General features: G+C 66.9%; 51 protein-coding genes, 2 tRNA genes and 2 pseudogenes (1 of these 55 running past the window's edge). 27 read left to right on the top strand and 28 right to left on the bottom strand.

What is annotated here, in order from left to right; all coding sequences use genetic code 11:
- The 4 genes from OQF70_RS03840 to OQF70_RS03825 all read left to right on the top strand — a co-directional run.
- Nucleotides 1–607 carry the 3' portion of an SDR family oxidoreductase gene (locus OQF70_RS03840; RefSeq protein WP_280535946.1) on the top strand. It extends 194 nt beyond the left edge of the window, so the window shows 607 of its 801 coding nt (coding positions 195–801); its start codon lies beyond the left edge, outside the window; it ends in the stop codon at nt 605–607.
- Between the two features lie 75 nt (nt 608–682).
- Nucleotides 683–1,810, top strand: coding sequence for a mandelate racemase/muconate lactonizing enzyme family protein (locus OQF70_RS03835; RefSeq protein ID WP_280535945.1), 1,128 nt, complete (start codon nt 683–685; stop codon nt 1,808–1,810).
- Nucleotides 1,811–1,924: 114 nt separating this feature from the next.
- Complete coding sequence (locus tag OQF70_RS03830) at nt 1,925–3,301, top strand: MmgE/PrpD family protein (protein ID WP_280535944.1); 1,377 nt, start codon at nt 1,925–1,927, stop codon at nt 3,299–3,301.
- Between the two features lie 49 nt (nt 3,302–3,350).
- The gene (locus tag OQF70_RS03825; protein WP_280535943.1) at nt 3,351–4,037 is read left to right on the top strand and encodes a haloacid dehalogenase type II; all 687 of its coding nucleotides are present in this window, start codon (nt 3,351–3,353) and stop codon (nt 4,035–4,037) included.
- A gap of 181 nt (nt 4,038–4,218) precedes the next feature.
- Here the strand turns inward: OQF70_RS03825 and OQF70_RS03820 are convergent, their stop codons facing one another.
- The 8 genes from OQF70_RS03820 to OQF70_RS03785 form a co-directional block, all read right to left on the bottom strand.
- Nucleotides 4,219–5,736 carry a tripartite tricarboxylate transporter permease gene (locus OQF70_RS03820; protein ID WP_280535942.1) on the bottom strand — a complete coding sequence of 506 codons (1,518 nt, stop codon included), beginning with the start codon at nt 5,734–5,736 and terminating at the stop codon, nt 4,219–4,221.
- Nucleotides 5,737–5,773: 37 nt separating this feature from the next.
- Nucleotides 5,774–6,295, bottom strand: a complete 522-nt coding sequence (locus tag OQF70_RS03815) for a tripartite tricarboxylate transporter TctB family protein (RefSeq protein WP_280535941.1) — start codon at nt 6,293–6,295, stop codon at nt 5,774–5,776.
- Between the two features lie 19 nt (nt 6,296–6,314).
- A complete protein-coding gene (locus OQF70_RS03810) occupies nt 6,315–7,451 on the bottom strand; it encodes a tripartite tricarboxylate transporter substrate-binding protein (RefSeq protein ID WP_280535939.1) in 1,137 nt (378 codons plus the stop codon).
- Between the two features lie 430 nt (nt 7,452–7,881).
- Nucleotides 7,882–8,460 carry a MaoC family dehydratase gene (locus tag OQF70_RS03805; RefSeq protein ID WP_280535938.1) on the bottom strand — a complete coding sequence of 193 codons (579 nt, stop codon included), beginning with the start codon at nt 8,458–8,460 and terminating at the stop codon, nt 7,882–7,884.
- 201 nt (nt 8,461–8,661) lie between these two features.
- Nucleotides 8,662–10,080, bottom strand: coding sequence for an MmgE/PrpD family protein (locus OQF70_RS03800; protein WP_280535937.1), 1,419 nt, complete (start codon nt 10,078–10,080; stop codon nt 8,662–8,664).
- Between the two features lie 113 nt (nt 10,081–10,193).
- A complete protein-coding gene (locus OQF70_RS03795) occupies nt 10,194–11,645 on the bottom strand; it encodes an acetyl-CoA hydrolase/transferase C-terminal domain-containing protein (protein WP_280535935.1) in 1,452 nt (483 codons plus the stop codon).
- A complete protein-coding gene (locus OQF70_RS03790) occupies nt 11,645–12,847 on the bottom strand; it encodes an acyl-CoA dehydrogenase family protein (protein ID WP_280535934.1) in 1,203 nt (400 codons plus the stop codon). The genes OQF70_RS03795 and OQF70_RS03790 overlap by 1 nt, the downstream gene beginning before the upstream one ends.
- Before the next feature lie 890 nt (nt 12,848–13,737).
- Nucleotides 13,738–15,018, bottom strand: a complete 1,281-nt coding sequence (locus OQF70_RS03785) for an MFS transporter (RefSeq protein WP_280535933.1) — start codon at nt 15,016–15,018, stop codon at nt 13,738–13,740.
- A gap of 202 nt (nt 15,019–15,220) precedes the next feature.
- Between OQF70_RS03785 and OQF70_RS03780 the strand changes: the two genes are divergently transcribed.
- From OQF70_RS03780 to OQF70_RS03765, 4 genes are all read left to right on the top strand, one after another.
- Nucleotides 15,221–15,619 (top strand): universal stress protein, encoded by a 399-nt coding sequence (locus OQF70_RS03780; RefSeq protein ID WP_280535932.1) that lies wholly within the window; start codon nt 15,221–15,223, stop codon nt 15,617–15,619.
- Nucleotides 15,620–15,713: 94 nt separating this feature from the next.
- The gene (locus tag OQF70_RS03775; RefSeq protein WP_280535931.1) at nt 15,714–17,060 is read left to right on the top strand and encodes an MmgE/PrpD family protein; all 1,347 of its coding nucleotides are present in this window, start codon (nt 15,714–15,716) and stop codon (nt 17,058–17,060) included.
- 187 nt (nt 17,061–17,247) lie between these two features.
- Nucleotides 17,248–18,210 carry a hydroxyacid dehydrogenase gene (locus OQF70_RS03770; protein WP_280535930.1) on the top strand — a complete coding sequence of 321 codons (963 nt, stop codon included), beginning with the start codon at nt 17,248–17,250 and terminating at the stop codon, nt 18,208–18,210.
- A gap of 594 nt (nt 18,211–18,804) precedes the next feature.
- Nucleotides 18,805–19,737, top strand: a complete 933-nt coding sequence (locus OQF70_RS03765) for a ketopantoate reductase family protein (RefSeq protein ID WP_280535928.1) — start codon at nt 18,805–18,807, stop codon at nt 19,735–19,737.
- A gap of 86 nt (nt 19,738–19,823) precedes the next feature.
- Here the strand turns inward: OQF70_RS03765 and OQF70_RS03760 are convergent, their stop codons facing one another.
- Nucleotides 19,824–20,048, bottom strand: coding sequence for a hypothetical protein (locus OQF70_RS03760; RefSeq protein WP_280535927.1), 225 nt, complete (start codon nt 20,046–20,048; stop codon nt 19,824–19,826).
- A 279-nt stretch (nt 20,049–20,327) separates the two neighbouring features.
- Here OQF70_RS03760 and OQF70_RS03755 point away from each other — a divergent pair, with 279 nt between their 5' ends.
- The 7 genes from OQF70_RS03755 to OQF70_RS03725 all read left to right on the top strand — a co-directional run bounded on the left by OQF70_RS03755 (nt 20,328) and on the right by OQF70_RS03725 (nt 29,503).
- The gene (locus OQF70_RS03755) at nt 20,328–21,176 is read left to right on the top strand and encodes a CBS domain-containing protein (RefSeq protein ID WP_280535926.1); all 849 of its coding nucleotides are present in this window, start codon (nt 20,328–20,330) and stop codon (nt 21,174–21,176) included.
- Between the two features lie 3 nt (nt 21,177–21,179).
- Nucleotides 21,180–22,976: a glycine--tRNA ligase gene (glyS, locus tag OQF70_RS03750; RefSeq protein WP_280535925.1), complete on the top strand. Its 1,797-nt coding sequence runs from the start codon at nt 21,180–21,182 to the stop codon at nt 22,974–22,976.
- A gap of 5 nt (nt 22,977–22,981) precedes the next feature.
- Nucleotides 22,982–23,632, top strand: a complete 651-nt coding sequence (locus OQF70_RS03745) for a dolichol kinase (RefSeq protein WP_280535924.1) — start codon at nt 22,982–22,984, stop codon at nt 23,630–23,632.
- Nucleotides 23,633–23,727: 95 nt separating this feature from the next.
- Nucleotides 23,728–24,228, top strand: a complete 501-nt coding sequence (locus tag OQF70_RS03740; RefSeq protein ID WP_280535923.1) for a TrkA C-terminal domain-containing protein — start codon at nt 23,728–23,730, stop codon at nt 24,226–24,228.
- A 24-nt stretch (nt 24,229–24,252) separates the two neighbouring features.
- Nucleotides 24,253–25,482, top strand: coding sequence for a cation:proton antiporter (locus OQF70_RS03735; RefSeq protein WP_280535921.1), 1,230 nt, complete (start codon nt 24,253–24,255; stop codon nt 25,480–25,482).
- A gap of 128 nt (nt 25,483–25,610) precedes the next feature.
- Nucleotides 25,611–27,863, top strand: a complete 2,253-nt coding sequence (locus tag OQF70_RS03730; RefSeq protein ID WP_280535920.1) for an NADP-dependent malic enzyme — start codon at nt 25,611–25,613, stop codon at nt 27,861–27,863.
- 128 nt (nt 27,864–27,991) lie between these two features.
- Nucleotides 27,992–29,503, top strand: coding sequence for a replication factor C large subunit (locus tag OQF70_RS03725; protein ID WP_280535919.1), 1,512 nt, complete (start codon nt 27,992–27,994; stop codon nt 29,501–29,503).
- A 30-nt stretch (nt 29,504–29,533) separates the two neighbouring features.
- On the opposite strand, the gene OQF70_RS03720 is transcribed toward OQF70_RS03725, so the two are convergent.
- The 3 genes from OQF70_RS03720 to OQF70_RS03710 form a co-directional block, all read right to left on the bottom strand.
- Complete coding sequence (locus tag OQF70_RS03720) at nt 29,534–30,949, bottom strand: FAD-dependent oxidoreductase (RefSeq protein WP_280535918.1); 1,416 nt, start codon at nt 30,947–30,949, stop codon at nt 29,534–29,536.
- A gap of 48 nt (nt 30,950–30,997) precedes the next feature.
- Nucleotides 30,998–31,924, bottom strand: coding sequence for a COX15/CtaA family protein (locus tag OQF70_RS03715; RefSeq protein WP_280535917.1), 927 nt, complete (start codon nt 31,922–31,924; stop codon nt 30,998–31,000).
- A gap of 111 nt (nt 31,925–32,035) precedes the next feature.
- Nucleotides 32,036–34,261, bottom strand: a complete 2,226-nt coding sequence (locus tag OQF70_RS03710) for a CDC48 family AAA ATPase (RefSeq protein ID WP_280535916.1) — start codon at nt 34,259–34,261, stop codon at nt 32,036–32,038.
- A gap of 245 nt (nt 34,262–34,506) precedes the next feature.
- Between OQF70_RS03710 and larC the strand changes: the two genes are divergently transcribed.
- The gene (larC, locus tag OQF70_RS03705; protein WP_280535915.1) at nt 34,507–36,105 is read left to right on the top strand and encodes a nickel pincer cofactor biosynthesis protein LarC; all 1,599 of its coding nucleotides are present in this window, start codon (nt 34,507–34,509) and stop codon (nt 36,103–36,105) included.
- Between the two features lie 332 nt (nt 36,106–36,437).
- On the opposite strand, the gene OQF70_RS03700 is transcribed toward larC, so the two are convergent.
- Nucleotides 36,438–36,508, bottom strand: a tRNA-Gly gene (locus tag OQF70_RS03700).
- Nucleotides 36,509–36,635: 127 nt separating this feature from the next.
- Here OQF70_RS03700 and OQF70_RS03695 point away from each other — a divergent pair.
- Nucleotides 36,636–36,905, top strand: coding sequence for a ribbon-helix-helix protein, CopG family (locus OQF70_RS03695; protein ID WP_280535914.1), 270 nt, complete (start codon nt 36,636–36,638; stop codon nt 36,903–36,905).
- Between the two features lie 10 nt (nt 36,906–36,915).
- Nucleotides 36,916–37,215: a type II toxin-antitoxin system RelE/ParE family toxin gene (locus OQF70_RS03690; protein ID WP_280535913.1), complete on the top strand. Its 300-nt coding sequence runs from the start codon at nt 36,916–36,918 to the stop codon at nt 37,213–37,215.
- A gap of 133 nt (nt 37,216–37,348) precedes the next feature.
- Here OQF70_RS03690 and truA read toward each other — a convergent pair whose 3' ends face one another.
- The 8 genes and pseudogenes from truA to OQF70_RS03650 form a co-directional block, all read right to left on the bottom strand.
- Entirely contained in the window at nt 37,349–38,344 is a 996-nt protein-coding gene (gene truA / locus OQF70_RS03685) for a tRNA pseudouridine(38-40) synthase TruA (RefSeq protein WP_280535912.1), read from the bottom strand.
- Between the two features lie 8 nt (nt 38,345–38,352).
- A complete protein-coding gene (locus OQF70_RS03680) occupies nt 38,353–38,778 on the bottom strand; it encodes a universal stress protein (RefSeq protein WP_280535911.1) in 426 nt (141 codons plus the stop codon).
- 67 nt (nt 38,779–38,845) lie between these two features.
- Complete coding sequence (locus OQF70_RS03675) at nt 38,846–39,184, bottom strand: AzlD domain-containing protein (RefSeq protein ID WP_280535910.1); 339 nt, start codon at nt 39,182–39,184, stop codon at nt 38,846–38,848.
- Complete coding sequence (locus OQF70_RS03670) at nt 39,181–39,858, bottom strand: AzlC family ABC transporter permease (protein ID WP_280535909.1); 678 nt, start codon at nt 39,856–39,858, stop codon at nt 39,181–39,183. Before OQF70_RS03670 ends, OQF70_RS03675 begins: the two co-directional genes overlap by 4 nt.
- A 142-nt stretch (nt 39,859–40,000) precedes the next feature.
- A complete protein-coding gene (locus OQF70_RS03665; RefSeq protein ID WP_280535908.1) occupies nt 40,001–40,492 on the bottom strand; it encodes a hypothetical protein in 492 nt (163 codons plus the stop codon).
- The gene (locus tag OQF70_RS03660) at nt 40,489–40,806 is read right to left on the bottom strand and encodes a hypothetical protein (protein ID WP_280536050.1); all 318 of its coding nucleotides are present in this window, start codon (nt 40,804–40,806) and stop codon (nt 40,489–40,491) included. Before OQF70_RS03660 ends, OQF70_RS03665 begins: the two co-directional genes overlap by 4 nt.
- Before the next feature lie 21 nt (nt 40,807–40,827).
- Nucleotides 40,828–41,106, bottom strand: a pseudogene (locus OQF70_RS03655) (ubiquitin-like small modifier protein 1); the annotation flags it as partial.
- A 51-nt stretch (nt 41,107–41,157) separates the two neighbouring features.
- Nucleotides 41,158–41,541 carry a hypothetical protein gene (locus OQF70_RS03650; protein WP_280535907.1) on the bottom strand — a complete coding sequence of 128 codons (384 nt, stop codon included), beginning with the start codon at nt 41,539–41,541 and terminating at the stop codon, nt 41,158–41,160.
- Between the two features lie 125 nt (nt 41,542–41,666).
- Here OQF70_RS03650 and OQF70_RS03645 point away from each other — a divergent pair, with 125 nt between their 5' ends.
- Nucleotides 41,667–42,056 (top strand): hypothetical protein, encoded by a 390-nt coding sequence (locus OQF70_RS03645; RefSeq protein ID WP_280535905.1) that lies wholly within the window; start codon nt 41,667–41,669, stop codon nt 42,054–42,056.
- A gap of 28 nt (nt 42,057–42,084) precedes the next feature.
- Here OQF70_RS03645 and fmdA read toward each other — a convergent pair whose 3' ends face one another.
- Both fmdA and OQF70_RS03635 read right to left on the bottom strand, forming a co-directional pair.
- Nucleotides 42,085–43,356: a formamidase gene (gene fmdA / locus OQF70_RS03640; protein ID WP_280535904.1), complete on the bottom strand. Its 1,272-nt coding sequence runs from the start codon at nt 43,354–43,356 to the stop codon at nt 42,085–42,087.
- Nucleotides 43,357–43,459: 103 nt separating this feature from the next.
- A complete protein-coding gene (locus tag OQF70_RS03635) occupies nt 43,460–43,981 on the bottom strand; it encodes an AmiS/UreI family transporter (RefSeq protein ID WP_280535903.1) in 522 nt (173 codons plus the stop codon).
- Nucleotides 43,982–44,150: 169 nt separating this feature from the next.
- Between OQF70_RS03635 and OQF70_RS03630 the strand changes: the two genes are divergently transcribed.
- Together OQF70_RS03630 and crcB are read left to right on the top strand one after the other, a co-directional pair.
- Entirely contained in the window at nt 44,151–44,534 is a 384-nt protein-coding gene (locus OQF70_RS03630; RefSeq protein ID WP_280535902.1) for a CrcB family protein, read from the top strand.
- Between the two features lie 7 nt (nt 44,535–44,541).
- Nucleotides 44,542–44,907, top strand: coding sequence for a fluoride efflux transporter CrcB (crcB, locus tag OQF70_RS03625; protein WP_280535901.1), 366 nt, complete (start codon nt 44,542–44,544; stop codon nt 44,905–44,907).
- A gap of 56 nt (nt 44,908–44,963) precedes the next feature.
- Here crcB and thsB read toward each other — a convergent pair whose 3' ends face one another.
- Both thsB and OQF70_RS03615 read right to left on the bottom strand, forming a co-directional pair.
- A complete protein-coding gene (thsB, locus tag OQF70_RS03620) occupies nt 44,964–46,661 on the bottom strand; it encodes a thermosome subunit beta (RefSeq protein WP_280535899.1) in 1,698 nt (565 codons plus the stop codon).
- 131 nt (nt 46,662–46,792) lie between these two features.
- Entirely contained in the window at nt 46,793–48,202 is a 1,410-nt protein-coding gene (locus OQF70_RS03615) for a tRNA pseudouridine(54/55) synthase Pus10 (RefSeq protein WP_343218143.1), read from the bottom strand.
- Nucleotides 48,203–48,394: 192 nt separating this feature from the next.
- On the opposite strand from OQF70_RS03615, the pseudogene OQF70_RS03610 reads away from it, so the two are divergent.
- From OQF70_RS03610 to OQF70_RS03600, 3 genes and pseudogenes are all read left to right on the top strand, one after another.
- Nucleotides 48,395–49,330: pseudogene (locus OQF70_RS03610) on the top strand (ABC transporter ATP-binding protein); the annotation flags it as partial.
- 209 nt (nt 49,331–49,539) lie between these two features.
- Nucleotides 49,540–50,337, top strand: coding sequence for an ABC transporter permease (locus tag OQF70_RS03605; RefSeq protein WP_280535898.1), 798 nt, complete (start codon nt 49,540–49,542; stop codon nt 50,335–50,337).
- Between the two features lie 131 nt (nt 50,338–50,468).
- A complete protein-coding gene (locus OQF70_RS03600; RefSeq protein WP_280535897.1) occupies nt 50,469–51,845 on the top strand; it encodes an LLM class flavin-dependent oxidoreductase in 1,377 nt (458 codons plus the stop codon).
- A gap of 368 nt (nt 51,846–52,213) precedes the next feature.
- On the opposite strand, the gene OQF70_RS03595 is transcribed toward OQF70_RS03600, so the two are convergent.
- Nucleotides 52,214–52,990 (bottom strand): hypothetical protein, encoded by a 777-nt coding sequence (locus tag OQF70_RS03595; RefSeq protein WP_280535896.1) that lies wholly within the window; start codon nt 52,988–52,990, stop codon nt 52,214–52,216.
- Between the two features lie 86 nt (nt 52,991–53,076).
- Between OQF70_RS03595 and OQF70_RS03590 the strand changes: the two genes are divergently transcribed.
- Nucleotides 53,077–53,418, top strand: coding sequence for a ferredoxin (locus tag OQF70_RS03590; RefSeq protein ID WP_092816671.1), 342 nt, complete (start codon nt 53,077–53,079; stop codon nt 53,416–53,418).
- A 59-nt stretch (nt 53,419–53,477) separates the two neighbouring features.
- Here the strand turns inward: OQF70_RS03590 and OQF70_RS03585 are convergent, their stop codons facing one another.
- Complete coding sequence (locus tag OQF70_RS03585; protein ID WP_280535895.1) at nt 53,478–54,071, bottom strand: TrmB family transcriptional regulator; 594 nt, start codon at nt 54,069–54,071, stop codon at nt 53,478–53,480.
- Nucleotides 54,072–54,323: 252 nt separating this feature from the next.
- On the opposite strand from OQF70_RS03585, the gene OQF70_RS03580 reads away from it, so the two are divergent.
- Nucleotides 54,324–54,408 (top strand) — tRNA-Leu (locus OQF70_RS03580).
- A 324-nt stretch (nt 54,409–54,732) separates the two neighbouring features.
- Here OQF70_RS03580 and OQF70_RS03575 read toward each other — a convergent pair.
- Complete coding sequence (locus OQF70_RS03575; protein ID WP_280535894.1) at nt 54,733–55,644, bottom strand: acyltransferase; 912 nt, start codon at nt 55,642–55,644, stop codon at nt 54,733–54,735.
- Between the two features lie 170 nt (nt 55,645–55,814).
- On the opposite strand from OQF70_RS03575, the gene OQF70_RS03570 reads away from it, so the two are divergent.
- Complete coding sequence (locus tag OQF70_RS03570; RefSeq protein ID WP_280535893.1) at nt 55,815–56,876, top strand: aldo/keto reductase; 1,062 nt, start codon at nt 55,815–55,817, stop codon at nt 56,874–56,876.
- Nucleotides 56,877–57,275: the final 399 nt, after the last annotated feature.

Below are 57,275 nucleotides of genomic sequence, written 5' to 3'. Positions count from 1 at the left end.
CGAATGCGACGTGACGAACCGGGACGACGTCAACCGACTCGTCGAGGAGACCGTCGACGAGTTCGGCGGCGTCGACGTCCACGTGAACAACCACGGCGGACCGCCGGCGGTGACCTTCGAGGAGGCGACCGAGGAGCAGTGGGACGACAGCTACACCGGCGTCATCTCCAGCACGCGGTGGATGACCGAGGCGGTCCTTCCCCACTTACAGGAGAGCGACGTCGGGTCGCTCATCACGGTCACGAGCGCGTCGGCGCGTGAACCGCCAAAGGGGCACGCGATCTCGAACGTGTTCCGGCTGGGGCTGTACGGGCTCGCCAAGACGATCTCACGGGAGTACGCCCCGGAGGTCCGGTCGAACGTCGTCACGCCCCGGTTCGTGATGACCGACCGACTCAAGTACAAGGTCGAACGCCGCGCGGAACATCGCGACATCACCGAGGAGGAGGCGTTACAGACCCGGATCGATGAAGTGTCGCTGGACCGGTCGGGCGATCCCGCCGAGTTCGCCGACGCCGTCGCCTTCCTCGCCTCGCCGCGGGCAAGCTACATCACCGGCGAAGTCGTCAGCGTCGACGGCGGCTGGAGCAAGTACGTCCTCTCGTAGGACGACTGCCCGATCCCGGTCAATATTGGTCATATCCACCAATATTTAACCACCTGGCGTGCTTGCTACACGAGCATGCAAATAACCGATGTCGAAACGGCAGTTCTCGGCAGTGCCGTCGATGCAGCCTCTCTTCCGGCGCAGGTCGGCGCTCGCGACCTCGAGATCAGCTCCGTCGTGGTGCGGATTCACACCGACGACGGCATCACCGGCTACGGCGAATCGTTCTACCGCTCCGAGGAGAACAATCGATTCCTCGCGGAGTCGATCGACTCGCTGTCGCGACACATCGAGGGGAAGGATCCCCGACACGTCAAGGACATCTGGCACGAGCTCTATCTCCACGTGAAACGGGCGGGTGCCTACGGCGCACTGAGCGCGATCGACGAGGCGTTGTGGGACATCAAAGGTAAGGACGCCGGCAAGCCGGTCTACCAGCTGCTCGGCGGCCAGACCGGCGAGGTCCAGACGTACGCGACCTTCCCGGCCGACAAGACCGCCGAGGAGCTCGTCGAGTACGCCGACTGGCTCCACGAGAAGGGGTTCGAGGCGATGAAGATCGGCGCCGGCTTCGGCGTCGAGGAGGACCGCCACCGGATCCGGACCATCATGGACGCCGTTCCGGACGACTTCGGGCTCGCGATCGACGCGAACACCTCCTACGACGCGACCGACGCACGCCGCGTCGCGGAGACCGCAAGCGAGTACGAGGTCGAGTGGTTCGAGGAGCCGATCGCCCACACGGACATTCAGGGACAGGCGGAACTGACCCAGTCCGTCGACGTCCCGATCTCCGGCTACCAGACGCACACGCCGCATTACCCGGCACTCGACCACCTCAAGGCCGGCGCGCTCGACATCTACCAGCCGTCGCTCGACTACGTCGGCGGCATCACCGGCGCCTCGCGCGTCGCCACGCTGGTCGAGGCGTTCAACAAGCAGCTCGTCCCCCACGCGCTCGGGCCCGCGATCAACTACGCGGCGAGCCTCCACGTCGCCGCCGCGAGTCGACAGTGCACCCTGATCGAGTTTGCCGTCCTCGACGACGACATCGAGGACCCCGGCGAGTACATCGCCGGCCCCTACATCGACAACCGGGAGGCGATCTACGTGCAGGACGGCGGCCGGATCGACCCGCCGAGCGAACCGGGTCTCGGCGTCACCATCGACGAGGACGTCTTCGAGGAGTACCGCGTCGACTGACGGGCTCGATCGACTGACTCGCTCGACCGGCGGGTTCGATCGACGGACGCGGTCTCGCGTCCGAATTCTTACCGCTTCCAGTATATTTATATATGGTTGCTTGGAGGTACGACTATGCAACTGACCAGCGAGCTGCTCGCCGAGTATGCCGCGGAGACGGCGGACCGCGATCTCCCCGATTCGGTCGAGGCGAAAGCGAAACGACTGACGCTCGACACGCTCGGCTGTTGTCTGGGCGGGTACACCAGCCCCCCGAGCAAGCGGCTGCGGTCGGTATACGGCGGCTCCGCCGGCACCGACGATGCGACCGTGCTCTGTAGCGGCGCGCCGACGTCGCTCGAGTATGCCGGATTGTTGAACACCACGATGGCCCGGTACCTCGATTACAACGACACCTACATCAGCCAGGGCCGGGCCTGTCACCCGAGCGACCACATCCCCGCGCTGCTGTCCGTGGCCCAAGCCGAGGGCTGCTCCGGGCTGGAACTGCTCCGGGCGATCGTTCTCGCCTACGAGGTCGAGGGGCTCGGGCTCGATACGGGCGTCACCTGGGGCAACGGCTATGACTACGTGACGTGGGGCTCACTCGCCACGGCCGTCGCGGCCGGGTCGCTGATGGGACTGTCCCGCAGCGAACTGCGGAACGCGATCGGGATCGTCGGCGCCTCGACCGTCTCGTTGGGGATCTCCCGGCGCGGCGAGGTGAGTATGTGGAAGGGGATCGCGACCGCCTACGCGACACATGGCGGGATCCAGGCCTGTCAGATGGCCCGTGCCGGCATCACCGGTCCCGAGGCGGTCTTCGAGGGGCCCGCGGGATTCTTCGAGGTCGTCGCCGATCGCGAACTCACGGTCGACCGGCTCGGGGGCCGTGACGACGCCGACTACCGGATCATGGATGCCCACCTCAAGCCCTTCCCGTGTGGTTACTACATGCAGCCGATGATCGCCGGCGTGCAGGCGCTCGTTCAGGACCACGACATCGATCCCGACGCGGTCGAAGAGGTCGTGATCCACACCTTCGCCGAGGCGGCGGAGATACTGGCCGACGAGACGAAGTGGTCGACGGACCTCACGCGCGAGAGCGCCGACCACAGCATTCCGTACACGACCGCCATCGCGATCCTGTACGGCGACGTCACGCCCGATCACTACCACGCCACCCATCGCAACGACCCGACCGTCCACGCCCTGATGGAGCGCGTCGCCGTCGAGGACAGCGAGGACCTCACCGCGTTCGTCGAGGAACACCCCGATTCGACGCCGACCATCGTCGAGATCGTGGCCGACGGCCAGCGCTACGAGACGCGCCTCGATCACGCGCCCGGTCACGCTCGCAATCCCTTCAGCCGGGAGCGGCTCGAGACGAAACTCACCGAACAGGCCGCGGGACTGCTCTCCGACGATCAGACCGACTCGCTCGTGGATCTGTGTGACGATCTGGAGTCGCTCGACCGCGTCGATCCGATCGTCGACGCCACCATCGTGTGAGTTTTCGACCCGATCGATCTTCACGTATGACGCCCACCTCGTCCCCTCTATGACCCTTGATCCATCCCGCGTTGACGCCGTGCTGGTCGATTCCTACAGCACGCTCGTCGACGTCGAATCGACGCGATATGCCCTCGAACCGTATACGGACGAGCCGCGGGCGGTTGCCCGCATCTGGCAGCTTCGGTCCCGGGAGTACGCGGTCGTCGGCAACGCGGTCGGGGTCTATCGCCCGGCCACCGAACGCCACCGGCACGCGCTGCGGTACGCGCTCGACGTCCACGACGTCGATGTGTCCGCAGCCGAGCGCGAGGAAATCCTCGCGAGCTACCACGACCTCGACGTCTACGCGGACGTTCGGGACGGTCTGGAGGCGGTTCGTGACGCGGGCTACCCGATCGCGATCCTCTCGAACGGCGATCCGTCCCTCCTCGCCTCGCTGGTCGAGACGACGGACATCGACGACCTCCTGCGGGCGACCATCAGCGCCGACGAGATCGAGACGTACAAGCCGGCCGCGGAGCTGTACGAGCACGCCGCGGCGCGGCTGGACGTCGCCCCCGAGGCCCTGCTACACGTCACGGCCAGCTGGAGCGACGTCAACGGCGCCCGCAACGCCGGGCTGCAGACGGTGTGGCTCGACCGAACGGACCGGTCGTGGGAGCAGTACGCACGTGACCCCGACGCGATCATCGACTCGCTGTGCGACCTCCCGCCGCTGCTCTCCTCGCACTGACCGGAGTCTGCGGGCGGGAGCCGGACGGGAGCGGGGTCGTCTTCGTCGACTTTCTCTCGAACACGCAGCTCCCGCAACGACGTGGTCGAGAACGAGAAACGGCGCGGCGCCGTCGACGACGGAGGTACGACGACAACGCGACGGGAACCGACGCCCGGACGCGGTTCGTCCGGAACGCCGATCAGTCGAACAGCCCCGCAAACCGCGGCTGCAGTACCTGTTTAAGGACGTTCGCGAGGGGACGTCCAAGCAGCGAGACGGCGATCAACACCCAGAAGATGTTCGCGATCGTCGTCTCGAAGAAGTACGTGTAGTCGTTGCCGCTTATCAGCATGCTCCGGAGGAACGCGCTCTCGACGATCGGACCGAGAACGACGCCCAGGATCAACGGCACCGCTGGGTAGTCGTTTTGCCGCATCACGACCCCGACGAGCCCGAACAGGAGCATCAGCCACGCATCGAACATGTTGGTCCGAAGCGCGTACGCGCCGATGACCGTTAAGACGAGGATCACCGGGACGATGTACCGACTCGGCAACAACACCACGCGAACGATGTATCGCGAGATGGCGAACGCGAAGATCAACAGGATGACGTTGGAGATGAGCAGCGAGACGATGATCAGGTTCGCCTCGAAGGCGAAGTCCTGCATAAAGGTCGGTCCGGGCTGGACGCCGTGGAGCAACAGCGCGCCCAGCATCACCGCGGTCGTCCCGCTCCCGGGGATCCCGAGCGCCAGCGTCGGCACCAACGATCCGGCGGTCACGGCGCTGTTGGACGACTCCGAGGCGATGACGCCGTCCGGATTCCCTTCACCGAACGACGACGGATCCGAGGACATCAGCTTCGCGATCGCCCAACTGACGAAGTTCGCGATCGACGTTCCCGCGCCGGGCATCGAGCCCACGAGCAGCCCGACCGTCATCGCGCGAAGCGTCTGGAACGGTCGCGAGATCACGTATCTGAAGCCCTCGAGGATGCCGGAGTACGACGTCTTCACCGACGTGTCCTCGCTGATCTGATCCTGATTGATGAGGAAGAACAGCTCGGTGATCGCGAACACCCCGATGATGATGGGGATGAACGGCACCTCGTCGTACAGGGCGAAGTAGCCGAAATCGAGCCGGCGCTGGCCGGTCGTCGGGTCGATCGGCATCGCGGCGATCAGCAGGCCCAGGAACCCCGAGAAGAGCCCCTTTCGGAGGTTTTCCCCGAGCGTGGCGCCCACCGCAGCCAGCCCGAACAGGCCGAGGACGAAGATCTCGCGGTTCGTGAACTGGAACGCCAGTTGACCGATGGGATCCAGCAACACGAGGATGATCATCGCCGCGAGTATCCCGCCGATCACGCTGGCCAGTATCGATATGCCGAGGGCCTTCGACGCCTTCCCCTTTCTCGACATCGGGAACGCGTCCAGGACGGTCGCCGTCGCGCCCGAGGTTCCGGGCGTATTGATGAGGACCGCCGGGATCGCGCCGCCGTAGTTCGCGCCGATGTAGATGGCGGACATGAACGCCAACGCGATCGCCGGCGACATCGGGAGCGTGATCGGGAGCGCGATCGCCACCGTGTTCGCGCCGGTGAAACCCGGGATCGAACCGGCCACGACCCCGACACAGACGCCGGCGATCAGGATGGCGAGGTTCCCCGGCGTGAACAGGATGCCGAGCGCCTCGATGATCGGCTGGACCGCGGTCATCGGTCGATCACCTCTCTGAGGACGGTCCGCGTTCCCGTCATAAGAACAGTCCCTCCGGCGGCGAGAGGTTCAGGAAGTTGAGGAACAGCCGGATCACGACCAACACGGTCACCGTGATCAGGATCACCCGTCGGTAGTCCCGCTCCCCCGCAACGACCATCAGCGACGCGATCAACAGCGTGGAGGAGACGAAGAACCCGAGGAAATCCACCAACCACAGGTAGATGAAGCCGAACACGGCGAGCGCGATCGACTTCCGCCATTTGTGGATCCGATCGGTTATCGCGTCGACGAACGGCGGCCGGTCCTCCTTTCGGCGGATCCGCCAGATCGCACGGAACTCCTGGAAGTACACGCCGAGCGTGAGGACGACCAACACGCCAATGACGGCGTACGGATACCGGAGGTTCGACATCGAGATCCGCCCGTGCACGCTGTTCACATAGAGGATCGACAACACGAGCGCTGCCGTCGGGAGCACGAGCCGTTGGATCGCCTCCTCACCGACCGCGAATTTGTCTGTACCCTCAGTTACTGAATCGTTTTCATTGGCAGACATAATAAAAAAATGACGCCGTTCAGTTCTGGACGTACTCGTTGAACAGGGGAATGAACTCCTGGTACGTCTCGTAGTCCCCGACGTTCGCCTCCAGCGTCTCCTCGGGGCCCATGTAGTCCAGCTTGCCGGACTCGTCGAGATCGCCGCCCGCGAGCTCGGAGGTGTACTCGTCGTTCTCCATCGCCGCCTGGAACGACTCGACGAGGTGGTCGAATTGGTCGGGGTTCTCGTCCGCCAGGGCCGCGCTGACGAACCAGAAGTAGCGACCGACCGTGCCGGCGAAGTCGATGTCCGTGCCGAGCGCCTCGTTGACCGGCGGCGCGTCGCCGGTCAGCTCGGGCCAACGGTTCTCGTCCCAGAAGACGCCGATACACTTGGAGTCCTCAATGATGTCGAGGCTGTTGTAAACGCTGCGGTTGGCGACGTCGATCTCGCCCTGCAACAGCGCGGTCTGGGTCGGTCCGCCGCCGGAGTAGGGGACGTACTGGAACGAGGCCTCGGTGGCTTCGGCCAGCTTGATGTTCGCCAGCATGTTTCGCTTCGTCGGGCCGGAGGCACCGACGGTGATCTCGTTGTCCGCCGCGTAATCGACCAGCTCCTCGACGGTCGTGAAGCGGTCCTCGTCCTCCCGGATGCGGAGGATGGACATCTGGCTGACGTGGTTGCCGATCGGCATCATGTCCTCGACGCCGTAGCCGGTGTCGGTTCCCTCGGCGTCGTCGAAGGCGACCGCCGCGCCGGCCTCCGGCGTCGCGACCATCCCGTATGTGTGGAGGTCGTCAGCTTCAAGCACGGTTCGAACGCCACGTCGCGTCCCGGCACCCGCAATGTACTCCGGCGCGACCTCGACGCCGACTTCCTCGGTGAAGTACGGCTGCATCTGCCGGAACTCCCGGTCGACGCCGCCACCCTCGTCATACGCGACGACGCCCGTTAAGGCCTCGGAGGGGAAGTCGGATCCGCCGCCACCGTTGCCGTCGCCGTTGCCGTCGCCGTTGCCACCACCGTTGCCGTCGCCGTTGCCGTCGCCGTTCCCGTTGCCGCCGCCATTGCCGTTGCCGCCGCCGTTCCCGTTGCCGGTACATCCAGCGACCAGTCCAACCGTGCCGGTCGCGATGCCCGATTTCAGGACTTGGCGTCTATTAACACGTTTCATGGTGCAACCATAACATACTCCCACCCAATTAAAAGGATTTTTGACTATATTTGACATATAGTCGGGGGACTGCTTCGTCGCGCGGCGAGATCAAGGCGGCGTGTGATCGACGAACGGATCGACGCTCGTCATACGTGTCACCGTTACAGATATACAACCTGATGAACTCATCGCGGAATACCCCGCGTCGATCAACCATCTTTCAGCGGTGACTCGCCGGATGAGTGCTCCTGCTGGATTCAGCGTTCGCGTCGGACGATCTCACCGTCCGTGTCTTCCCGGAAACGGATCGCTCTCACGTGGTGTTCCTCGCCACCCGATCGCCGATATCGACCGTCCGGCCACGTGTTTTCGCTCCAATACAATCACGATCTTTCATATTATTTTTCACTGACTCGTTGGTGTCGCCCGCCGTCGTGCCGATCCGTGCTCAGAGGTCCTCGGGTTGTGTGCCGATCCCCTCCGGCCACCCCGGCGGCGTCGCGGCGCTCGGATCGGCGTGGTCGCGTTTGAGCACCATCGGGGTTCGCTCCAGGCTCAACACGAGGTCGTCGTTCTGGTTGTACGTTCGCAGTTCGGTCTCGACGATCCCGACGTGGTCGCGGGACTCGAGTTCGCGCTTGCTGAGCACCTCGCTTTCGGCGAACAGCGTGTCGCCGTGGAAGACGGGGTTGTGGTGGCGCACGTCGTCGTAGCCGAGGTTCGCCGTCGCGTTGACCGAGACGTCGATGACGCTCATCCCGACCGCCAACGCGATGACGAAGGTCCCGTCGACCAGGCGTTCGCCGAACTCCGTCTCGGCGGCGTACGCCTCGTTGAAGTGCATCGGGTTGAGGTTCATCGTCACGTTCGTCATCCAGACGTTGTCGGTCTCCGTGACCGTCCGGCCGAACGGATGTTTATAAACATCCCCGACCGCGAAGTCCTCGTAATAGCGCCCGTGCCAGCCGGCGATCAGTTGCCCGTCCTGTGCGTCCGCATCGTCCGCGTCGGTGTCAGTGTCCGTCATTGTTTGGTGTCCGTCATTGTTCGGTGTCCGTGGTCGTCATATATTCGTCACTCTCGATCGGTCGTGGATCCGCACCGATCACCGGATCGTTTCTGCCGCGCCATCATAACTGTATGGTCCTGGTCGTCGATCCACCGCGTAGTTCCGGTTGACACCGTGTGGTTCCGGTCGACACTGTGTATTCCTGGTCGGCGTGTCCGACTACCGTCCTTCGACTGCGGCGATCGCGGCCGGAACCGATTCGACGTCCGCCAGCGACGTGAGGACGTCGTGTAGGTCGGTAGCGACCGGTTCCTCGAGCACGACCGTGGCACAGTCGATGAACTTTCGACGATACGCCGCGGCCGAGAGCGTATCGTCGTGTGTTCCCGGCGGTCGCTCCAGCTCCCGGCGGTAGGTCGTCCCGTCGTCGGTCTCGATCCGAACCGTGGACGCGTGTGCGTCGTAGGCGAGATCGGCGTCGGTACGATGCGTGACGCGCTCGCGGACGCGTTGGACGGCCGGGTCGTCGATCGCGTCGTCGTCGAACGTTCCGAGGCCGATGCGGTCACGGACCGCGGCGCTCGCCACGCAGTACTCCATGGAGAACTTCGCTTCCAACCCCGTCGTTGGGTCCGGATGGCTCAACGCGTCGGCCGCCCCCGGTGACGCGGTGACGGTGACGTCCTCGATCGTCCCGGGATCCAGGGACTCCCGGTCACGGATGTCCTGTGTCGCCGCGATCGCCGTGTGGGTGAAGTAACAACACGGGTACGCCTTGGCGTTGATACCCACGTCCGTGAGTCGCCAGCGGTCGCCGATCGAGAACGCGTCGGGGCCGCCGGCCTCGGCGTCCGCGGCGGTCGTGTCCGCGGCGTCGGCGGCGTCCACTCCACCGTCCTCGTTCCCTGCGGGGCCGTACAGGTCCCAGAACCCACCGTCACCGCTCACCGCGGTCGCGTCGGCCGAGAGCCCGTCCCGCGCGAGGCGGGCGGCAGTGACGCCCGCCCGGCAACAGAGGCCGGCGTGAAGGGGCTTGGTCATCGACCCGAAGTTCCGTTTCAGTCCGGCGACCGTCGAGGCCGCGATGGACATCGCGGTCGCGGTCCGGTCGGCGTCCAGCCCGAGGAGGTGTGCCGCCGCCGCGGTCGCCCCGAACGTCCCGAACGTCGCGGTGGCGTGCCAGCCGCGCTCGTAGTGTGCCGGGCTGATCGGCTCGGCGACGGCGCATTCCGTCTCGAATCCGGCGGCGTACGCCGTTATGAGGTCCTGCCCGCTCGTGTCCGCGTCGGCAAGCGCCAGCAACGCCGGCACGAGCGTGACGCTCGGGTGCCCGTCCATCGCCCACGAGAGGTCGTCGTAGTCGAGCGCGTGGCTGGCGGTTCCAACCCGGAGGGCGACCGACGCCGGCGGCGCCGACGCGTCGAGTCCGAGCAGCGATGCGGCGTCCGCCGTGTCGGGATCGGGACCGTCAGCCCGTGTCGTCGCGCGTCCAGCCTGTGCGGCCGTGCCCGCGAGCGTGACTCCGATCGTGTCGAGAACGGCCCGTTCGATCGTCCCGCTCGCCTCGTCCGGGACGTCGCGATACTCGAGGTCGGCGACGAACGATCCGATCCGTTGCTCCGGTGACGTCGGTGACATACACGACGATACGTCCCGGGATAGTAAACCGTTACCGTATCCCGTGGCGGGACGGCACACGTTTCGTCCTGCCACGCCGATCGACGTCCGTCATCACCGATCGACGTCCGTCATCATCGATCGACGTGCCAGTCGAGTGCCGTCTCGATGTCGTGGGGGATGTGCCCGCCGCGTCGCTCGCCGCGCTCGAGGTACTCGTGCAGGTCGTCCCTGTACGCCGGATGCGCGCAGTTCTCGATGAGCGCCGTCGCGGTTTCCCGCGGCGATGCCCCGCGGAGGTCCGCGACGCCCTGTTCGGTCACGACGACGTCGATGTCGTGTTCGGTGTGGTCGACGTGTGGCGTCATCGGGACGATCCGGGAGATGTCGCCGTCGGCCGCGGTCGCGGGGAGCGCGAGTACGGTCAACGCCGCGTTGCGGTTGAAGTCGCCGCTTCCACCCACGCCGTTCAACACTCGCGTTCCGTTGACATGCGTCGAGTTCACGTGTCCGAAGAGATCGATCTCCAGGGCGCTGTTCACCGCGACGACGCCGAACCGGTCGATCAGCGTCGGGCTGTTCGAGAGGTCCGCCGGGCGGAGCACGATGTCCTCGGCATACCGGTCGATGTGCTCGAACAGCCGGTCTTGCCCCTCCGCGGAGAGGGCGAGCGAGGTCGCGCTGGCGGTCGCCAGGTCCCCGTCGTCGAGCAGGTCGAGGAGGCCGTCCTGGATGACCTCCCCGAAGTAGATCAGCTCGCGATCGCCGAGGTCCGCCTCGCCGAGCGCCCCCATCAGCGCGTTCCCGAGGCTGCCGACCCCGAACTGGATCCGCAGGGAGTCCCGGAACAGCGGCGACCGCTCGACTTCGGCCTCGAGGAACGTCCGGAGTGCGTCGGCGATGGCGCGGTCGTCGGCCGTCGGATCGCGGAATTCGTAGGGTTGATCCCGGCGGTCGGACTCCACGACCCCGACCAGCGACTCGGGATCGAACGTGACGCGGTCGGTGCCGATCCGGCCACCGGGATCCCGAAGCGGGATCGGCTCCCGGTTCGGCGGCCGTCCCGTCCGATAGACGTCGTGAAACGCACGGACGTCCCGTGGAACGGTCCGGTTGACCTCGACGATCAGCCGGTCGGCGTTCTCGACGAACGCGGGCGTCTGGCCGATGCTCGCCGTCGGGACGAGCCAGTCAGGGCCCACCGCGAGGGCCTCGATGATCGCGACGTCGCCGTCGGCCAGGTCACCGTAGAGGACTTCGTCGCCGAGCGTGCTGATGTTCCTGTCGTGAAAGGCGACACGACCGTCGTTGATCGCCGCCTGCGACGTCGCGCGAGCCTGGTAGGGAAACCGCCGCCCGAGGGCTCCCGCCTCGACGAGCGCGTCGTCGATCTCCGGCCCGACGCTCCCGCCGCTCACCACGGTGAGGGATCGATCGCGGTCCGACTCCGCCAGCGCGAGCGGGACGACCTTCGGGTAGCCGACGCTGCCGAACCCGCTCACGAGCAGCGTGTCGTCGTCGCCGACCTCGCGGGCCGCCTCGGTCGCCGAGAGGCGCGGGAGATCCCCGGTGATGCGGTCCCTCATCAGTACGATCGTGGCAACCCGAGAACGTTTTCGCCGATGTAGTTCAACGCGAGCTCCTGCGTGATCGGAACCAGCCGCGTGAGACGCGCCTCACGGAGGTACCGTTCCACGTCGTACTCCCGCGCGATGCCGAACCCGCCGTGGGTCTGGACGGCGGCATCGGCGGCCTCGAAGGCGGCCTTCGCGGCCAGGAACTTCGCCATGTTCGCGCGGGCGCCGACGCTTTTGGAGTCCGCCTCGTCGTCCACGACGCTGGCGGCGTTGTACACCATTCCCTTCGCCGCCTGGACGTGTGCGTGCGCCTCGGCCAGCGGGTGCTGGATGGCCTGGTTCGACCCGATCTTCCGGTCGAAGACCTCCCGCTGGTTCGCGTACTCGACGCCCGCCTCGATCGCGGCCTCTCCGAGCCCGATGCACTCGGCGGCGATCACGAGCCGCTCCTCGTTGAGGCCGTCGAGCATCTGATAGAACCCCTCGCCCTTCTCGCCGATCACGTGTGAGGCGGGAACCCGGAGGTCCTCGAAGAACAACTCGTAGGAGTGGACGAAGTTGCTGGCCGTCTTGTCGATCCGTTCGATCTCCAGACCGCCCTGGTCGTAGGCGTCCTCGAGATCGACGAGGAACATCGTGAGTCCGCGCGTTCGCTTCTCGACGTCCTCCTTCGGCGTGGTTCGGGCCATCAACACGAGGTAGTCGCTCGCGTCGACCCGCGAGATCCAGATCTTCTGGCCGTTGATGACGTAGTCGTCGCCGTCGCGGACGGCACGCGTCTCGATCGATGTCGAGTCCGAACCCGCGTTCGGCTCCGTGAGGCCGAACGCCTGGATCGAGGTCTCGCCGCTGGCGACCGCGGGGAGGAGGTCGGATTTGAGCTCCTCGCTGCCGTATTCGACGATCGGAACGGAGTTGTAGATCGCGCCGTGGACGGACTGTGCGGCGCTGAAGCCGCCGCCGGAGGCCGCGATCTCCTCCATCATCACCACCACCTCCTCGGTGCCCATGTCGGCGCCGCCGTACTCCTCCGGGAGCAGCGCGCCGAACCACCCGCCGGCGGCGAGCTCGTCGACGAACTCCTGTGGATACTCCCCGTTGGCGTCCTGGTCGCGCCAGTACGCCGAATCGAAGTCCGAACAGATGTCGCGTATCGAGTCACGCACCAATCGCTGTTGATCGGTGAGCTCGACGGTGTCTCGCTGAAGCATTGAGGTACAATACAAAAATATACCGATCATAATAAAGCTATTGAACGGGGAAGTTTGTGGTCCCGATCCCCGGGACGTGATCGGCCCGGATACCACATCCCGGTCGACGCTCCCGTGCTCGATATCGTTCCGCTATACGGAATAAACGTCCGCCTGTCGTCCGTATCGATTCACCGCTGATCCCCGTCGTGTCGGCTACACGGCGTGTCTCTGTGTGTGTGGTGTGTGTGTGTGTGTATGTGTGTGTTTATGTCACTCTCCGTCTCCGTCGTTCGCTGCGGATCGATGCCTCGACTGCCGTCACGGCGTGCCGTGATCTCCCCACCCGTCATCCCACATTCGTTCTGTATGATCGAACGAATTGCCGTGCGCGGTCACATCGGCGGTTCGATTCGGATCGCTCTCGAACCGCATCCTCCCGGGTGAGTGAGGCGTCATCGCGCGATGTGGTATGCTCCGCCGATGTCGGCACGGTCCGCCGGCGAGTCCGCTCCGTCGCTCCGCTTCGTCGTTTCGCTTCGTCGTTCCGCTCCGTCGAGTCCGCTTCGATCGGTTCATCGGGGTGTCGTCTCCGCTGTTCGCGTCGATCGACGGATCCGTTCCCATCACCGTTCGGGCATCCGTCGTCGTTCGTGGTTCCACCGTATCTTCGTCGTTGCCGACGCACGCCGCGATCGAGCATCAAATTACACAAGTAGTTGTGTAAACACCATCCGCACGGCGCGTCGTTTCGTCCGGTTTCACGATCCCCTTCTGTTCGATTATGCGGAACGATAGCCTCCACAACGCTCGATACGGGCCACCGGGATCACGCTGGTCGCATCAGGCTGGTCGCATCAGGCTGGTCGCATCAGGCTGGTCGCATCACTGGTCGCATCACACTGATCGCATCACACTGATCGCATCACGATGATGAGCACCACCGATCCGGCGAGGACCGCACTGAGGAAGGAGAACGCCGCGATGTAGCCGCTCACGTCGGAGATGTATCCGACCGCGGCAGGCCCGATCGCCCCGACCGCGGTCATCAGCGTCCGGACGATCCCGAACGTCCCGCCACGGATCGACTCCGGGATGAGTTCCATCAGGTGTGCATCGCGGACGGGCCTGAACCCGTGAAACCCGATCCCGATCATCAGCGTCAGCCCGCCGAGGGCCCACACGCCGTCGACGAACAGTATCAGCGTCAGGCCGACGACGATCACGGACAACAGACTCAACATGATGTTCACCTGGCTGAGCCGATCGCTGATCCAGCCGGTCGCGGTTTGCGTCAGGCTCGCGACGAACAGGAGGCTGTACACGAGGCTCGCGGTCTCGTCCGCGAGGGGCTTTGCGTCGATGAGGAACAGCGGCAGAAACGAGGTGAACCCGTTCCAGGCGAAGGTGTACGCCATCACGATGAGGACGAACAGCAGGAACTTGGTGTTGAAGAAGATCTCCCTGTAGGAGACGTCCTCGTCGTCTTCGACGTCCACCCCTTCGTCATTCTCGACGCCCTGCACGTCGTCGTTTTCGACGTCCTGTCCGTCACCGTCGTCGCCGTCGTCGTCGACGATCCCTGCCGGGTCCTCGCGCCGAACCACCCGAACGTAGAACAACCCTGCGAACACGGCGCTGACGGCCGCCCCCGTCAGAAAGGCGACGTTCCACGGGAGCGCCGATACCAATATCACGGCGACGAAAAGCGGTGCCGCGGCGCCGCCGAACTGGCCGATCGTGTCCATCACCCCGATGGCGAATCCCTTCCGTTCGGCGTACGTTCGGGAGAGGTACGGGATGGCGACGGTCTTGTGGATCCCCGTCGTGAGCCCGATCAGAACCGCCGATCCGGCAAGCGTCGGGAACGTCGGGGCGCTGGCCGCGATCAGGGCCGCGACCGCGAACCCCGCGGCGCCGGCGGCGATCATCTTGGCTTCGCTGAACCGGTCGGCGAGCGTCCCCGCCGGGAACTGGACGATCGAGTACCCGACGAGCAGCGCCGTGAACAGGAGCCCAGTCTCGGTGTTCGAGACGCCGTAGGTCGTCTGAAACGTATCGAACAGCGGCGGGAACAGGTATCGAAGCCCCTGCACGAGGAACCAGATCCCCGAGATCAACAACACGACCTCATAGGAGGCAAGGCGATCGCGGACGGTTCCCGCTCGCTTCGCGAGATTCCGGGTGACCATTGTACTGTGTGTGACTCCTTCGCGCCGAGTTTCTCACACACCCGTTTACCTCTTCGGTTTCACTGGGGTATTACCGGATCCGATCGTGCCGGGACGCCGTGCTCCGATCGTGCCGGGACGCCGTGCTCCGATCGTGCCGTCACCGCTGGTGGCCAACGATGACCCCCAACCGTTATTATGATCCGTCCTGTCGGTATCGGGTATGGTAATCGTGGTAGCCGTCGACGACGCGACCGATTCGGATCTCGTTACTGAAGGACGGACCCTTGCGGACGTGTTCGACGAGGAGCTTCACGTCGTTCACGTTCGCGACCGGGAGGAAGTGGAGGAGGCAAGCGGCGGCACGGAGACCGTTCTCGAGGGCGCCGAAAGCGACGCCGCGGACGTCGCCGCGGAGATGACCGACGAGTTCGTCCCGGTCGGCCGGATCGGGAACCCGGCACAGGAGCTCGTCAGCTACACGAACTCGATCGATGCCCGCTACCTCGTGGTCGGCGGCCGGAAGCAGACGCCGATCGGCAAGGCGTTGTTCGGCAGCGTGACGCAGTCCGTGCTGCTCTCGACGGAGATCCCGGTCGTGACCGTTCCGGCGGTGGAATGACCGACGAGATCCGGAGCCGGTCCGCCGACCGTGGTCCGCCGATCGTGGTCCGTGATAACGAAACGCTAATGTGACCGGACGGCGACTCCCGGGTATGGGAGAAACAGCCGTACTCTGTGAGTTCATCGAGTCGACGACCTACGACGACATCCCGGATCCGGTACTCGATCACGCCAAGACCGCGATCATGGACAACGTCGGGGTCTCGCTGTTCGGGGCCCACCACGAACTCGGCGACACGATCTACGACTACGTCGACGCTCACGGCGGAGACGGGGAGGCGACCGTGTATGCCCGTGAGTCGCGGTCGGCGCCGGCCGCCGCGCTCGCGAACGGGGCGTTCGGCCACGCCGTCGACTACGACGACACCTTCGAGTCGATCGTGATCCATCCGACCTCGCCCGTCTTCTCGGCGGCGTTGGCCGCCGCCGACGAGGTCGACGCCTCGAGCACCGACCTCCTCACCGGCTACGTCGTCGGCTGTGAGGTCGCCTACCGGGTCGGTCACAGTACGTATCCCGAACACTACCAGAACGGGTGGCACAGCACCGGCACCGCGGGATCGTTCGGTGCTGCCGCGGCGGCGGCGACGATCATGGACCTCGAGGGCGACGCGATTCCCAACGCGCTGGGGATCGTCGCCTCCGGATCCTCGGCGCTGAAGAAGAACTTCGGAACGATGACGAAGCCGCTGCACGCCGGTCACGCGGCACAGATCGGTGTTCGAGCCGCGCTGCTTGCCCGATCCGGATTCACGGCCGATACCGAGATCCTCGAGGGGAAGATCGGCTACAACCGCGTGATGACGATCGACGACGCCTACGACCCCGCCGAGATCACCGACGATCTCGGCTCGGAATGGGCGGTCCCCGACATCGGGTTCAAGCCGTACCCGTCCGGCGTGATCACCCACGCCGCGATGGACGCGATGCGCGATCTCGTCCGGGAACACGACCTCTCGCCCGAGACCGTCGAGGACGTCGTCGTGACCCTCGACGACGCGGCCAGCGAGATGCTCCACCACGAACAGCCGGATAACGCCCTGCAGGCGAAGTTCTCCATCGAGTTCTGCCTCGCCGCAGTGCTCCGTGAGGGCGACGCCGGCATTCACGAGTTCACCGACGAGTACGTCCAGGAGCCGGCGACGAAGGAGGCCGTTTCGATGGTGTCGCGTGCGTTCGAGGAGAACCTGTTCGACGAGGAGTTCGCGGGGTACGGCGCCATCGTCCGCGTGACCACCACGTCCGGTGAGAGTCTTCGCGGGGAGATGCAGTACGCACCGGGCAGCCCGAACAACCCGGTCAGCGAGGAGCGGCTTCAGGCGAAGTTCCGCGAGTGTGCCGAGACCCGACTCGACCCCGAGCGCGTCGACGACCTCGCGGAGACGATCCGGACCCTCGAGGACGCCGGCCTCGAGACGTTCCGCGAGCTCGTCGCCTGATCCGCGCCTGGCGCCGATCTCCGTCAGTTCTCCCCCGCTGTCGGCCCGCCCCGATATCGCCCACGCTGCTCCGATATCGCCCACGCTGCTCCGATATCGCCCACGCTGCTCCGATATCGCCCACGCTGCTCCGATATCGCCCGTGCTCCCCCGAACAGTTTTTACACGTGGGCGGTAATGGCGCCTCGTGAGCCACGACATCCTCAGTACGCGGTCGATCGATCGCGTCGAGTCGGCCTTCGACGGCGTCGACGTCCGCGTGATCGACAAGCAACGCTACGACCCCGAAACGCTCCGCGGCCACGTCGACGGCGCCGAGGGGCTGTTCGTCCACTCGGAAAACGAGTACGACGCCGACCTCATTCGAAACGCGCCGAACCTCAAAGCGATCGCGAAGCCGGGGTCGGGGATCGACAACATCGACGTCGAGACGGCCACCGAGGAGGGCGTCGTCGTCCTGCACACGCCCGGGATGAACGCAGTCGCGGTCTCGGAGTTCACCGTCGGCGCGATCCTCTCACACATCCGGCGCATTCCCGAGGCACAGGACCACATCGAGGCCGGCGGCTGGCGCTCAGAGGACTGGTGGGGGACGGAACTGCGCGGCAAGACCGTCGGCATCATCGGACTCGGGGCCGCCGGCTCCGAGACGGCGAAACGGATCCGCCCGTTCTGTGAGCGGATCGTCGCGTACGACCCCTATATCTCCGAGGAGCAGGCCGCCGACGTCGGCGCGGAGCTCGTCTCGTTCGACGACCTGCTCGCGACGTCGGACGTCATCTCGGTTCACGTCCGGCTCACCCCGGAAACGCGCGGGTTGATCGGCGCGGACGAACTCGACGCGATGCGGGAGTCGGCCCTCCTCGTCAACACCTCACGCGGTGCCGTGATCGACCGCGAGGCGCTCCACGACGCCCTCGAGGGGGTCCGGATCGGCGGCGCGGTGCTGGACGTGTTCCACGAGGAACCGCCGTCGCCGGACGACCCCGTGCTCGGCCGGGACGACACCCTCACGACGCCACACCTCGCCGGCGCCACCGTCGAGACGCGGACGATGATGCTCAACGTTACCGCGGAGAACCTCATCGACGTCCTCGAGGGGCGGGCGGTCGACGAGGAGTACGTCGCCAACCCGGACGTCCTCGAGTGAGATTTGCCGCGCCCCCCGGGAAGGGGCCGGATCGGGTATGCGGGATCGGGTATGTGGGATCGGGTGTGCGGGATCAGTATGATGGGGGATCGGTACTCCGATGACGAACGGACGTCCTTAGAAAAGTAATATAAAGACTATAGTTATCTAGTATATTATTTCAAATACTATATAAACAAAATAATATCCTCCTCCATCGATACCTCCCATAGCGACTGAGACACGTAGAAATCGGTAAACCCGTCCGCGAACTCCGATCGTCGTCGCCGATCGCGTCTCGATCGCTGGTCGTTGCTGCGCCCCGGATCGACGTGCCGAATACGCGCGTATTCCGGCGATCGGTGACGTCGACGCCGTCTCTGATGCGTCGGCGACGTCCGGAACGCCATCACATATGAGTACTAATATGTCTGGTTACAATTTTATATATAAATATGATACTTGCTCCGCTGAGGGAGTAGAGATCGGGGACCGGGGATCAGGGATTGAGGATCGATCGAGCGCATCACGGCTGGCCGCCCGCTTCGGGACCACCGATCGTTTTCGGCCCCTGGACCACCAACCGTTTTGCCGATCCACGTCGGATCCGGATGTATGCGGATCCTCGTCTTCGGCGCCGGCAGCCTCGGGAGCCTGGTCGGCGGGCTGCTCGCCAGAACCCACGACGTCACGCTCGTCGGTCGGGACCCACATATGCGCCGGGTTCGCGAGGACGGCCTCCGGATCGAGGGGGCGATCGAGGCACACACCCGTCCCCGCGCGCTCACGGACGGTACGGGCGAACGCGCCGACGTCGCGATCGTGACGACGAAGGCCGGCGACACCGACGCCGCGGCCCGCGTGCTCGCGACCGGTCGTTACGACACCGTGGTCTCCCTCCAGAACGGACTCACCGAGGAACGACTCCTCGCGGCGCTTGACACGCGCATCCTCGCGGGCACGGCCACCTACGGCGCCCGCCTGGTGGCGCCCGGACGCGTCGAGTGTACCGGCGTCGGGGAGGTGACGGTCGGGGCGCTCTCGGGGGGACAGGAGCCCGCCGCCGAGCGGGTCGCGTCGGCGTTCCGTGCCGCCGGGATCACGGCCGCCTCGGCGGCCGATATGCCCCGGCGTCGCTTCCGCAAGCTGGCGGTCAACGCCGGGATCAACGGGCCGACGGCGCTCGCCGACGTCGACAACGCCGCGGTGGCCGCCGGCCCCGCGAGTGAGGTCGCTCGCGAGGCGGCCTGCGAGGTCGCGGCGGTCGCCCGTGCCGAGGGGGTCGACCTCTCGAACGGCGACGCGCTCGCGGCCCTCGAACGCGTCGCGGACGCGACGGCGGCGAACCACTCCTCGATGCGGCAGGACCGGGCGGCCGAGCGCTCGACCGAGGTGGACGCGATCTACGGGGCGGCGATCGACCGCGGGGAGACCCACGGCGTCGAGACGCCGACCTGTCGAACGATCGCGGCGCTGGTTCGGGCGTGGGAACGCGAACGAGGTCTTCGACCGACCGACGCCGCCGGACGTGGACCCTCGCACCGCTGACGGCGTCGTCGCCGAGGACGGAGGCCGCTCTGTCGGTGGTGGTGGCTAAAGGGACGGTCGCCGCTATCCGCGGTCGCTACGAACGATCAGCACCACTCCTCGAGGACCGTGGCGGCGGACTCCTCGACCGACACCCACGCGTCCTCCCGGGAGACGTCCGCGATGACGAACTCCGACCGGGACGGGGTGGCGTCGATCGACGCCATTACGTCGGGTGATGACACCGGCTCGAGCGCGTCCCGCGCGTGCGGCAGCGGCGGGTCGCGTGGTTTGGTGTCCGGCTCGTCCCAGGGAGTGGAACTCCGTGACATGGTTGACATCAATTCGCACTCACATATAAACTCATCGAACCGAATCCACGAACCGCGGCGGTATACACGATCGTGGTGGACAAACGACGATCGAACACGTTTCCAAGCGTGTGAACGTGGTGTTTATCGTCCAATACTATCTTGATATTGAAACTGATACCGGACGGAGACGCCGATATCGGTCGAACCCCGACGGCACCGTGATCGAACGGTCGATACGGCGTGAGCCGTCGGGCGCCCTTCGCAGTATACAAGAGGTATGGTGGCGAAAGGCGGGCTATGAACGTAGCCGACGCGATGACGCCACGCTCCGATCTCGTGGTCGTCGAGATCCCCGGGACGCGCGACGACGTCCTCGAGTACATTCAGGACCACGGATTCTCTTCGGTTCCCGTCGTCAAGGAGACCGACTCGGGCGAGGTCTACCGCGGCCTGGTCTCCCGCGACGACCTGATCGATCATCCCGACGAGGACCAGCTTGCGATGTTGATGCGGGAGGTCCCGACGACCGGCGCCGACGTGGACATCCGGGAGGCGGCCGCCGTGATGGTCGCCGAGGACGCACGTCGCCTGCCGGTCGTCGACGGTGACGCGCTCGTGGGGATCCTCACCGTGACCGACGTCGTTCGCGCCATCGCGCGCGAGGACGTCGACGGGGACGCCGCGGTCGGCGACCTCGCGACGCCGTCGGTCAACGCGACCTACGTCGACGCGCCGCTCCCGGTGGCCGAACGCGAGATCGGCCTTTCGGCCGTTCCGTACGCGGTCGTCCTCGACGACGACGCGACGATGGCCGGGATCCTCACCGAGGTCGACATCCTCGCGGTCGCTCGCGTCGTCGAGGGCGAGGAGGGCACCGGCGACAGCTTCGCCAACCAGGACGACGACTGGGCCTGGGAGGGGATCAAGGCGGTCGGCAACCGGTATCTCCCGACGCGCAACGTCGAACTGCCGGTCGGCCCCGTCAGCGAGTTCATGACCGCCGACGTCGTGACGGTCTCGGGGCGGCGGACCGCCGCGGCGACCGCCCAGAAGATGATCTCCAACGACGTCGAACAGATCCCGATCGTCAGTGGCGGCGAGCTCGCCGGCATCGTTCGGGACGTCGACCTGCTGGAGGGGCTGTAAGCGATGGCCGGCGAGCAGCTCATCGAGCTGGCGAAGCGCCGGGGGTTCTTCTTCGGCTCGAACGGCGCCTACGGCGGGACGGCCGGCTTTTACACCTTCGGCCCGCGCGGCGCCGCGCTCAAGCGAAACGTCGAGGACGCCTGGCGCGACCGGTTCACGCTCAAGGAGGGCAACCACGAGATCGAGGCCCCGACCGTGATGCCCGAGCCCGTCTTCGAGGCGTCGGGCCACCTCGACGGGTTCGACGACATGCTCGTCGAGTGCGGCGAGTGTGGGGTCTCCCACCGCGCCGACCACCTCATCGAGGACGCAACGTCGATCGCTGACGCGGAGACGCTACCCAGCTCGGAGGTCGAGCTGCTCATCCGCGACCACGACATCGCCTGTCCGAACTGCGGGACGCCGCTTGCGGGCCAGGACGTCGAGGATTTCAACCTGATGTTCTCGACGAACATCGGCCCCGGCGACGCACAGCCCGGATACCTTCGTCCGGAGACCGCACAGGGCATCTTCGTCGAGTTCCCGCGGATCAAGGCGTACGCCCGCGGACAGCTCCCGTTCGGAGTCACCCAGATCGGCCCAGCCTACCGCAACGAGATCTCGCCGCGGGGCGGCCTCCTGCGGCTCCGTGAGTTCACCCAGGCCGAGCTCGAGCAGTTCATCGACCCCGAGGACGACGACCCGCCGCTCGACCGCGTCGCCGACGTCGACGTCCGGCTCTATCCGGCCGCCGCACAGGAGGCCGACGACGGGACGTACCTCGACACGACGGTCGGCGAGGCGGTCGCCGACGGCGTCATCGGCTCGGCGTGGGTCGGCTACTACCTCGGCGTCGCGCAGGAGTGGTACGAACGGATCGGGGTCGATATGGACCGGTTCCGCTTCCGGCAGCACCTCCCGGGCGAGCGTGCCCATTACGCGGCCGACTGCTGGGATGCCGAAAGCGAGGTCGACGGCGACTGGATCGAGATCGCCGGCTTCGCCGACCGGGGCACCTACGACCTCTCGAAACACGACGCCCACGCCGACGACTCCTTCACCGTCTTCAAGCGGTACGACGAGCCCAAGACGGTCGAGCGGGCGACGGTCGACCCCGACATGTCCGTGCTCGGTCCCGAGTTCGGCGGGGACGCCGGTGCGGTCGCCGAGGCGCTCGAGACGCTGGCCGAACGCGACCCTGACGCCTTCGATGCCGAGACGGTGACCGTCGATCTTCCGGATGACGACGCCGCCACCGTCGAGACGGACGTCGCGAACTTCTCGATCGAGACGGAGACGGAGACCGGCGAACACATCATCCCGAGCGTCATCGAGCCCTCGTTCGGGATCGGCCGGATCGTCCAGACGGTCCTGGCGCACGCCTACACCGTCGACGAGATCGACGGCGAGGAGCGCACGTACCTCGAGCTTGCGCCCGAGATCGCACCGGTCGACGTCGCGGTGTTCCCGCTCGTGAGCAACGACGACCGCTTGGTCGATCTCGCCGACCGAATCGCCGGGGACCTCCGCGGCCACGGGCTCTCGGTGGCCCACGACGATTCCGGATCGATCGGCCGGCGCTACCGACGGCAGGACGAGATCGGCACGCCGTTTTGCGTCACGGTCGACCGCGACGGACTCGAGGGCGATGGCCCCGATTCGGTCACGGTTCGCGAGCGTGACGCGGCGAGACAGGTCCGAGTCCCGGTCGACGCGCTCGCGGAGGAACTGGCCGCGCTGCTCGGCGACGGCGGCGCGGCGAGCTTCGAGACCCTTCTCGAACGGTACGACTCGGTCGAGACGGACGTCGAGGCCGCCTGAGGCGGATGCCGGCCCCCCGACCCGAGAGCGAGAGCGACCACGATTCGGGTTCAGCCGGCTGGCGCGACCGGATAGAGCTGGAGCGCCGGCTCGTTCACGCGGGCGGGGCCTTTTATGTCGCGCCGTATCTGCTGGGATGGATCGACTGGCCCGAAACGCGGATCCTCCTGCTTGCCGGGCTGTGTGTCGTCGCAGTCCTCGAGTTCTTTCGACTCGGGATCGGGCGCGACCACGCGATCTTTCGGACGCTGACGCGCCCCTACGAGCGGGACAACGTCGCGGGATACGCGCTCTACCAGCTGAGTATGACCGGCGTCGTGGTCTGGTTTTCCCCGTCGATCGCCATCCCCACGCTGTGGATGCTGGCGCTTGGCGATCCGGTGAGCGGCGCGCTCGGAAGGAACGCAGCCGACGAGTACAAACGCCCGGCGGTCTGGGTCATCACCTTCCTCGTCTGTGTCGCCGTCGCCGTCCCGATCACGGTCCCGGCGTTCGGACCCACGATCGGCGCCCTCGCGGCGGTCGTCGGCGCGATCGGTGCGACGATCGCCGATGGGCTTCCGCCGCTGATCCGCGGCCAGCCCGTCGACGACAACCTCACGATCCCGCTGTTCGCCGCGACTGGGATCTGGACCGTCGTCGCGGTCCTTGGGTGATGGATCGGCCGCGGCGGCCTCGTGGATGACTGTCCGATCCACGGACGCCGCCGGACCGCGTCCCTTTATGAATCCCTTCGCCCAACGATCGTGATATGACGGTCACAGAGACGGAACTTCCCGGCGTCGGGAAGAAACACGAGATCGACCTCGGCGACGGGGAGACGCTCGTGGTCCTGACACACAACAGCGGCCGCCGGGAGGTTTATAAACGACCGAGTCCGGACGCGGACTCCGAGAAGCTCTTTGACCTCCCCGATCAGCTGGCTCGGACCGTCGGAACGATCCTCGAGGGCGCCTACTTCCAGCCCGTCGAACACGACGTGCAGGAGGCGATGCTGCCCGGCGGCGCGATGCTGGAGTGGTTCGAGGTCACTGAGGACTCCTCGGTCGTGGGCAAGACCCTCGGGGAGATGGACTTTCGCGCCGAGACGGGCGCATCGGTCGTGACGATCCAACGGGGCGAATCCGAGGTCATCGCCAGCCCCGGCCCGGACACCGCCCTCGCGGTCGGTGACACCCTCATCGTCGTCGGCGACCGCGAGAGCGTCGAGGCGCTGGGCGAGCACCTCGGTCGACCGGTCGACGAACGGTGATCGACGCCGTGACGGAGAGTCCCGATGGCGGCTGAATCCCTGCTGTTCGAGGTCGGCGTCCTCTTTGCGGCGGTGGCGCTCGTGGGCGCGCTCGCGAGCCGGCTCGGCCAGTCGGTCATCCCCTTTTATATTCTCGCCGGGATGGCGCTGAGCCCGTTCGTGCTTGGAAACGCCTCGATCCCCATCGTCGGCGGCTGGTACGTCCAGGAGACGGCCTTCGTCTCCCTCGGTGCGGAACTCGGGATCGTCTTTCTGTTGTTCTTCCTCGGGCTGGAGTTCAACCTTGACCGACTGATCGAGAGCAAAGACCGGATCGGTCGCGCCGGGACGATCGACCTGGTCGTCAACTTCGGCATCGGGCTGGTGCTCGGCTACGTCCTCTTCGGCGCGGCCCTTCCCGCCGTCCTGTTCGCGGGGATCGTCTACATCTCCTCGTCGGCCATCATCACGAAGTCGCTCATCGACCAGGGGTGGATCGCCAACGACGAGGCCGGCCCGATCCTCGGAACGCTCGTCTACGAGGACCTGTTCATCGCGGTCTATCTCGCGGTGGTCTCCGCGGTTATCCTCGGCGGCGGTGATCTGCGCGCGGCGGCGACCTCGGTCGGGGTCTCGATCGGCTTCATCCTCCTGCTGCTCGCGCTCGTCGTCTACGGGAGCGCCCCGTTCGAGCGGCTGCTCGCGACCGATTCGAGTGAGTTCTTCCTGCTGCGGGCGATCGGGGTCACGGTCTTCGTCGCCGGCGCCGCGCTCGCGCTCGGCGTCAGCGAGGCGGTGGCGGCCTTCTTCGTCGGGATGACCTTCTCGGCGACGAGCCACGTCGACCGGCTCGAACACCGCCTGGAACCGATCCGGGACGCCTTCGCCGCCGTCTTCTTCTTCTGGATCGGTCTCGTGACCGATCCCTCGCTGTTCGGCGGCGTCGTCGGCCTCGTCGCGGTCGCAGTGATCGTGACGACACCGGCGAAGTTCGTCTCCGGCTATCTCGGCGGGCGCGTGTACGACCTCGGCACCCGGCGATCGACGCGCGTCGGGCTCGGGATGGTCACCCGCGGGGAGTTCTCGCTCATCATCGCCTCGGTCGCGCTCGCGGAGGGGACCCGCCTTGCCGGTTCGGTCGCCGACGAGATATACGCGTTCACGGTCGCGTACGTGCTCTGTATGAGCGTCATCGGAACGATGCTGATGCAGTATTCGGCGCCGTTCGAGCGGCTCCTCGTCGACCGCCTCGGCGATGGCGTGACCGGTCGATGACCTCAGCGATGGCGTGACCGGCCGATGACCTCAGCGACGGCGTGACCGGTGACATATTTCGACGATCGTCGACGTTCAATATCGACGGTATCGGTTACCTTTTTGGTCGCTCGCCGGAAGCGGTGAGTATGGGAATGGACGACGACGCGCGGGAGTACCACCGGAGCGAGCCGCCGGGGAAGATCGAGATCGCGACGACCAAGCCGACGAACACCCAGCGGGACCTGAGTCTCGCCTACTCGCCGGGCGTGGCTGCCCCGTGTCTGGACATCGAGGCGGATCCCGACCGGATCTTCGAGTACACGGCGAAGGGGAACCTGGTCGGCGTCGTCTCGAACGGCTCGGCCGTGCTTGGACTCGGCGACATCGGCGCGGGCGCCTCAAAGCCCGTGATGGAGGGGAAGGGCGTCCTCTTCAAGCGGTTCGCCGACATCGACGTCTTCGACGTGGAGCTGGACATCACCGATCCGGACGCGTTCGTCGAGAGCGTCGCCGCGATGGAGCCGACCTTCGGCGGGATCAATCTGGAGGACATCAAGGCGCCCGAATGCTTCGAGATCGAGAGCCGGCTCCGTGATCGGATGGACATCCCCGTCTTCCACGACGACCAACACGGCACCGCGATCATCTCCGGGGCTGCGCTGCTCAACGCCCTCGAGGTCACCGGCAAGGACATCGAGAACGTCGAGATCGTCTTCTCGGGCGCCGGTGCCTCCGCGATCGCCACCGCCCGCTTTTACGTCTCGCTTGGCGCCCGCAAGGAGAACATCACGATGTGTGACTCCACGGGCATCATCACCGAGCAACGGGCCGAGAACGACGAACTCAACGAGTTCAAACGCGAGTTCGCCCGCGACGTCCCCGAGGGCGACCTCGCGGACGCGATGGCGGGCGCGGACGTCTTCGCCGGCCTTTCCGTCGGCGGAATCGTCTCCCAGGAGATGGTTCGGTCGATGGCCAGCGATCCGATCCTCTTCGCGATGGCCAATCCCGACCCGGAGATCACCTACGACGACGCGAAGGGCGCCCGCGACGACACGGTGATCATGGCGACCGGCCGGTCGGATTACCCGAACCAGGTGAACAACGTCCTCGGGTTCCCGTTCCTCTTCCGGGGCGCCCTCGACGTCCGCGCGACCGAGATCAACGAGGAGATGAAACGCGCCGCCGCGGAGGCCCTCGCGGAGCTCGCGCGCCAGGACGTCCCCGACGCGGTCGTGAAGGCCTACGGCGACGACCCGCTCCAGTTCGGCCCCCAGTACCTCATCCCGAAACCGCTCGACCCACGCGTCCTCTTCGAGATCGCTCCGGCCGTCGCGCAGGCGGCGATGGACTCCGGTGCGGCCCGAACGGCCGTCGACGTCGCCCAGTACCGCGAGCGTCTGGAGGCCCGGCTCGGCAAGTCCCGGGAGATGATGCGCGTCGTGTTGAACAAGGCGAAAAGCGACCCCAAACGCGTCGCGCTCGCGGAGGGAACCGACGAGAAGATGATCCGTGCGGCCTACCAGCTTACCGAACAGCGGATCGCCGAGCCGGTCCTGCTCGGCGACGCCGACGAGATCCGCCGGACCGCCCAGCGGCTCGGGCTCTCCTTCGATCCGGAGATCGTCGACCCCAGCGAGCGCAGCCTCGAACCCTACGCCGACCGGCTCCACGAGATCCGCAAGCGCAAGGGCATCACCCGGACCGAGGCCGGCGAACTGGTCCACCGTGACACCAACTACCTCGGCAGCGTAATGGTCGAGCGCGGCGACGCCGACGCCCTCCTCACCGGGCTCACCCACCATTATCCCTCCGCGCTGCGTCCGCCGCTGCAGGTGATCGGCTCGGCCGAGGACACCGAGCACGTCGCCGGCGTCTACCTGCTCACCTTCAAAAACCGGGTCGTGTTCTGTGCGGACACGACGGTCAACCAGAACCCCGACGAGGAGGTGCTCGCGGAGGTGACCAAACACACCGCCGATCTGGCCCGCCGGTTCAACGTCGAGCCGCGCGCCGCGATGCTGTCCTACTCCAACTTCGGCAGCGTCGAGAACGAGGGCACCCGCAAGCCCCGGCAGGCCGTCGAGGCGCTCCACGAGGACCCCGAGGTTGATTTCCCGGTCGACGGCGAGATGCAGGCGGACACCGCCGTCGTCGAGGACATCCTCGAGGACACCTACGAGTTCTCCGAGCTCGACGAGCCGGCGAACGTGCTCATCTTCCCGAACCTCGAGTCCGGCAACATCGGCTACAAGCTGCTCCAGCGCCTCGGCGGCGCCGAGGCGATCGGTCCGATGCTCGTCGGGATGGACGAGCCCGTCCACGTCCTCCAGCGCGGCGACGAGGTGAAGGACATCGTGAACCTCGCCGGCGTCGCCGTCGTCGACGCACAGGAGTAGGTCCGGTCGGCGCGTCGTGAACCGGTTCGCCGGTCCGGCCCGACCGGCCCCCACCGTGGAACCGTCCTCGGACACGCCCGGCCTGCCGCTCCGAAACCACTAACCGCACCTCCCCCCTTGCCTCGACAATGAGCGACTGGACGGAGACGTACCGCCCGACGAGCCTCTCGGAGGTGCGCGGCAACGACGAGGCGGTCTCGGCGCTTTCCGAGTGGGCCGACGCGTGGGACGACCACCGCGAGGCGGTGGTCGTCCACGGCAGCCCCGGGATCGGCAAGACGAGCGCGGCCCACGCGCTGGCGGCCGACCGCGGGTGGGAGACCGTCGAGCTCAACGCCTCCGACAAACGGACCGGGGACGTGATCGAGCGCTTCGCGGGTCGGGCGGCCAAGAACGCCACCCTGGGTGGCAGCGCGGCCGGCGGCGGCGCGGCCGGCGGCGACACCGAGAGCCGCCAGCTCGTCATCGTCGACGAGGCCGACAACATCCACGGCAACTACGACCGGGGGGGTGCCTCCGCGATCACCGACCTCGTGAAGGAGGCGGGCCAGCCGATCGTCCTCATCGCGAACGACTACTACGAGATGTCCCGCGGGCTCAGGAACGCCTGTCAGGAGATCGAGTTCCGGGACGTCTCCGCGCGGTCGATCGTCCCCGTCCTGCGTGACATCTGTCGGCGGGAGGACGTCGCCTTCGAGTCCGACGCGCTCGAGCGGATCGCCGAGCAAAACGCCGGCGACCTCCGAGGTGCCGTCAACGACCTTCAGGCGATCGCGGAGGGGCGCAACCGGATCGAGCTCGCGGACGTGGTCACCGGCGACCGCGATCGGTCGCTGGGGATCTTCCCGTTTCTCGACGCCGTCCTGAAGGAGGAGGGCGCTCAGGAGGCGCTCGAGTCGGCCTACGCCGTCGACGAGACGCCCGACGACCTCACGAAATGGATCGAGGGCAATCTCCTGAAGACCTACGACGCCGCCGAGGCCACGCGCGCCTACGACTTCCTCGCGAACGCCGACGTCTGGCTGGGCCGTGTCCGCGCCACGCAGAACTACTCCTACTGGCGATACGTCACCGACAACGCCGCCGCAGGCGTCGCCGCAGCCCGCGACGGCACCGCCGGCGGCTGGACGCGCTGGGGACGACCGCAGTTTTGGCCCTCCTCGGACGCGACCGTCGACGAGATCGTCCAACGGATCGCCGCCGCCGAGGGCTGCAGTATGGCGACCGCCCGGCTGCAGGTCCTCCCCTTCCTCGCCACGATGACCCACCACTGCTCGCCCCGGGATCTGACCGTCCGGATGGCCGCCGCCTACGACCTCGATGCCGCCGGGGTGTCGGCCATCACCGGTTCCGGCGAGTCGACGAACAAGGTCGCGTCCATCGTCGAGGACGCCCAGGACCGCCGCGAGGAGTTGCTCGAGGAACACGCCGCCGGCGCCTTCGCCGGGGTCCCGAACCGGGACGACGGCGATGCTGATGGGACGGCAACCGAGGCTGCCGTGGCGACCGAAGCTGACGCGCCCGATGACGAGGCGACTGCTGGCGACGACGGGAGTACCGGTGACGGCGATGCTGCTGGTGGCGACGCTCCCGATGACGACGGCGACGACGACCAGCTTGGGCTCGGCGACTTCGCTTGATCCGCCGGCATCGAGCGACCACGACCCGCGTCAGCGCCTTGGATCGTCCGCGAACCGCGCGGGCGTGACCGCGTCGTGGTGGGCGGTCATCTCGCCGTCGACGAGTCGACGGGCCAGGATATCGCCGACTGCGGGGGCAAGCTGGATGCCAGATCCGGTGACCGCAAGCGAGAGCCCCTTGACCGCCGTCGGTCCGACGATCGGCGCACCGTCCGGTGTTTTCGTCCCGATCCCGACCCACTCGTCCGTCAGCGTCGCGTCAGCGAGCAGCGGAACCAACCGCTCCGCCCACCGGAGCGCCGTTCGTCGCTCGGCGTCCCGGGGCGTGTTCGAACCCGTCGACGGGTCCCGGAGCGCCCCGCCGTCGCTCCCGTGTTCGTCGGATCGCCCGTTCTCGTTCCCATCCCCGTCACCGTCGCGTCGCGGCGTGTACGTGACCAGCACGCGGTCCCGCCGTTTCGGGTGGATGCCGACCGACGACTCGTGCGACTTGATCATCGGCAGCGTGTACGGGAGCGGTCGGTCGAGTTTCAGTGAGAACACCGGCGAGCGGACGTGCTCGACCGGAATCTCGATCCCCGCGGTCGCCGCGAGCCCGGGGTTCCACGGCCCCGCCGCACAGATCACGTTCCGCGTCTCGACGACGGTCGTGGTCGAGTTCGTATCCGGACCCGTGCTCGTTCCCGCATCCGAAGTCGCGCGCGCTCCCGCGTTCGAAGCCGCGTTCGTCTCCGTGCGCCCGGCTGGCCGCGTCTCGATCCCGACCACGCGCCCTTCCGCGGTGTGGATCCCGGTTACTTCGGTCTCCGATTCGACCGTGACGCCGTTCTCTTTCGCCCGTTCGAGCAGCTCGCGGGCCAGCTCCCCGGCACCCAGCGTGTCGTCGCCGCTGACGTAGCCGAACTCGGGACGGTACAGCGCCCCCTCGAGTATCTCGTCGTTCACCGGCGGCACGAGCAGCCGGCCTCGGATCTCCTCGCCCGGAACGAACGCCGCGGTGCCGTGAGTGAGCGTCGCCGCATCGATCCCCTCGATCGCCGTCGACGCCGGTACGTCGTCGTCCGTCCGCCCCTCTGCCGCGATCGCCAGCCGTGCGAAGCCCGCGGCGACGTCCGGATCGGTCGTCACCCTGAGCCGGCCCGCGCCGCGGTACTGCGGTGCCGTGGTCGGGTCGTCGAGGAGGTCGTTGTACAGGCGGATGCCGTACGCGCGCAGCTCGTAGAGCGGCTCCGGTCCCGCGACGCCGATCATCGCGGTCGACTTCCGCGTCGTCTCTCCGCCCGGCTCGCCGCGCTCGTAGACGGTGATCGGCTCGTCGGTCCGCTCGCTCAGGTGAAAGGCGACGCTCGCGCCGACGATTCCGCCGCCGACGACCGCGAACGCCGTTTCCTCGGCATCGGCCGGTCCGGGCTCACCGTCGGCGGATCCGTGGTCGTCCCCGGTCATTCGGGGTTCTCCTCGGCTTCATCGTGGTCGGCACCGCTCATCCGGCACTCACTCGCCCCGCGAAGCGGTGCCGCCGACCGACCCGGACCCCGATTCGGGCGGTCGGTCGACCCCGGCAAGCGTCCACCTCGCCGCGGCGGTGGCGACCACGACGACCGCCAACAGGAGTCGGTTGACGCTCTCCCAGAATCCGGGGTAGATCACGAGGTCGCGACCCAACAGGAGGGTCACGAACAGCGCGGCCAGCGCGACGGCGGCCAGCGTCCGCACGCGACGGGCGGTTTGGTCGGCGATCGTCGTCGCCGGCGTCCGGAGGGCCAGCGCGAGGAGACCGAGAAACCCGACGAGCGACCACAGGTAGAACGCAGCCTGTGCGCCCGGCGAGTAGGTCACGAGCGGCACCGCCCGCGAGAAGAGTGCGCCGAGGAGGACGCCGCCCAGGCCGGCGCCCGCCGCGATCCGGAGCGTTCGAGGGCCGGCGGTCGTCGACCCGCCGCCGTCCCTGCCGGTCCCCTCGTCGGTCCGTCCGAGTAGAACCACCCCGAGCAGTGTCACGATCGTCAACGCGACGATCAGGTGGGCGGCGTGCGTCGAGACGGTGTATCCGCCCGGCACCAGGCCGCCGATCGTCACCGTGACCGCGCCGACGAGGATCTGGACGGGGAGGATCACCACCGCGAGCGTGGCCGCGATCCGCGTCCGGCGCGGGACGTCGTCGATCCACGTCCACCCCGCGAGGCCGATGATCAGGAAGCCGGTGACCATCGCCCACACGCGGTGGAACCACTCGATGAAGTCCGGGTTGATCGTCAGCGTCGGGATCAACTGGTCGGAACACAGCGGCCACTGGGCCTGGCAGGCGAGTCCGGACCCGGTGCCGGACGTGTAGACGCCGAGTGCAACGAGTATCGTCGTCATCGCCGTCGTCACGGCGGCATAGCGTCCGAACGTGAGCCAGGACGGCCGGTAACTCATACCCGGGAATCGGGTGTGCGCGTACTTAGGCGGTTCGACGCTCCCCCGCGCGTGGGAACGCGTCCGAACGTGGTTCGTGGCCGTCGCGGGTACCCTCGGTGACCGTTCCGATCACTGGAAGCCGATGCGGCCGCTCCCGCCGCGCTCGCCGAGGGCCTGCTGGCCGCCGGTGAACTGCTGTTCGACGTCCTCGTAGTAGGCCATGATGTCGTCGGTGATCGTGGGCCGGACCGACTCCATGGCGCGCCGGAAGTGCTTCATCTCGACCTCCGTGGCCTCGTCGTCGTCGCGTAGCGCCTCGATCGCCGCCTCGCGGGTGATCCCCTCGAGGTCGGATCCGACGTAGCCGTCGGTGATCTCGGCGATCTCACGCAGGCTGACGTCGGGGGCCAGCGGGGTGTCCGCCGTGTGGATCCGGAGGATCTGCTCGCGTCCCTCCTCGTCAGGTTGGCCGACCATCACGAGCCGGTCGAAACGGCCGGACCGCAACAGGGCCGTGTCGATCATGTCCGGCCGGTTGGTCGCGCCGATCACCATCACGTTCTCCATCTCCTCGAGGCCGTCCAGCTCGGTGAGCAGCTGGTTGACGACGCGCTCGGAGACGTTGTTGCCCATCTCCTGGCCCCGCGAGGGCGCAAGCGAGTCGAGCTCGTCGAAGAAGACGATCGTCGGCGAGACCTGCCGGGCCTTCCGGAAGGTCTGGCGGATCGCCTTCTCGGACTCGCCGACCCACTTCGAGAGCAGCTGCGGGCCCCGCACCGAGATGAAGTTGGCGTTCGTCTCGTTGGCCACGGCCTTCGCCATCAGCGTCTTGCCGGTGCCGGGCGGGCCGTACAGCAGGACGCCCTTGGGCGCCTCGACGCCCATCCGGTCGAACTTCTCGGGTGAGGAGAGCGGCCACTCGACGGCCTCCTCGATCTGCTGTTTGGCCTCGTCGAGCCCGCCGACGTGGTCCCAGGATATCTTCGGCAGCTCCACGAGCACCTCCCGCATCGCCGAGGGTTCGACCTCGTTGAGCGCGCCGGCGAAGTCATCGCGTTTGACGATCATCCGGTCGATGAGGCTCGGCGGGACCTCCTCCTCGTCGAGGTCGATCTCCGGAAGGTAGCGCCGCAGCGCCTTCATCGCGGCCTCCTTCGTGAGGCTCTCGATGTCGGCGCCGACGAAGCCGTGGGTGTCGTCGGCCAGCCCGTCCATGTCGACGTCGTCCGATAGCGGCATTCCGCGGGTGTGGATCTGGAGGATCTCCTTGCGGCCGACCTCGTCGGGCACGCCGATCTCGATCTCGCGGTCGAAGCGGCCGGGACGGCGTAGGGCCGGGTCGACCGAGTCGACGCGGTTGGTCGCGGCGATGACGATCACCTGACCGCGCGTCTCCAACCCGTCCATCATCGTGAGCAGCTGTGCGACGACCCGGCGTTCGACCTCGCCGGTGACGTCCTCGCGTTTGGGCGCGATCGAGTCCAGCTCGTCGATGAAGACGATCGAGGGCGACTCCTCCTTGGCGTCCTCGAAGATCTCACGGAGCTGCTGTTCGGATTCGCCGTAGTATTTCGAGATGATCTCCGGGCCCGCGATCGAGAAGAACGAGGCCGACGTCTCGTTGGCGACCGCCTTCGCGAGCAGCGTCTTGCCGGTGCCGGGCGGGCCGTGCAGCAGGACGCCTTGGGGCGGCTCGATGCCGAGCTTCTTGAAGATCTGCGGGTGCTTCATCGGGAGCTCGACCATCTCCCGGACGCGCTGGATCTCGTTTTGGAGGCCGCCGATGTCCTCGTAGGTGATGCCGCCGCCGGCCTTCTCGAACCCCGAGATGGGCTCCTCGCGCAGCTCGACGTCGGTGTCCTCCGTGATCAGACAGACGCCCTCCGGCTCGGTCTCCACCGCGATGAGCGGGATCGCCTGGCCGGGCGAGCGCATGAACGGATGATTCGTCGAGCTCATCACGGGGACGATGTCGCGCTCGACGACCGGCCGCTTGAGGATCTGGCGTTTGACCATCCCGGCGGCGTCGGAGCCGAACTGCACCGACGCCTCCTCGGGCGGCGCCAGCACCAGCTTGTCGGCCTTTTCCGCCTCCGCCTTCCGGATGGTGACGCGCTCGCCGATGCCGACGTCCGCGTTCTGTCGCGTGAACCCATCGATCCGGACGGTGTCGGTGTTCCAGTCCTGGCGATCGGCGCGCCACACCTTCGCGGCGGTGGTCTCGGCGCCGTCGATCTCGATGATGTCGCCGGGGGAGAGTTTCAGATGTAACAGCGTATCGGGGTCGAGTCTGGCGATTCCGCGACCCGAGTCGTTCGGGTACGCCTTCGCCACTTCGAGTTGAACTTCGTTCATGATTGACTCGCGGGGAGTATCCGTGATTCTTCGCGGTTCGGGGTTAAGCCTGTTGCTCCCGTCGATCGCGGCCGATCTCCGGGCGATCCGACGGTCACACGAACCCGATCGTGTGTCATCATATATCACGGTATGGGGAGGGGATACAAAACCCCGTCGCCTCCGTGCCTTTTTTCCATCTCGGGAGGCCGGTCGGCACGTCGACGAGCGGGAGGCTCTTTAGGCGGCGCCGCCGTCGGATCCGTATGGACACGATCGCGTTCGACGGTCGGACCGGTGCGGCCGGCGATATGATCTGTGCCGCCCTGATCGCGGCCGGCGCCGATCCAGCCGTCCTCGAACCGGTGGAGGCGGCGCTTCCGGTTCGGTTCGTCGTCGACGAGACGACGAAAAACGGGATCCGGGCGACGACGGTCGACGTTCTGCTGACGGAGGAGGGCGATGCTGGCGGCAGCCACGATGACCGCTTCGACCACGATGGCTCTCCCGATCACGATCACTCACACGACGATTCCGCTACCGACCACTCCCACGGCCATTCGCACGACCACAGTCACTCGCACGACCACAGTCACTCGCACGACCACGATCACTCCCACGACCACAGCCGCCCGCACGACCGCCCCTCCGATCACGGCGACGAACACGCGGAGGGGTCCGGCGTCCACCGAACGTATCCCGCGGTCGTCGACCTCGTCGAGTCGATGGATCTCCGCGCCGACGTCGAGGCGAACGCGCTCGCCGCCTTCGAACTGCTCGGCGAGGCCGAGGCGGCCGTTCACGGGACCGCCCTCGCGGAGACGCACTTTCACGAGGTCGGCGCGGACGACGCGGTCGCCGACGTGGTCGGCGCGTGCCTTCTGCTTGCCGACCTCGGGGCCGACCGGATGCTCACCGGCCCGATCGCGGCGGGCGGCGGCGAGGTTCGGATGAGTCACGGCGTCTATCCGGTCCCTGCACCCGCGGTCGTCGAGATCGCCGAGCGAGCCGGTCTCGCGCTCGCCGCCGGTCCAGTCGACGCCGAGCTTCTGACCCCGACCGGCGCCGCGATCCTCGGCGCCGTCGCCGACCCCGTCGACTCCCTGCCCGCCCTCTCCGTCGAGACCGCCGGATACGGCGCCGGAACCGCCTCCTTCCCCGATCATCCGAACGTGCTCCGAGCGATCGGGGGGACGGTGATCGATGAGTACGACCACGGACACAGCCATTACGACCACAGCCATCACGGTCACAGCCATCACGACCACGCCCCCCACGATCACGACCACACCCACCATCCCGACGCCGACGCCGACGCCGACACCACACACTCCGAGTCCGGCCACGATCCACGGTTAACCCACGATGAGGTCACCGTCCTCGAGACCACCCTTGATGACGTCCCGCCCGAGGTCCTCGGCGGGCTGCAGGAGACGCTTTCGGCCGCCGGCGCGCGGGACGTCACGATCGTCCCCACGACGATGAAGAAGTCCCGTCCCGGACACCTCGTCACGGTCATCTGTCCGCCCGCTGACGCCGACGCCGTCGCCGAACGGCTCGCCCGTGAGACCGGCACCCTGGGGATCCGCGAGACCGCCGCGACCCACCGGTGGATCGCCGACCGCTCGTTCCGATCGGCCACGATCAAGATCGACGGGACGACCCACGACGTGGCGGTCAAGCTCGGCGCGACCGCCGACGGCGACGTCTACGACGTCAGCGCCGAGTACGACGACGCGGCCGCCGTCGCTTCCGACACCGGGCTCCCGATCCGCGAGGTGATGCACCGTGCGGAGGCCGCCGTCCGCGAGGCGGACGAACGGGACGAACGGGACGATCCGGATCCGAAGCCGGATTCGAACTAGGCGGCGAGCAACCGACTGGGAACCGCAGCTGGCGGCGACAGCCGTCCCCTGACGCGGATCGATGTCTCAACAGTACACGCGTCGCTCCGGGAGTCACGCGATCGTCAGTGAACCGGATGTCGGCCGGTAGACAGCCACAAAAACGCGCTGTCCGGGACGTCGGGGAATTGAACCGGAGCCAGACGGTCACCCCCGCTCCGCTCGGGCGCTGCGACTGGCAGGGGTAGCAATTCCCTCCCGGCAATTTTCCTCACTCCGTTCGGAAAATACGCCGTCCGGGAGTCCCGTGAGCGAAGCGAACGGGACGTCGGACGGCGCACGACCGCAGGGAGTGCGCCGTCCGGGAATTGAACCCGGGCTATTAGCTTGGGAAGCTAATGTCCTACCACTGGACCAACGGCGCGTGCACGATGGCGTTCCCGTCCGGCGTACTTGAACGTAGCGCTTCACAGGTGTTGACAATGTGGAGTCGCCGATCCACGAGGCGACTGAGCGATAGCTCTTTGAGTACCACCTGCGTACCACGACGTATGAGCACGGGTGCGGACGACAACGGAGATATGGTGAAGCTCAACGTGAAGGTCCCGAAGCGGCTTCTCGAAGAGATCGACGAACTGGCCGAGGAGCTGGAGTACACCAACCGCTCGGAGTTCATCCGTGAGGTGCTGCGCGACACCACAGAGCCGATTCTGACGCCCGGTGCGAAGGAGGGCATCTCCGAGGGCTACGCGGACGTGGCGGCAGGTCGGACGATGTCCACGGACGAGGCCCGAGAACGCCTCGGCATCGACACGGACTGAGGGCTGCACCGTGGCTCACGAGGTTGTTCTGACGGAGACGTTGGTCGAAACGCTCGAGCAGTTGGAAACGCAGGACGCAGAGCGGATCATCAACAAACTTGAGGACATCGGGGACGTCCCGGATCACTTTCTCGACCGGCTGAAGAACCATCCCGGATACAAGCTTCGTGTCGGCGACTTTCGCGTGCTGATCGATTGGGACAAGGACAACGAGGTGATATACGGTATCGATTCCTTCCAGCGAAAGACGGAATACCGGGAGCTCGGGAAGTACCGGGAGGTCTGGGGATCGTGGCGCGACGACGAGTAGCCACCCCGTTCGTCCACGAGGACGGAGAGCCGCGAGGAACCGGACGATCGTCCAGGTGTGAGCGGCTCGAATACGTCCGCTATACGGTACATACTGGCGGGTGAAAACCCACGAGGATTTTCGTCTGACAGTATCAGGGGTCCGATCCGACCCGCTGCCGGACCGCGGCGGTCATCGCGGCGGCGTGTCGCGCCGTGACGTGCTCCTCGGCGAACGCCGTCCGCGTGCTGTCGATCGCCTCGGGATCGGGATCGAACCGGATCGCGGTATCCCGGCGGTCGTCGCCGTCGGCGGCGTCTCCATCGGTGTCGGTGCCGTCTCCGGAGTCGGCGCCGTCCCCGGAGTCGGTGGTCTCCTCGTAGGCGACGTTCCAGAGCACGAGCGGCGTCGGCGGAGCCGGGCCGACCCCCTCGGGGCCCGCGACCGGGTCCGGCGAGAGCACGCGATCGACCCGCGAGAGCGACGCGTCCCCGGTTCCGACCGCGCGGACGAGCGTGACGAGCCGTCTGACGAACTCGCGCGGGAACCCGTCTGCGGCGACCTCGATGACGAGCACGTCGCCGGTTCGGGTGGCACGTGCCGTGATCGACCGGACCGTTCCGTCGGTATCCGGGGTTAGGTTGTGCACGTCGTGCTCGCCGGTGAGGCGGTCGAGCGCCGCCCGAACCCGTTCATCGTCGACCGCCGGCGCGGTCGGCGCGGTCCGCGTGGTCGGTGCGGTCGGTGCGGTCGACGGTGTGTCGCCGTCCGACTCCGCGGGGGGTGCATACAGGTGATACCGGTAGGTCCGCCGGGTCGCGTCGTGGGTTGCGTGAAAGTCGGTTGGCACGTCGGCGGCGGCCCACGCCCGAACGTGTTTCGGGAGGTGTCCGTTGAACGCGCGCGGTGTGAGCCACGACGGGGCCTCGAAGGCGATCGTCTGGGCGGCGGCGGAGACGCCCGCGTCGGTCCGGCCGGCGGCCGCGTAGCCGGGTGGGCGGGGACGCCGTCCGGACCGCTCACGGGGGAGGTCGGCGACGCCGAGCCCCTCGAGCGCGTCGAAGATCGCGTCCTCGACCGTGGGTACGTCGGGTTGGCGTTGAAACCCGGAGAACGGCCGCCCATCGTACGCGATTCGGAACGCACGCACGGTCGACGTCACTCCATCGGGACCGACAACACCGGGACCGGTGACTGTCGGATGATGCGTTCCGTCACCGACCCGAGCAGGACCCGTTCGAGCCCCTCCCGGGAGTGGGTCGGCATCACCACGAGGTCGACGTCGAGATCCTCGACCGCGGTTCGGATCGCCTCGTGGGGCGTGCCGCGGTGGACGTGGGCGTCGGCGTCGATCCCTCGCTCGTCGAGTTCGGATCGGACCTCGTGAACGCGGTCGTGTGCCGCGGTCTCAAGGCGCTCGGTGAGCGTCTCGAGTTGGGGATCGCCGATCGCCTCCTCGAGCGTGTCGACGATCGCCAGGACGTGAATGCGGGCGTCATAGCGCTCCGCAAGCGCCACGACGTGTGGAACCGCCCGTGACGTGTCGCCGTCCGGGGCGACCGGAAGCAGTATCTCGTCGTACATACGTGCGGGATCGACCGGAGCCGTGAAAACGATCGGGGGTCGACGCGGTCCACGAACCGTCGGCGGATCACATGACGACGAACCGCAGGACCCAGAACGCGACCATCCCGGCGCCGATCGTGGCGAACATGTCCTCGGTCCGCCAGGCGACGGCGCCCGCGAGGATCGCGGCGAGGAGCCGCTCGTCGACGATCGTCGCCTCGAGCGTTGGGCCGACGGTGATCACCGCGGGGGCGACGAGACCGGCCAGAACCGCGGGTGGGACGAACCGAAGCGCACGCTCGAGAGCCGGCGGAACGTCGTCGATCCGGCCGAACAGGTGGATGAACGACAGCCGGATCAGGTAGGTCGCGACGCCGATGAGGAGGATCGCTGCCCAGATCGCGACCGGGGAGTGTTCGGTCATCGGTTTCGGATCACCTCGGTGAGGAGGCCGGCACAGATCCCGACCAGGGCGCCGATCGGCAGGCCGAGGTTGAAGGGCGCGCCGGCGAGCGCCACGGCGACGACCCCCGACACGGCGGCGGCGACGGTTCGCGGGTGATCCTTCATCACGGGCACGAGGATCGCCAGGAACACGAGCGGGACCGCGAAGGACAGTCCCCAGGATTCGGGGATCCCCGCGCCGAGGACCACGCCGATCACGGTACAGACCATCCAGACGATCGATATTGGGGTCGCGACGCCGAGGTAGTACCATCGCTCGTCGTCGACCGCGTCGTTCTCGTAGGCCGTCAACGAGAGCGCGTACGCCTGGTCGGTGAGGAAATACGCCAGGAATGCGCGGGTGCGACGCCGATAGTCGGCCAGATGTGGTGCGATCGACGCCGAGTACATCACCATTCGGAGGTTGATGATGATCGCGGTGAAGACCACGACGACGATCGGCGCGGTCTCCCCGAGCAGCTCGATCGCGGCGAGCTGTGAGGATCCGGCGTAGACGAACAGGGACATCCCGATCGCCTGCATCGGCGTCAATCCGGCGTCGATCGCGGCGATCCCGACGACCGTCGCGAAGGGAGCGACCCCGAGCAGAACGGGGATCACGTCGCGAGCTCCCGTCCGGAAATCCGCGTGCATACACCCACCTTCCAACGGGGCGGCTGAAAGCCGTATCGGAGTCGGAGGGTCCCGCCGCGTTTCGGGCTCCGGATCGTGGCGCGGTCAAGCCGTGGGTCGAGTCGTGGTTCGACTCACGGCTCATCCCAGCCGATCGTGTGTCTCAGTCGTCGACGGTTCCGATCACGACCACGGACCGGATCTCCAGGGCGGCCTCGAACTCCGCGCGTCGGTCGTGCACGGATCCGGATCGCGTCAGCTGCGCCTCGTGGGTTCGTCTGGCGGCATCACGCGCGCGGTCGTCGACGCCGACCTCGGCCGCGAGGGTCTCCCAGTGTGAGAGGTCGACGAGGAACAGTTCCCGGTCGGGCTCCGCGAGTATTCGCTCATACTCCTGGCGGTACTCGTCGATCCGATCGCCGAGATGGCGCTGGAGCGGTCGGAGGATCTCGGGAAGCCGTGAGAGCGGAACGCTTGCGAGGGCCCCGGCTTGGACCAACACGGTCCCATCGAACGGGAGATCGGCGGCAGCCGTCTCGGCGTCCGAACCGGTCCCGGATCCGGCTCCGGTTCCGGGCCCTTGCGCGTCATCCGGCCCGGATCCGTCGGCGTCCGTCGATGGCGTTCGATCGGACGACGATCGGTCCGGGGTCATCCGCCCGCCCGCATCGCCTTCTGTGAGAACCGTTCGATCAGGTCGTCGAGGATCGACGGATCGCCGGTGAAGCCGATCGTCACCTCGGTGAGCGTCAGGGAGCCGCCGATGGCCACCGTATCGGCTGACAGCTCCGCCGTCCATCCGTCGCCCTCGACCCGGGTCGCCTCGACCGGATCGTCGGTGCCGACCAGGGTCCCGCCGAGGTTCCGGAGGTAGTGGGCCGCCAACCGTCGCGAGATCCCTCTGTAGGACCGTTCCCGACGGTCGGCCGCGTCGTTTTCGCCGGCGTCGGTATCGGCGGATTCGTCCACGCTCCCGGCGGCGTCATCGACTCCACCGGCGACTGGTGGAAAGATCGAGAGGGTGTCCCCGGCCGAAAGCGGCGTCTCGAGGCCCTGCATATGCAGCACCTCGCGACCGTTCTTCAGGACGTTTATCTGCGGGGCGAGCGCCTCGTCCTCGATGAGGCGCCCGCGCATTCCCTCGTAGTCCCCCTCGAGGGCCGCGAGCACGTCGCCGACGATCACATCGTCGCCGTCGACCTCGTAGTGAACCGTCTTCGACCCGGCGGCCTCCCGAAACGTAGCGAAGAACCGCAACTCGAGTTCCATACCCGATCACGGGCCGGTGGATGCTTAAATACGGGCGGTGGACGTCGTCGGCTAGCCGCCGAATCGGATGCCGTCCTCGACGATCCGGTAGTTCCGCTCGCGGTCGAGCTCCTCGGCGAGCCACTCGTGGTCGTACAGCTGTGCGATCAGCTCCGCGTAGAGGTTCCGCCAGGTGATGGCGTAGATCGGCGACTGTCCCCACGCGCGCAGCTCGGGGACGAACGCGTCGTATCGCTCCATCCGGTCCTCGAGGAACTCGATGGCGTCGACGACGACGCTCGCCGCCTCGGCGGTCCCGTCCGCCGCCTCGATCTCCGCGTTGAGCCGCGATTCGATGCCCGAGACCGCCCGTTGGACGTCCTGTTTCGTCGCCTGGCTGTCCTCGGGGAGGCCGTCGATGACCCCCTGCGGGATCGCGAGTGAGATCTCGCTCATACCCGGTGTGGGATCCGCAGCCGAAAAAACGTCCCGGGGATCGAGGGTCCGGTCCGGCGGCGCCACGCCCGATCGACGCCGGAAGCGCGGGGACGTTTAAGAGGATACCCGTCGAGACTCACCGTATGACCGACGCCGACACGGCTGACGACCTCGAACGGCAGGCACGACGACTTCACGAGGAGACGACCCACGCGTTCCGGACCTCGGTGTCGATGTCGCTGGATACGCGAAACACCCTGAGCGCGATCCGTGACGATCTGAACGACCGGATCGGCCACACGGTGGTCGACACCGACGACGTCGTCCGGCTGGCCCTGCAGGCGGCCGCGCGGCAGCACGAGCTCACGGATGGGGTGGATCGGACGGAGGACGATCGGGCAGATGACGACCGGGCAGATGGCGATCGGACGGAAGACGATCAGAAGGCGGACGATCGGGCGGATATCGCCGCGCTGACGGCCGCGATCCACGACGCGGTCGACGACGTCGATCGTGTCGCGGATCGCGAGTGAGCCGCTTTCGAGGGGAGCAGCCGATGGATCACCTCAGCGGATCGTCGGTGACGACCAGGTCGCCGCGGTCCTCGGCGTTTCCGAGGCTGCCGGGTGAGAGGTCGAACTCGAAGGCGCCGGTCGGCAGCGCCAGCGTCGAGCACGCGTTCGGCACGTCGACGACGCCGCTCTGGCGCCCCTCGATGGGAACCGTGCCGAGGATGTGCAGCGCCTGCTGTCCGGTGTAGCCGAACTTCTTCAGGTAGTCGATGGCCTGCAGACAGGCCCGTCGGTAGGCGGTGTGGGAGTCGATGTACTTCTGTTCGCCGTCCTCGGTGACCGAGTAGCCACAGAACGTGACGTAGTTCTCGAAGTTCGGTCCGCGGTGGCCGGGCTCGAAGATCGGATGGGAAACCCCGTGTTCCTCCATCCCGTTCTCGATCACCTCGAACTTGAGGTCCACGTAGGCGGCCATCTCGATGGCGCCACAGAAGGTGATCTCCCCGTCGCCCTGGGAGGCGTGGAAGTCGCCGATGCCGAACTTGGCGCCGTCGACGTAGACCGGGAAGTAGACCGTGGAGCCGATCGAGAGGTCCTTGATGTCGTGGTTGCCGCCGTGTTCACGCGGCGGTACCGTTCGGGCAGCCTCCTCGGCGGCTGCGTCGGCCGCCTCGGGATCCATCTCGCCCATCTGCGCGCCGTCCTTCGTCGGCGGATTCGCGACGCCGGGTTCGGCCTCGCCGGTCGGGTGGTTCGGGATGGACTCGGGGTCCTCGGCGTGTTTGTCGATGAGCTTCTGCTCCCGTTCGTTCCATTCCTCGAGGAGCTCCTGGCTGGGAGCACACCCTGCGAGTCCGGGATGGATCTTGCCCTCATACCGGACGTCGGGAACGTGTCGGGAGGAGACGGTATAGCCGTCGAGGTCCCAGATCGACTTCGCCGCCTTCGAGAAGTGGTCGGTGAGGAATCCGCCGCCGTTCTGCTGGGAGAAGGTGCCGGTGAATCCGAACTCCGAGCGCCCGTTGAGCGGCCCCATATCGAGGAACTCCACCTTCAGGAGGTCGCCCGGTGAGGCGCCGTTCACGTGGACGGGACCGGCCAGATAGTGGACCTGATTGAGGTCCACGTCGCGGACCTCGTTCGGGTCGTCGTTGTCGGATATCTGGCCACCGGTCCAGTCGAGGGCTTCGAGACGGGCCGTCTCGCCGGGGTCGACCTCGACCACGGCGGGGATGTCTGGGTGCCACCGGTTGAACGGGTTGGCACCGGGCTGTTCGTCAGGGGGACTGTCGACGTCGACTTCGAACTTTACCTCGGGCATTGGTATCGTGGGCCATATGACCCGTCCGTATCTACTCGTGAATCGTACTTAGAGGTTTGGTAGCGGTGAACACGGGATATTGCCGTAAAACGTGGACGTTCGATCACCCCCACGGCCAGTAGCCGGCGGCCATCAGGTACCCGGCGACGGCGGTGAGAACACCGGTCGCCGCGGTGAACCAGCCGACCGGGGCAGTGAACTCATCGCGCTCGAGCCCGAGCAGCACGAAGAACGCCGCCCAAAGGACCGCCCACACCCACCACAGTCCCGTCAGCCCGACGTCGCCGGTAAGCAGGACGAGGTACCCGGTTGGGATCGCCGTGAGCGCGACGAAGAAGCAGTACCACCCGAACGATCGCTGGTCCTCGATGCCCCGATACGCGTTGGCGCCGATCCAGAGGTACGTAAAGGAGAAGAGCATCGTTCCGGCCGCGTTGAACGGCGTTCCGGCCGAGGCGTCGCCGCCGAAGGCCCAATACAGGACGATCAGGAACGTGATGAACCCGGTCAGGAAGTTGAACACGGCGACGTCGTCGTCGGACCCGTACCCCAACAGCCACAGCCCGTTGACGAAGAGTACGCCGCCCACGAACAGCAGGCCCATTCCCAGGACGCTATACACCATCAGCATCACCCCGATACCGATCCGCGATGTCTCGATTCGTGTTGATTGTCATCATCCCACAAAGACCTACGGACATCTGACACTTTACTCTATCGGTGCGTGGGACCACCCACCGTGAACCGTTCGCTCCGTCGGTAGAGGTATGTACGTTCCATCCACTCTCGGTGATATGTTCGCGGGAAACGGATGGGGCCGGACGATGGAGGTGGCGCTGCTGATCGCGACCGGGGGGTTCGTCGGCGGCACCCTCAGACACGCGATCGCGGGCGTGGTCGCCGCGCCGGGTGGCACGCTCGTGGCCAACGTCCTCGGCTGTCTCGCGCTCGGGTTTTTGACCTACGAGGCCGAGCTCGCGGGGACGCTGTCCGAGGAGACGGGATACGTGCTCTCGACCGGATTCCTCTCCTCGTTCACCACCTACAGCACGTTCGCCCTCGAGACGATGCAGTCGGCGCCTCTCCTCGGCGCCGGCAACGTCGTCGCCAACTACGGGCTCGGAGCGATCGCCGTGCTCCTGGGTCGATCGGCCGCGATGACGGTCACGGAGGGGTGAGACGGGGATGGTCGATCCGTCGCTGCTCGTCGGGCTCGGGGCCGCGGTCGGGGCGCTGCTCCGACACGGAACCGGCTCGGTCGTTGCGACCCGTCTGGGCGATCGCGACCTCCCGTACGGAACGTTCACGGTCAACGTCGTCGGCTCGTTCGTCCTCGGACTCGTGGCGTTCTCGGGCGCCGGCACGTCGGTCCAGTTTCTCGTCGGCACCGGCGCCTGCGGCGCCTACACCACGTTCTCCTCCTTCTCCGTCGAGACGGTACAGCTGTGGGAGGCGGGCCGGCGACTGCTTGCCGGCTGGTACGCCGCGGTGAACCTCGGTGGCGCGTTCGCCGCGCTCGGCCTCGCTCGGATCCTGGTCGGGAGCGTCTGACCGACGACCGATCGACGGGTGGTCGATCGGCGGTTCACAGGCGGGTAGCCGAGCTCTCAGTGGCCGATGGCCCAGGGGTAGCCGTGGGTGGAGTGTTCGTGGCCGCCGCCGGTCGCGTGGTGATGATCGTGATCGTGACCCTCCCCGCCAGCGGGCCCGGTGCCACCGTCATCGAGCGACCCCGCGGTCCGGATGATCCCGTCGATCCGGAGGATCGAACACGCCGCCTGGGTCGCGTTGGAGACGACCCGCATCTTCAACGGAAGGGGATCGACGATGCCCTCGTCCAGAACGTCCGTCACCACGCCGGTCGTCGCGTCGAACCCGGCGCTCCGGTCGCCCGCGTCGTGTCGTCGACGCAACTCGAGGACGGTCTCGAGCGCGTCGGCGCCGGCGTTTCGCGCGAGCGCGGCCGGGATCGTCTCGAGCGCGTCGGCGAACCGACCGGCCGCGAGCTGTTCGCGAGTGTGGATCGTCGGACTCCACTCGCGAAGGTCACGGGCGAGCGCGATTTCGACTCCCCCACCGCCCGGAAGCAGCGCGGGCCGGCGGCCGAACCCCTCGAGCAGGCGGAGCCCGTCGGCGACGATGCGTTCGGTTTCCTCGACGACGTGTTCGGGGCTTCCACGGAGGAGCAACGAGGTCTGCGTGGACGTGGCAGCACGAACGATCACGAACGTCGACCCGCCGAGGGATCGACGCTCCACCAGGTCCGCGCGTCCGAGGGCTGCCGACGTGAGATCGTCGACCCGCATCACCGGATCCGCGCCGGTCGCGCGCGAGAGCTTGTGGATCTCGTCCTGTCGGGTTCGCTCGACGGACACGATGCCCGCCTGCGCAAGCCGGGACCGGAGTCGGTCGTCGATCGACTTCTGTGTGAAGAGCACGTCGACCTCGAGCCCGCGAAGCGTTTCGAGGATCTCGTCGTAGGCCTCGGATTCGAACTCCTGAAGGCGTCGACGCTGATCGGCGGTCTCGATCGAGACTCGCGCCGCGGAGCCGTCAGGTTCGAGGGCGATCTCGTCATCGACGATCGCGATCCGCGGATCCGAGAGCCGGTCCGGAAGGGCTGCCGGCACGTCCGACTGCGACGTCGAGGATCGGCCGGTGTCCACGACGAGCCCGTCGACGAGGGCGGAGTCGGTCGTCTCCCCGCCCGGCGCGCGCTGGATCGTCAGGCGTTCGGATCGGGTGGTTCCGTCGCGGTCACCGGTCAGCGTCGACCGATAGCCGCGAACGGTGAGGGCCGACAGGAAGGCCGTTCGCTCCGCGTCCCACCGTCCGGTGATCGCGGTCGCGACGACGTCTCGGAGCGCCTCTTCATCGTCGACGCGCCGCGAGTCGGCAACCGCTGCCGCCCGATCACGGGCGCGTTCGGCCGCGGCCGTGTAGCCGTTCACGATCGTCGTCGGATGGAGTCCGTCCTCGAGCAGGGGTTCGGCCTCCCGGAGCAGGGCGCCCGCGAGGACGATGGCGGACGTGGCACCGTCGCCGAGATCGACGCCCTGTGCACGGGCGAGATCGGCGACGATCCGCGCGGCCGGTGCCTCGACGTCGAGCCGGTCCACGATGTGGGACCCGTCGTTCGTCACCAGCACCTCGCCGTTGCTGACGACCATCTTGTCGCGGCTGACGGGCCCGAGCGTCGTCCGTACCACGTCCGCGAGCGCGGCGGCGGCGGAGACGTTGTGCGTCAACGCCTCGTCGCCGTCGATCTCACCGGACACGTTCGCGATCGTGTGTGCGCGACTCATTCGGTATCTATGTGATTGTGAAACACAGGCATAAAGCTGCTGCCGGATGGCGGTTCTCGGCGGTGGCACACGGCTTCGTCGAACGGCCAACGTCGGGATGGATCCGGCAGTCCGGGATGGTCGGGGCGGCGTCAGGGTTCCGGATCGAGGAAGTAGTCGTCGGCGGCGAACGGCTCCTCCTCGCCCGCCACCGTGAGGACGTCGAGATGGAGCACCGTGGCCCCGACATCGAGCAGACCGGCGAGGCTCGGCTCGGTGCGGCCCTCATCACTCGAGACGAGCTCCTTGATGTAGAGTCCACCTTCGCCGTGAATGTCGACGATCGCGTGGCGGGGATCGTCGGGATCGAAACCGGGGAGCGCCTCCTCTGCACGCGATCTCGGAACGTCGGTGTCGATCGTGTCGTCCGCCGAGGCGCCGTCCGTGGGACCCGAACGGTCCGGGAGGTCCGCGAGCGACTCGCGGACGGTGACGTCGTAGACCTCGCGCTCGCGCGTCAGGTTGGCTCGCCGGTGGTCGACGCGGTTCGGCGTGTACTGTTCGATCGTGGACCCCTCAAGCTCCGTGGCGGCTGCGCGGAGGGCCTCGGGGTCGACGGCCTCATCGAACGCGACGAACGCCCGATAGCGCTTGGAGGCATCGAGCTGCTTGACGCGCTCGACCATCTCATAGGTGGCGAGCCGGAGCCCCTCGACCTCGACGGCCCCCTCCGCGAAGGCGTTGACGTCGGACTCGAGACGCTCGACGTCGACCCGGCGACGACGCGGTTCCTCGACCTCGACCACGAAGGGTCGACCGGTGCCGAGCATCCGAGCGTCGACGTCCTCGCGACCGGCGCCGTGGAAGACGCTCTCGGTTCCGTCCATCACGTCCTCGACGATCGGGGCGACGTACTCCTCGACGCTGTGCTCGTAGAGGTAACCGGTCCCGCCACAGTGCTCGCAGAGCTCCCGTCCGTCACGGCCGGACCCGTGACACTCCCGGCAGGGCCACTCGGTCTGTGGGATGTCGCGCTCCAGCTTCCGGTAGCGTCCGTAGACGAACGCGGAGTTGACCTTCGCGTCGAGACGGTCTTCGGCCAGATCGATCGTGAACTGGACGTGTGGCCGGTCGAAGGAGACCTCGGCGTCCGTCAACCGCCCGACGCGCTTGCCGACCTCGCGGTTGAACTCGGAGTTGAACGCCTCGCCGGCGTCGGGCTCGAGTCCGCATTCCTCCCGAAGGAACCGGTCGTTCTCCTCGATCAGCGGCGGCGGTCGGGTGCCCACGTTGTAGGTGTCGAACGCGATCCCCTCCACGGCCGCCGCGGCGCGGTCGGCCCAGTCGTCGAACTCGGTGCAGCGACCTTCGCACACCCAACAGTCGTCCGGCTCGGGTGGCTCGAAGGGCTCGTCGCGAGCGAGCGCCAGCGCCGTCCGCAGCGAGCGTCCGCGATCGGCGTTGGTGAGCCCGAAGCTCCGGTCGGCGACGAGCCGGCCGAGGCAGGCGTCACAGACCGGCCCCGTCGCGACCGCGTCGGCGGCGACCTCGAGTACGTCCATACCCGATCGAGGGCGTGGTGCCGCTAAAGCGTGCGGATCCGGGTGTCGTTGAACCGTGCGGATCCGGACGTACTGACGCTGCGGATCCGGACGTACTGACGCTGCGGATCCGGGCCCGTGACGGGTGTCGAACAGCCACACGCGCCCGTGGGGTCCGCGGCGTTTAACCACGCGCACGGCGTCGATCCGGGTATGACGAACGCGCTGGAGATCCACGATCTCCGCAAGAGCTACGGGGACGTGGAGGCGTTGCAGGGGGTGTCGCTGTCGGTGCCCGAGGGCTCCTTTTTCGGCCTGTTGGGCCCGAACGGGGCGGGCAAGACGACGTTCATCAACGTCCTGGTCGGATTGGTCCGATCGTCGGGCGGAGAGGCGGCCGTCTTCGGTCACGACGTCGAGGACGACTACCGGGAGGCCCGCGATCGGATCGGACTCGCCCCCCAGGAGTTCAACGTCGACCGGTTCTTCCCGATCCGGGAGGTCCTCGAGCACAAGGCGGGCTACCACGGCGTTCCGCCCGAGGAGGCCAGCCGCCGCGCCGACGAGGCGCTCAAGGAGGTCGGGATCTGGGACAAACGCGACACGCGGTTCGACTGGCTCTCCGGCGGGATGAAGCGGCGGTTCATGCTGGCACGGGCGCTCGTGACCCAGCCGGACCTGCTCATCCTCGACGAGCCGACCGCCGGCGTCGACGTCCAACTACGGCGGGACCTGTGGGACCTCGTCACCGACCTCAACGACCGCGGAACCACGATCCTGCTCACCACCCACTACATCGAGGAGGCCGAGCGGCTGTGCGATGAGGTCGCGATCCTCGATTCGGGCGAGGTCGTGACCGTGGCCTCCCCCGAGGAGCTGATGGACCGGGGCAACGACCGGATCGTCGTCACGCTTCGGGACGACGCCGCACCCCTCGAAACGATCGCCGCCTCGGTCAGAAGCGACGACGATCGCGTCGACGAGGTGACCGCCGAGGACGACCGCCTCGTCGTGACCGCTCGACGAGGCGGGTTGGTCGCGCCGGACCTCGTTCGGGAACTCGACGCCGCCGGCCACGAGATCCTCGATCTGGAGATCAAACGGACCTCCCTCGAGGAGGTGTTCGTCGACCTCACGCGCCAGGCGGAGGCGACCGGCGGTGGCGTGGAAAATACTGCCGCCGACGCCGACGATGCGGGCGACGTCGAACGTGCTGCCGGTGCCGACGTTAATGGCGACGGTGCCGACACTGAAGGCTCCGGCACCGACGCTGAGGACTCCGGCACTGACGACGCCGACTCCGAAGTCGAACCCCTGATCGGTGATGGCGGGACGGTCAGCTGGGAGGAGGGCCGGTAATGGCGGCCGAGGACTCACGGTTCGACCTCACCGGCTTCCTCACGCTGACGAAGCGGGAGATCCTCCGATTCATCCGGCGGCCGCGAAACACGTTCGCGCCGCCGTTCATCACGAACGTGCTCTACTTCTCCGTCTTCGGCGTTATCCTGGGCCAGCGCGTCGGGACGATCGCCGACGTCCCCTACATCCTGTTCATCCTTCCCGGGTTGATCGTGCTCGGAGCGGTCTCGAACAGCTTCGAGAACGCCTCCTTCTCGATCTTCCACGGCCGGTGGAACGAGTACATCCACGAGGTTCTCACTTCGCCGCTGTCGTACACCGGAATGGTCTGGGCGTACATCCTCTCGGCGGCGACCCGCGGCCTGATCGTCGGCGGCCTGATCGGCGTCATCGGTTGGGGGATCATCTCGGGACTCTACCGGCCCGTCCCCGTGGAGGAGCCCGTCTACCTGCTCGCCTTTATGCTCGTGATCACGCTGCTGTTCGCGAGCTTCGGCGTCATCGGCGGACTCGTCGCGACCGATTTCGACGACCTCACGGTGATGAACCAGTTCATCCTCCGGCCGCTCGTCTTCTTCGGGGCGGTCTTCTACTCGCTCGAGGACCTCACCCCGCTGTTGCGCGACGTCTCGCTCGTGAACCCGATGGTGTATATGGTCAACGGCGTTCGCTACGGTTTCCTGGGGACCGCCGAGGTCGACCCGCGGTTTTCGCTGGTCGTGCTGTCGGGGCTGACCGCCGTCGTCGTGCTGATCGACGTCGCGCTGTTCCGGCGTGGCTACGGGCTGACGGACTAGCGATCGCCTCGGGCGGACGCCGTAACCGGCACGAACGATCGCCGCGACCCGGACATCGTTGCCGGTCCGAGGTAGTCACAAACCCCGCCACTATCTGCGGGCTATTACGCGTCGAGATGGTAGTGCCGAGTATGTCTGAGGGAATTCACCTCAACCTCTTCACGATGAACTCGGTGGAACACGTCTCGCCGGGTTCCTGGACGGTCCCGGGCGACCAGTCACACCGATATACGGACCGGGAGTACTGGACCGAGGTCGCGCGAACGGCCGAACGCGGCGGGTTCGATGCGGTCTTCTTCGCCGACGTCCGCGGCGTCTACGACGTCTACGGCGACGATCGCGAGACCGCCGTCCACAAGGCGGTCCAGACGCCGGCCAACGACCCACAGCTCGTCGTACCCGCGATGGCCGAGGTCACCGACGAGTTGGGCTTCGCGATCACCCGATCGACGACCTACACCCATCCCTACCAGCTCGCCCGCGAGTTCAGCACGCTCGACCATCTCACCGACGGCCGCGTGGCGTTGAACGTCGTGACCTCCTACCTCGAGTCGGCCGCGGAGAACCTCGGGCTCGCGGAGCGGATGGACAAGCAAACGCGCTACGACCGTGCCGACGAGTTTCTCGACGTCTGCTACGCCCTCTGGGAGGACTCCTGGGAGGACGGCGCCGTCGAGATCGACCGCGAGGCGCGTCGGTACACCGACCCCGAGAAGGTCCACGCGATCGACCACGACGGCGAGCACTTCTCGGTCCCCGGCCCGCACGGCTGTGAGCCCTCGCCGCAGCGCACGCCGGTCATCTATCAGGCCGGATCCTCCGACCGCGGACGGGAGTTTGCGGCCGCGAACGCCGAGGCCGTCTTCGCGAGCCAGCCCACCGAGGAGGGGATCCGGGAGTATATGGCCGACGTGAAGTCCCGCGCAGCCGACCACGGTCGTGATCCCGACAGCCTGCGCTTCCTCATCGGCGTCGTCCCGATCGTCGGCGAGACCGAGGCGATCGCCGAGGCGAAACACGACGCGTACCGTGACCACGTCGACGTCGAGGCGACGCTGGCGCTGCTGTCCGGATTCCTCGATATGGACCTCTCCGAACTCGATCCCGACCAGAAGGTCGAACACATCGAAACCGACGCGATCCAGGGAACGATGAACGCGTTCACGAAGTCCCAACCCGACCGCGAGTGGACGGTCCGCGAGGTCGCACAGTTCTGCGGGCTCGGAACCACCTCGCCGACGATCGTCGGCACGCCCGACGAGATCGCCGACGAACTGGCCTACTGGCACGAGGAGGTCGGCGTCCACGGCTTCAACGTCAAGGAGATCGTCCGTCCCGATTCGCTCCAGGACTTCGTCGATCTAGTCGTTCCGGAACTCCGCGAACGCGGGCTCCTCTCCACGACCGACGATGCCGACGGCGGGTCACGCGGTAGCGGTACCCTCCGCGAGCGCCTGCACGGCCCCGGGAACCCGCACCTTCGCGCCGACCATCCGGCCACGCAGTGAGGATCGGCCGGTCGAGAGTGCGTCGGTGATTCGCCGTTCCAGAGGATCAGCGTCCCAATACACGACGAATCAGCGTCTCAGCGGATCGACCGACTGCGTCCGCATTGACTGACCGATTGGATAGGGGATTGCTGCCGCCCCCGGCACGCTTAAGTTTACGTAGCCATTGGGTTCACGTGACGCTTCGCTTGGAGGGCCGAAGCGTCAGCGGGGACCTATTTAGGGCGGCACGCCCGGGCCGTTTCGGCTCGGGCGCTCCCCTTTCGTTTTCACGACCGGTCAGCGACGCGTCCGCGTCGATCGACGTGGATAGCCACACGCACACAGTTCCACCCATCGCACACAGTTCCACCCATACTGTACCGCACTCACGAGGACTCGTCGGATCGGTGCTCGCCGGATCGATGCTCGTCGATCGCCTCCTCGAGCGTCAACTCGCCGGCGGCGACCCGACGTGCGAGGGCTTCGTCGATGGTGCGGTCGCCCGCCGACCGCTTCCGGGATTCGTCCTTGATCCGCTGGAGTTCGCCCGCCGTGGGTTCGATCTCCCGCCGAGCCGTGGGCTCCCCCTCGATCCGGGCGATGTTGACCGCGGCGAGGACGTCGCCCATCCCACGAACGCCGGCCCCGAGGTACGGGGTCGTGCCGGATTCGTCGACGAGTTCGACCGCGAGGTCCTCCGGGAGGTCGTTGACGATCCGGGCGCCTTTCAGTCGGTCGCCGTCCCCGACTCGCACGAGCGCATCGGGTTCGCCCGTCGTCTCGGAGACGATCGTCTCGACCGCCTCGGACAGCGGGCCCCGAAAGGCGGCCACGACGGTGTCTCCGACGAGAACCGCGATCCCGGGCGAGGGGCCCGGATCGACGCCGACCACGGTCCGGCCGCCGCCACCGCGGAGCGCGGCCAGCGCCTCGTCGACGGCGGCGCGGGGGTCCTCGGGATCGGCGGCGACGAACGCGACGTCGTCCCGGTCGCCGAGGCTGACTCGATCCTCGGGCGTCGCGATCACTACCGATGTGCGGTCGGGGAGGCCGTCGTCGACCGTCGCGTCCGGCTCGACCGTGGTGAAGGTGACGCCACGGTCGCGCAGCTCCTCGAGGACGGCGTGGTAGAGTTGGAAGTCCTCGGTCGCGACGACGATCACGACTGTGAGTACCGGTGGACGTTTCCTAAGGCTGTCGGCACCCGGCGACCGATAGACGAAAGGCGATCGCTCCCCGAACCACGCGTATGAGCGACGAGCGCGAGGACGTGGTTCGCCCGAGCGACATCGGCGGTGAGGGCCCCCCGATCGAGGAGAAGCCGTACAAGATCGTCTTCGAGGCCAACAAGTGCTTCGGCGCGGGGCGATGTGCGGAGGCGGCCGACAACTGGGAGATGGACATCGGGACCGGGCTCGCCAAACCCCGATCCTACTACATCGGCGAGGATGAGCTCGCGGCGAACGTCGAAGCGGCGCGGCTGTGTCCCGCCAAGAAGGGCGACGGCATCATCCACGTGGTCGACCGGCGGACCGACGAGGAGATCGCCCCGGATCCGCACGGCGACGGGACGCTGTCGGTCGACTGGTGACCGCTGCGCTGTCGGTCGACTGGCGACCGCTGCGGCCGATCGACGGAAGCGTCGCTGCCTCAATCAGCGGTTGAGTCAGCCGGCACGGCGCGATCCGCGGCGGTCCTTTCCGTCGTTGTTGCGGCGTTCTCGATGGCGTCCGTCGTCAACTCGTCGATCGCGAGGGTGAACGTGGCGGTCGATCCCGCGTCCTCGAGCGACTCGATCGTACCCGCAAGGGTCAATCCGGTGTTCGGCGTCGGTCCGATCGAGACCGTCTCGCCGCGAGACAGCGACGACGCTCCAGCTCGAGCGGTGACAGTCGCCCGGCATCGTTCGGGGTCGTTGACCGAGCGGAAGTCGATCGACTCCACCACGGCGTCCGTCGTGATCCCGTCGTGCTCTATCGGGACGACGGCGACCTCCTCGAGGTCCTGCGTGTCGAGGGTTCGGTAGGCGTCGACGGTCGGCTTGTAGCCGCCCCGTGGTCCGGGAATCCCCTCGAGCAGTTGGAGCGCGGTGAGTTGTTGCATCTCCGTCCGGATCGTGTACGGGTTTCGATCGATACGGTCGGCGATCTCGTCCGTGCACACCGCGTCCTCGCGGGTGGCGATGAGATCGACGACTGCGGCGAGGATCTCGGTCTGGCTCCGTGTGAGCGTGTTCGGGGACATCGTGAGTCGTCTGTCGACGGAGGATCCAGACGGATAGTTTCACCCCTGATATACCTATAAGTCATTAGATGATGTCCGGAATTGATATTTATATATGGGGATAATCCCGATATGTCTTGATCGTTTGTCGGATATTTCGATCGGCGGAGGTACCCCACACTGCTACTCGAACCGATCGACGTCGAGGAGACCGATCGATGGGCTGGGCTCACCGAAAGTGGTTTGTGCCCGCCCGGGAAAGCCGCAGGACGCGCGGGGGTGGCTGAGCCTGGCCAAAAGCGGCGGACTTAAGATCCGCTCCCGTAGGGGTTCGAGGGTTCAAATCCCTTCTCCCGCATTCGCGCCGCGAGCAGGTTCGCGAGCGGCGGGTCTCGGCAGGGAGTTGAATGAGGCCGGTCGCGCGCAGCGAACGGCGTGAGCGAGCACGTCCTGACGTGGTTCAAATTCCTTCTCCCGCATCCACGGCGCGAACAGCACGTGAGCGCCGTGGTCAGCTGAAGGATTTGTATCAGAGACGTCGCAGCGCCGAGCGGAAGCGAGGCGATCGTCGTCACGTGGTTCAAATCCCTTCTCCCGCATTCGTGCCGCGAGCAGGTTCGCGAGCGGCACGCCTCGGCGCGAAGCGGTTCGTGAACACCGAGGCGCCCGTTATGAGCGCGCCTCACTCCTCGGCGTCCGGTGGGGTGAGATCGCGCTCAAACTCGTCGAACTGCTCGAGATCCGGCGGGAGTTCGACCGGGATTTCGCGATCGTCCTGTCGGTTTTCGAGGTGTCCATCGTCGAGCTCCGTTGCGACCGATTCCCAGCCGGGTTTGACGCGGACGCTCTTTGCCGGCATCCCGACCACGACGTGGTGTGCCGGCACGTCGCCCTGCACGACCGCTCGTGCGCCGACGACGCTGTTCTCGCCGATCCGACACCCGGCACGCACCATCGAGTCGTAGGTGACGCGGGCGTCGTCCTCGACGATCGTGTGGAAGTTTCGGATCGACGTCTGGTCGCCGATGTCGTGGTCGTGGCTGTAGATGTGAGCGCCGTCGGAGACCGAGACGCGGTCGCCGATCGTCAGCTTGCCGCGATCGTCGAGGTGGACGTCGTCGTGGATCACGACGTTGTCCCCAACCTCGATGTTGTGTCCGTAGGTGAACGAGATACCCTTGAAGAATCGACAGTTCTCGCCACACTCCGCGAAGAGATGCGTGCCAAGCATCTGCCGGAACCGAAGCGCGAAATGGATGTTGTCGGCCATCGGCGTCGCGTCGAACTGTCGCCAGAGCCACTGGAGATGTTTCGAGCGCTCGAAGGCCTCCTCGTCCTTTTCCGCGTAATACTCCGACTCGAGCGTCGCGTTACACGGGTCATAGCTCTGGAGCCGTACCTGCTCGGCTTTCGAGACGTCCTCGCCGGCCTGCCAGGCGTCCCACGCTTCACGATCCCCGTGGAGATCAATCAGGACGTCCCTGACGACGTCACAGGTGTCCTCCGACGATGAGAGGCGGTCGTCCACCTCGTCGATGAACCCTTGAACCCCGGCCTCCGCGTCGTCGGGGAGGGACACGTGTCGCTTTGTCATCGCCGATCGTTGACCGGGGATCCACAAAGGGATTCGGTTGTGCGCAACCGTCGATCGACCGTTCTTCGAGGCGTGCGCTGCGACTCCGTTCGCGCGGCGATCGCGTGACGGTCGCCGTCATCGACGGTCGAACCACACGCGCTAAGTGGGACGCACCCCAACCCCGCGATATGCACGACCGCGAACTCGGGAACTCCGGCGTGGCAGTGAGCGAGATCGGCTTCGGCGCCTGGGTCATCGGGACCGACTGGTGGGGTGACCGCACCGAGGACCAGGCGGTCGAGATGGTGCAACACGCCCTCGATCGCGGGATCACCTACTTCGACACCGGCGACGTGTACGGCCACGGGAACTCCGAGGACCTCCTCGGGCGCGCGATCGCCGAACACCGCGAAGAGGTGACGCTTGCCACCAAGATCGGCTACGACTTCTACAACAATCCGCAGGCCGGCCACGGCGAGCTGCCGAAGGACCTGTCCCCCGAGTATCTTCGGGAGGCGTTCGACCGGTCGCTTGACCGGCTCGACACCGACCACGTCGAGTTCCTCCAGCTGCACAACGCCAACGTCGACGAGGTGACGCCGGAGGTCCTCGACGTCCTTCGGGAGTTCAAAGCCGACGGTCGAGCCGAGTCGATCGGCTGGGCACTCGGTCCCTCGATCGGCTGGCTGGCCGAGGGCGATGCGGCGGCCGAATACGACGTCTTCGACGCGGTCCAGACGGTCTTCAACCTCCTCGAACAGGACCCCGGGATGCACTTCGTCGAGACGATCCGCGATCTCGACGCCGACACGTCGGTGCTCGCACGCGTTCCCCACTCCTCGGGACTGCTCAACGAACAGGTCACGCCCGACACGGAGCTCGGCGACGGCGACCACCGGTCCTACCGGCCGGACGAGTGGTACGAGACCGGCTGGGAGAAGCTGGACGCGATCCGGTTCCTCGAACGCGACGGTGACCGGACGATGAGCCAGGCCGCCATCCAGTGGCTGCTGTACCACGACGAGGTCGCCTCGGTCACGCCCACCTTCCGGACGACCGACGACATCGACGAGTGGGCAGCGGCGAGCGAGGTTCCGTCGCTGTCGGACGAGGAGTACGATCGCGTCCAGGGGCTGTACGCGGAGAACTTCGAGATCGACCGGTTCGACGGGATGGACGAGCTTCGAACCTCCGTCGACGGCGACGATATCGAGGCTGCGGGTCTCGACAAGCGAGCTGCCTCCTACTGAGTACCGTTCGATCGGGCTGGCGAACAGCCGGCACCTCGGGCGGACCCCACGACGGCGTGCCGGGCTCCCGCCTCGACCGACGTGGGTGATCGGCTACGTCACGCGACGCGGTGGTTCGTGATCCGGTATAAACGACTGGCAGAGTTCCGGCCGGTCCCATCCCGATGTGTTCGAGTCGAAACTGGATGACTGCGACGGTGGTGATCGCGTTATATCCACTTCCACTCCGGGGCCGTCGGCTCGACGCGATCCTCGAGACGGGTGTCGGCCGACCGTTCACGATCGTCGCACCACGGACCGGAATGGCTTGGATCGTCATACTGCAGACCGGGGGGGGGGGACAGGAGCGTCGCAAAAAGGGAGGGGCGGAGGAAACCAGAAAGGACCACGGGTGTAGAT

The sequence above is a fragment of the Halopenitus sp. POP-27 genome (genome assembly GCF_029889855.1).
GTDB classification, from domain to species: domain Archaea; phylum Halobacteriota; class Halobacteria; order Halobacteriales; family Haloferacaceae; genus Halopenitus; species Halopenitus malekzadehii.
The sequence above is the reverse complement of the archived record's forward strand: the minus strand, read 5'-3'. Positions and strand labels throughout refer to the sequence as shown.

Coding starts and splice junctions, on each gene's coding strand:
- OQF70_RS03835 (WP_280535945.1), top strand. CDS start 683: ATGCAAATAACCGATGTCGAAACGGCAGTTCTCGGCAGTGCCGTCGAT.
- OQF70_RS03830 (WP_280535944.1), top strand. CDS start 1,925: ATGCAACTGACCAGCGAGCTGCTCGCCGAGTATGCCGCGGAGACGGCG.
- OQF70_RS03825 (WP_280535943.1), top strand. CDS start 3,351: ATGACCCTTGATCCATCCCGCGTTGACGCCGTGCTGGTCGATTCCTAC.
- OQF70_RS03820 (WP_280535942.1), bottom strand. CDS start 5,736: ATGACCGCGGTCCAGCCGATCATCGAGGCGCTCGGCATCCTGTTCACG.
- OQF70_RS03815 (WP_280535941.1), bottom strand. CDS start 6,295: ATGTCTGCCAATGAAAACGATTCAGTAACTGAGGGTACAGACAAATTC.
- OQF70_RS03810 (WP_280535939.1), bottom strand. CDS start 7,451: ATGAAACGTGTTAATAGACGCCAAGTCCTGAAATCGGGCATCGCGACC.
- OQF70_RS03805 (WP_280535938.1), bottom strand. CDS start 8,460: ATGACGGACACTGACACCGACGCGGACGATGCGGACGCACAGGACGGG.
- OQF70_RS03800 (WP_280535937.1), bottom strand. CDS start 10,080: ATGTCACCGACGTCACCGGAGCAACGGATCGGATCGTTCGTCGCCGAC.
- OQF70_RS03795 (WP_280535935.1), bottom strand. CDS start 11,645: ATGAGGGACCGCATCACCGGGGATCTCCCGCGCCTCTCGGCGACCGAG.
- OQF70_RS03790 (WP_280535934.1), bottom strand. CDS start 12,847: ATGCTTCAGCGAGACACCGTCGAGCTCACCGATCAACAGCGATTGGTG.
- OQF70_RS03785 (WP_280535933.1), bottom strand. CDS start 15,018: ATGGTCACCCGGAATCTCGCGAAGCGAGCGGGAACCGTCCGCGATCGC.
- OQF70_RS03780 (WP_280535932.1), top strand. CDS start 15,221: ATGGTAATCGTGGTAGCCGTCGACGACGCGACCGATTCGGATCTCGTT.
- OQF70_RS03775 (WP_280535931.1), top strand. CDS start 15,714: ATGGGAGAAACAGCCGTACTCTGTGAGTTCATCGAGTCGACGACCTAC.
- OQF70_RS03765 (WP_280535928.1), top strand. CDS start 18,805: ATGCGGATCCTCGTCTTCGGCGCCGGCAGCCTCGGGAGCCTGGTCGGC.
- OQF70_RS03760 (WP_280535927.1), bottom strand. CDS start 20,048: ATGTCACGGAGTTCCACTCCCTGGGACGAGCCGGACACCAAACCACGC.
- OQF70_RS03755 (WP_280535926.1), top strand. CDS start 20,328: ATGAACGTAGCCGACGCGATGACGCCACGCTCCGATCTCGTGGTCGTC.
- glyS (WP_280535925.1), top strand. CDS start 21,180: ATGGCCGGCGAGCAGCTCATCGAGCTGGCGAAGCGCCGGGGGTTCTTC.
- OQF70_RS03745 (WP_280535924.1), top strand. CDS start 22,982: ATGCCGGCCCCCCGACCCGAGAGCGAGAGCGACCACGATTCGGGTTCA.
- OQF70_RS03740 (WP_280535923.1), top strand. CDS start 23,728: ATGACGGTCACAGAGACGGAACTTCCCGGCGTCGGGAAGAAACACGAG.
- OQF70_RS03735 (WP_280535921.1), top strand. CDS start 24,253: ATGGCGGCTGAATCCCTGCTGTTCGAGGTCGGCGTCCTCTTTGCGGCG.
- OQF70_RS03730 (WP_280535920.1), top strand. CDS start 25,611: ATGGGAATGGACGACGACGCGCGGGAGTACCACCGGAGCGAGCCGCCG.
- OQF70_RS03725 (WP_280535919.1), top strand. CDS start 27,992: ATGAGCGACTGGACGGAGACGTACCGCCCGACGAGCCTCTCGGAGGTG.
- OQF70_RS03720 (WP_280535918.1), bottom strand. CDS start 30,949: ATGACCGGGGACGACCACGGATCCGCCGACGGTGAGCCCGGACCGGCC.
- OQF70_RS03715 (WP_280535917.1), bottom strand. CDS start 31,924: ATGAGTTACCGGCCGTCCTGGCTCACGTTCGGACGCTATGCCGCCGTG.
- OQF70_RS03710 (WP_280535916.1), bottom strand. CDS start 34,261: ATGAACGAAGTTCAACTCGAAGTGGCGAAGGCGTACCCGAACGACTCG.
- larC (WP_280535915.1), top strand. CDS start 34,507: ATGGACACGATCGCGTTCGACGGTCGGACCGGTGCGGCCGGCGATATG.
- OQF70_RS03695 (WP_280535914.1), top strand. CDS start 36,636: ATGAGCACGGGTGCGGACGACAACGGAGATATGGTGAAGCTCAACGTG.
- OQF70_RS03680 (WP_280535911.1), bottom strand. CDS start 38,778: ATGTACGACGAGATACTGCTTCCGGTCGCCCCGGACGGCGACACGTCA.
- OQF70_RS03675 (WP_280535910.1), bottom strand. CDS start 39,184: ATGACCGAACACTCCCCGGTCGCGATCTGGGCAGCGATCCTCCTCATC.
- OQF70_RS03670 (WP_280535909.1), bottom strand. CDS start 39,858: ATGCACGCGGATTTCCGGACGGGAGCTCGCGACGTGATCCCCGTTCTG.
- OQF70_RS03665 (WP_280535908.1), bottom strand. CDS start 40,492: ATGACCCCGGACCGATCGTCGTCCGATCGAACGCCATCGACGGACGCC.
- OQF70_RS03650 (WP_280535907.1), bottom strand. CDS start 41,541: ATGAGCGAGATCTCACTCGCGATCCCGCAGGGGGTCATCGACGGCCTC.
- OQF70_RS03645 (WP_280535905.1), top strand. CDS start 41,667: ATGACCGACGCCGACACGGCTGACGACCTCGAACGGCAGGCACGACGA.
- fmdA (WP_280535904.1), bottom strand. CDS start 43,356: ATGCCCGAGGTAAAGTTCGAAGTCGACGTCGACAGTCCCCCTGACGAA.
- OQF70_RS03635 (WP_280535903.1), bottom strand. CDS start 43,981: ATGGTGTATAGCGTCCTGGGAATGGGCCTGCTGTTCGTGGGCGGCGTA.
- OQF70_RS03630 (WP_280535902.1), top strand. CDS start 44,151: ATGTTCGCGGGAAACGGATGGGGCCGGACGATGGAGGTGGCGCTGCTG.
- crcB (WP_280535901.1), top strand. CDS start 44,542: ATGGTCGATCCGTCGCTGCTCGTCGGGCTCGGGGCCGCGGTCGGGGCG.
- thsB (WP_280535899.1), bottom strand. CDS start 46,661: ATGAGTCGCGCACACACGATCGCGAACGTGTCCGGTGAGATCGACGGC.
- OQF70_RS03615 (WP_343218143.1), bottom strand. CDS start 48,202: ATGGACGTACTCGAGGTCGCCGCCGACGCGGTCGCGACGGGGCCGGTC.
- OQF70_RS03605 (WP_280535898.1), top strand. CDS start 49,540: ATGGCGGCCGAGGACTCACGGTTCGACCTCACCGGCTTCCTCACGCTG.
- OQF70_RS03600 (WP_280535897.1), top strand. CDS start 50,469: ATGTCTGAGGGAATTCACCTCAACCTCTTCACGATGAACTCGGTGGAA.
- OQF70_RS03590 (WP_092816671.1), top strand. CDS start 53,077: ATGAGCGACGAGCGCGAGGACGTGGTTCGCCCGAGCGACATCGGCGGT.
- OQF70_RS03585 (WP_280535895.1), bottom strand. CDS start 54,071: ATGTCCCCGAACACGCTCACACGGAGCCAGACCGAGATCCTCGCCGCA.
- OQF70_RS03575 (WP_280535894.1), bottom strand. CDS start 55,644: ATGACAAAGCGACACGTGTCCCTCCCCGACGACGCGGAGGCCGGGGTT.
- OQF70_RS03570 (WP_280535893.1), top strand. CDS start 55,815: ATGCACGACCGCGAACTCGGGAACTCCGGCGTGGCAGTGAGCGAGATC.